The sequence below is a fragment of the Fusobacteria bacterium ZRK30 genome (genome assembly GCA_024628785.1).
Lineage (GTDB): Bacteria > Fusobacteriota > Fusobacteriia > Fusobacteriales > Fusobacteriaceae > Psychrilyobacter.
In genome coordinates, this window is sequence record CP102405.1 from 1960831 (window position 1) to 2018501 (window position 57671).

The 57671-nt window shown below is 32.6% G+C and carries 59 protein-coding genes and 1 pseudogene (2 of these 60 only partly in view); 14 read left to right on the forward strand and 46 right to left on the reverse strand.

Going from position 1 to position 57671, the window contains the following annotated elements; genetic code table 11:
• The 11 genes from NRK67_14595 to NRK67_14645 form a co-directional block, all read left to right on the forward strand.
• Positions 1-996: the 3' portion of an EAL domain-containing protein gene (locus NRK67_14595; protein UUV18503.1), read on the forward strand. It extends 630 nt beyond the left edge of the window; 996 of the gene's 1626 nt are visible here — the last part of the coding sequence; its start codon lies off the left edge, out of view; its stop codon occupies positions 994-996.
• Positions 997-1254: 258 nt separating this feature from the next.
• Positions 1255-2028 (forward strand): SDR family oxidoreductase, encoded by a 774-nt coding sequence (locus NRK67_14600; protein ID UUV18504.1) that lies wholly within the window; start codon positions 1255-1257, stop codon positions 2026-2028.
• 9 nt (positions 2029-2037) lie between these two features.
• Positions 2038-2625, forward strand: a complete 588-nt coding sequence (locus tag NRK67_14605) for a porin family protein (protein UUV18505.1) — start codon at positions 2038-2040, stop codon at positions 2623-2625.
• A 12-nt stretch (positions 2626-2637) separates the two neighbouring features.
• Positions 2638-3195, forward strand: a complete 558-nt coding sequence (locus tag NRK67_14610; GenBank protein UUV18506.1) for a chromate transporter — start codon at positions 2638-2640, stop codon at positions 3193-3195.
• Positions 3196-3747: a chromate transporter gene (locus NRK67_14615; GenBank protein ID UUV18507.1), complete on the forward strand. Its 552-nt coding sequence runs from the start codon at positions 3196-3198 to the stop codon at positions 3745-3747. It abuts the gene before it with no gap.
• 32 nt (positions 3748-3779) lie between these two features.
• Positions 3780-4607, forward strand: a complete 828-nt coding sequence (locus NRK67_14620; GenBank protein ID UUV18508.1) for an outer membrane protein OmpK — start codon at positions 3780-3782, stop codon at positions 4605-4607.
• A 445-nt stretch (positions 4608-5052) separates the two neighbouring features.
• The gene (locus tag NRK67_14625) at positions 5053-6570 is read left to right on the forward strand and encodes an ABC transporter substrate-binding protein (GenBank protein UUV18509.1); all 1518 of its coding nucleotides are present in this window, start codon (positions 5053-5055) and stop codon (positions 6568-6570) included.
• Between the two features lie 8 nt (positions 6571-6578).
• Positions 6579-7514, forward strand: a complete 936-nt coding sequence (locus tag NRK67_14630) for an ABC transporter permease (GenBank protein ID UUV18510.1) — start codon at positions 6579-6581, stop codon at positions 7512-7514.
• A gap of 9 nt (positions 7515-7523) precedes the next feature.
• Positions 7524-8330 (forward strand): ABC transporter permease, encoded by an 807-nt coding sequence (locus NRK67_14635; protein ID UUV18511.1) that lies wholly within the window; start codon positions 7524-7526, stop codon positions 8328-8330.
• Positions 8331-8338: 8 nt separating this feature from the next.
• Positions 8339-9277 carry an ABC transporter ATP-binding protein gene (locus NRK67_14640; protein ID UUV18512.1) on the forward strand — a complete coding sequence of 313 codons (939 nt, stop codon included), beginning with the start codon at positions 8339-8341 and terminating at the stop codon, positions 9275-9277.
• A gap of 6 nt (positions 9278-9283) precedes the next feature.
• Positions 9284-10096, forward strand: a complete 813-nt coding sequence (locus NRK67_14645) for an ATP-binding cassette domain-containing protein (protein UUV18513.1) — start codon at positions 9284-9286, stop codon at positions 10094-10096.
• 124 nt (positions 10097-10220) lie between these two features.
• Here the strand turns inward: NRK67_14645 and groL are convergent, their stop codons facing one another.
• The 4 genes from groL to NRK67_14665 all read right to left on the reverse strand — a co-directional run bounded on the left by groL (position 10221) and on the right by NRK67_14665 (position 12868).
• Complete coding sequence (groL, locus tag NRK67_14650; protein ID UUV18514.1) at positions 10221-11825, reverse strand: chaperonin GroEL; 1605 nt, start codon at positions 11823-11825, stop codon at positions 10221-10223.
• A 97-nt stretch (positions 11826-11922) separates the two neighbouring features.
• The gene (locus NRK67_14655) at positions 11923-12090 is read right to left on the reverse strand and encodes a hypothetical protein (protein UUV18515.1); all 168 of its coding nucleotides are present in this window, start codon (positions 12088-12090) and stop codon (positions 11923-11925) included.
• A 42-nt stretch (positions 12091-12132) separates the two neighbouring features.
• Complete coding sequence (locus NRK67_14660; GenBank protein ID UUV18516.1) at positions 12133-12468, reverse strand: hypothetical protein; 336 nt, start codon at positions 12466-12468, stop codon at positions 12133-12135.
• Between the two features lie 25 nt (positions 12469-12493).
• Entirely contained in the window at positions 12494-12868 is a 375-nt protein-coding gene (locus NRK67_14665) for a hypothetical protein (GenBank protein ID UUV18517.1), read from the reverse strand.
• 195 nt (positions 12869-13063) lie between these two features.
• Between NRK67_14665 and NRK67_14670 the strand changes: the two genes are divergently transcribed.
• Together NRK67_14670 and NRK67_14675 are read left to right on the forward strand one after the other, a co-directional pair.
• Entirely contained in the window at positions 13064-13543 is a 480-nt protein-coding gene (locus NRK67_14670) for a 2'-5' RNA ligase family protein (GenBank protein ID UUV18518.1), read from the forward strand.
• An 84-nt stretch (positions 13544-13627) separates the two neighbouring features.
• Positions 13628-14589: pseudogene (locus NRK67_14675) on the forward strand (IS30 family transposase).
• Positions 14590-14703: 114 nt separating this feature from the next.
• Here the strand turns inward: NRK67_14675 and NRK67_14680 are convergent.
• Complete coding sequence (locus NRK67_14680) at positions 14704-15237, reverse strand: O-acetyl-ADP-ribose deacetylase (protein UUV18519.1); 534 nt, start codon at positions 15235-15237, stop codon at positions 14704-14706.
• A 210-nt stretch (positions 15238-15447) separates the two neighbouring features.
• Here NRK67_14680 and NRK67_14685 point away from each other — a divergent pair, with 210 nt between their 5' ends.
• On the forward strand, positions 15448-16725 hold the full coding sequence (locus NRK67_14685; GenBank protein ID UUV18520.1) for an ArsB/NhaD family transporter: 1278 nt from the start codon (positions 15448-15450) through the stop codon (positions 16723-16725).
• Positions 16726-16784: 59 nt separating this feature from the next.
• Here NRK67_14685 and NRK67_14690 read toward each other — a convergent pair whose 3' ends face one another.
• The 41 genes from NRK67_14690 to NRK67_14890 all read right to left on the reverse strand — a co-directional run.
• The gene (locus NRK67_14690; protein UUV18521.1) at positions 16785-17708 is read right to left on the reverse strand and encodes a U32 family peptidase; all 924 of its coding nucleotides are present in this window, start codon (positions 17706-17708) and stop codon (positions 16785-16787) included.
• Positions 17709-17906: 198 nt separating this feature from the next.
• The gene (locus NRK67_14695) at positions 17907-19142 is read right to left on the reverse strand and encodes a U32 family peptidase (protein ID UUV18522.1); all 1236 of its coding nucleotides are present in this window, start codon (positions 19140-19142) and stop codon (positions 17907-17909) included.
• 162 nt (positions 19143-19304) lie between these two features.
• Positions 19305-20645 (reverse strand): replicative DNA helicase, encoded by a 1341-nt coding sequence (gene dnaB, locus NRK67_14700; protein UUV18523.1) that lies wholly within the window; start codon positions 20643-20645, stop codon positions 19305-19307.
• A gap of 8 nt (positions 20646-20653) precedes the next feature.
• A complete protein-coding gene (rplI, locus tag NRK67_14705) occupies positions 20654-21103 on the reverse strand; it encodes a 50S ribosomal protein L9 (protein ID UUV18524.1) in 450 nt (149 codons plus the stop codon).
• 1 nt (position 21104) lies between these two features.
• Positions 21105-21899 carry a hypothetical protein gene (locus NRK67_14710; protein UUV18525.1) on the reverse strand — a complete coding sequence of 265 codons (795 nt, stop codon included), beginning with the start codon at positions 21897-21899 and terminating at the stop codon, positions 21105-21107.
• Positions 21900-21970: 71 nt separating this feature from the next.
• A complete protein-coding gene (gene dnaX / locus NRK67_14715) occupies positions 21971-23461 on the reverse strand; it encodes a DNA polymerase III subunit gamma/tau (protein ID UUV18526.1) in 1491 nt (496 codons plus the stop codon).
• A gap of 16 nt (positions 23462-23477) precedes the next feature.
• Entirely contained in the window at positions 23478-24872 is a 1395-nt protein-coding gene (locus NRK67_14720; GenBank protein ID UUV18527.1) for a sigma-54 dependent transcriptional regulator, read from the reverse strand.
• A complete protein-coding gene (locus NRK67_14725; protein UUV18528.1) occupies positions 24873-25841 on the reverse strand; it encodes a TonB family protein in 969 nt (322 codons plus the stop codon).
• 11 nt (positions 25842-25852) lie between these two features.
• The gene (locus NRK67_14730) at positions 25853-26293 is read right to left on the reverse strand and encodes a biopolymer transporter ExbD (protein UUV18529.1); all 441 of its coding nucleotides are present in this window, start codon (positions 26291-26293) and stop codon (positions 25853-25855) included.
• 9 nt (positions 26294-26302) lie between these two features.
• Positions 26303-26917: a MotA/TolQ/ExbB proton channel family protein gene (locus NRK67_14735; GenBank protein UUV18530.1), complete on the reverse strand. Its 615-nt coding sequence runs from the start codon at positions 26915-26917 to the stop codon at positions 26303-26305.
• Positions 26918-26951: 34 nt separating this feature from the next.
• Positions 26952-27308: a hypothetical protein gene (locus NRK67_14740; GenBank protein ID UUV18531.1), complete on the reverse strand. Its 357-nt coding sequence runs from the start codon at positions 27306-27308 to the stop codon at positions 26952-26954.
• A 9-nt stretch (positions 27309-27317) separates the two neighbouring features.
• Complete coding sequence (locus NRK67_14745; protein UUV18532.1) at positions 27318-30269, reverse strand: tetratricopeptide repeat protein; 2952 nt, start codon at positions 30267-30269, stop codon at positions 27318-27320.
• A 9-nt stretch (positions 30270-30278) separates the two neighbouring features.
• On the reverse strand, positions 30279-30809 hold the full coding sequence (locus NRK67_14750; protein UUV18533.1) for a DUF116 domain-containing protein: 531 nt from the start codon (positions 30807-30809) through the stop codon (positions 30279-30281).
• Between the two features lie 156 nt (positions 30810-30965).
• Positions 30966-32078, reverse strand: coding sequence for a DNA polymerase III subunit beta (gene dnaN, locus NRK67_14755; protein UUV18534.1), 1113 nt, complete (start codon positions 32076-32078; stop codon positions 30966-30968).
• Between the two features lie 105 nt (positions 32079-32183).
• Positions 32184-33011 (reverse strand): RNA polymerase sigma factor RpoD/SigA, encoded by an 828-nt coding sequence (locus NRK67_14760; GenBank protein ID UUV18535.1) that lies wholly within the window; start codon positions 33009-33011, stop codon positions 32184-32186.
• 19 nt (positions 33012-33030) lie between these two features.
• Positions 33031-34029, reverse strand: a complete 999-nt coding sequence (locus NRK67_14765) for an NAD(P)H-dependent glycerol-3-phosphate dehydrogenase (protein UUV18536.1) — start codon at positions 34027-34029, stop codon at positions 33031-33033.
• A gap of 45 nt (positions 34030-34074) precedes the next feature.
• Positions 34075-34686 (reverse strand): glycerol-3-phosphate 1-O-acyltransferase PlsY, encoded by a 612-nt coding sequence (gene plsY, locus NRK67_14770; protein ID UUV18537.1) that lies wholly within the window; start codon positions 34684-34686, stop codon positions 34075-34077.
• A 27-nt stretch (positions 34687-34713) separates the two neighbouring features.
• Positions 34714-36069 (reverse strand): 23S rRNA (uracil(1939)-C(5))-methyltransferase RlmD, encoded by a 1356-nt coding sequence (gene rlmD / locus NRK67_14775; GenBank protein UUV18538.1) that lies wholly within the window; start codon positions 36067-36069, stop codon positions 34714-34716.
• 94 nt (positions 36070-36163) lie between these two features.
• Positions 36164-36451, reverse strand: a complete 288-nt coding sequence (locus NRK67_14780; GenBank protein ID UUV18539.1) for a hypothetical protein — start codon at positions 36449-36451, stop codon at positions 36164-36166.
• Positions 36448-37389 (reverse strand): 16S rRNA (cytosine(1402)-N(4))-methyltransferase RsmH, encoded by a 942-nt coding sequence (gene rsmH, locus NRK67_14785; GenBank protein ID UUV18540.1) that lies wholly within the window; start codon positions 37387-37389, stop codon positions 36448-36450. Before rsmH ends, NRK67_14780 begins: the two co-directional genes overlap by 4 nt.
• A 142-nt stretch (positions 37390-37531) precedes the next feature.
• On the reverse strand, positions 37532-37798 hold the full coding sequence (locus NRK67_14790; protein ID UUV18541.1) for a YggT family protein: 267 nt from the start codon (positions 37796-37798) through the stop codon (positions 37532-37534).
• A gap of 12 nt (positions 37799-37810) precedes the next feature.
• Complete coding sequence (pgsA, locus tag NRK67_14795) at positions 37811-38368, reverse strand: CDP-diacylglycerol--glycerol-3-phosphate 3-phosphatidyltransferase (GenBank protein ID UUV19950.1); 558 nt, start codon at positions 38366-38368, stop codon at positions 37811-37813.
• A 24-nt stretch (positions 38369-38392) separates the two neighbouring features.
• Entirely contained in the window at positions 38393-39733 is a 1341-nt protein-coding gene (gene rimO / locus NRK67_14800) for a 30S ribosomal protein S12 methylthiotransferase RimO (GenBank protein UUV18542.1), read from the reverse strand.
• A gap of 220 nt (positions 39734-39953) precedes the next feature.
• Positions 39954-40406: an acetyl-CoA carboxylase biotin carboxyl carrier protein gene (gene accB / locus NRK67_14805; GenBank protein UUV18543.1), complete on the reverse strand. Its 453-nt coding sequence runs from the start codon at positions 40404-40406 to the stop codon at positions 39954-39956.
• Positions 40407-40485: 79 nt separating this feature from the next.
• Positions 40486-40932 carry an ACT domain-containing protein gene (locus NRK67_14810; GenBank protein ID UUV18544.1) on the reverse strand — a complete coding sequence of 149 codons (447 nt, stop codon included), beginning with the start codon at positions 40930-40932 and terminating at the stop codon, positions 40486-40488.
• A 17-nt stretch (positions 40933-40949) separates the two neighbouring features.
• Complete coding sequence (gene folD, locus NRK67_14815) at positions 40950-41798, reverse strand: bifunctional methylenetetrahydrofolate dehydrogenase/methenyltetrahydrofolate cyclohydrolase FolD (GenBank protein UUV18545.1); 849 nt, start codon at positions 41796-41798, stop codon at positions 40950-40952.
• Positions 41791-42438: a redox-sensing transcriptional repressor Rex gene (locus NRK67_14820; GenBank protein UUV18546.1), complete on the reverse strand. Its 648-nt coding sequence runs from the start codon at positions 42436-42438 to the stop codon at positions 41791-41793. Before NRK67_14820 ends, folD begins: the two co-directional genes overlap by 8 nt.
• A 10-nt stretch (positions 42439-42448) precedes the next feature.
• Positions 42449-43402, reverse strand: a complete 954-nt coding sequence (fmt, locus tag NRK67_14825; protein UUV18547.1) for a methionyl-tRNA formyltransferase — start codon at positions 43400-43402, stop codon at positions 42449-42451.
• 23 nt (positions 43403-43425) lie between these two features.
• Positions 43426-43938 carry a peptide deformylase gene (def, locus tag NRK67_14830; GenBank protein UUV18548.1) on the reverse strand — a complete coding sequence of 171 codons (513 nt, stop codon included), beginning with the start codon at positions 43936-43938 and terminating at the stop codon, positions 43426-43428.
• 10 nt (positions 43939-43948) lie between these two features.
• Complete coding sequence (gene priA / locus NRK67_14835) at positions 43949-46090, reverse strand: primosomal protein N' (GenBank protein ID UUV18549.1); 2142 nt, start codon at positions 46088-46090, stop codon at positions 43949-43951.
• 7 nt (positions 46091-46097) lie between these two features.
• Positions 46098-48212 (reverse strand): penicillin-binding transpeptidase domain-containing protein, encoded by a 2115-nt coding sequence (locus NRK67_14840; protein UUV18550.1) that lies wholly within the window; start codon positions 48210-48212, stop codon positions 46098-46100.
• 54 nt (positions 48213-48266) lie between these two features.
• Complete coding sequence (gene gatB / locus NRK67_14845) at positions 48267-49712, reverse strand: Asp-tRNA(Asn)/Glu-tRNA(Gln) amidotransferase subunit GatB (protein UUV18551.1); 1446 nt, start codon at positions 49710-49712, stop codon at positions 48267-48269.
• An 89-nt stretch (positions 49713-49801) separates the two neighbouring features.
• On the reverse strand, positions 49802-51250 hold the full coding sequence (gene gatA / locus NRK67_14850; GenBank protein ID UUV18552.1) for an Asp-tRNA(Asn)/Glu-tRNA(Gln) amidotransferase subunit GatA: 1449 nt from the start codon (positions 51248-51250) through the stop codon (positions 49802-49804).
• Positions 51251-51355: 105 nt separating this feature from the next.
• The gene (locus NRK67_14855) at positions 51356-52180 is read right to left on the reverse strand and encodes a phosphatase PAP2 family protein (protein ID UUV18553.1); all 825 of its coding nucleotides are present in this window, start codon (positions 52178-52180) and stop codon (positions 51356-51358) included.
• Positions 52180-53625, reverse strand: a complete 1446-nt coding sequence (locus NRK67_14860) for a glycosyltransferase family 39 protein (GenBank protein UUV18554.1) — start codon at positions 53623-53625, stop codon at positions 52180-52182. Before NRK67_14860 ends, NRK67_14855 begins: the two co-directional genes overlap by 1 nt.
• A gap of 11 nt (positions 53626-53636) precedes the next feature.
• Positions 53637-53930 (reverse strand): Asp-tRNA(Asn)/Glu-tRNA(Gln) amidotransferase subunit GatC, encoded by a 294-nt coding sequence (gatC, locus tag NRK67_14865; protein ID UUV18555.1) that lies wholly within the window; start codon positions 53928-53930, stop codon positions 53637-53639.
• A 57-nt stretch (positions 53931-53987) separates the two neighbouring features.
• Entirely contained in the window at positions 53988-54713 is a 726-nt protein-coding gene (locus NRK67_14870) for a polyprenol monophosphomannose synthase (protein UUV18556.1), read from the reverse strand.
• A 12-nt stretch (positions 54714-54725) separates the two neighbouring features.
• Positions 54726-55166, reverse strand: coding sequence for a GtrA family protein (locus NRK67_14875; protein ID UUV18557.1), 441 nt, complete (start codon positions 55164-55166; stop codon positions 54726-54728).
• A 15-nt stretch (positions 55167-55181) separates the two neighbouring features.
• Positions 55182-55892: an rRNA pseudouridine synthase gene (locus NRK67_14880; protein UUV18558.1), complete on the reverse strand. Its 711-nt coding sequence runs from the start codon at positions 55890-55892 to the stop codon at positions 55182-55184.
• Positions 55893-55987: 95 nt separating this feature from the next.
• A complete protein-coding gene (scpB, locus tag NRK67_14885; protein UUV18559.1) occupies positions 55988-56533 on the reverse strand; it encodes an SMC-Scp complex subunit ScpB in 546 nt (181 codons plus the stop codon).
• Positions 56530-57671 carry the 3' portion of a hypothetical protein gene (locus NRK67_14890; GenBank protein UUV18560.1) on the reverse strand. Its footprint extends 511 nt past the window's final position, so only the last 1142 of its 1653 coding nucleotides appear in the window; the start codon falls outside the window, past its right edge; its stop codon occupies positions 56530-56532. Before NRK67_14890 ends, scpB begins: the two co-directional genes overlap by 4 nt.

Below are 57671 nucleotides of genomic sequence, written 5' to 3' on the forward strand. Positions count from 1 at the left end.
CTATTGATGGATCATCACAGTCCCTATTCTTTTGAGAAAAAAATAGAGATCTTAGAACAAAATATCTCTATAGGCAATATTTTAATCTATCCTGAGCTCAGTGTCGGGGTGGCAAAATTTATAGATACCCAGGAAAGGCTCTTACAAAATGCAGAGATAGCACGGGCTTACGCAAGAAAAAACCTATTTTCATATTATTATTTCAACGATAACATCAATAAACTTCACAATAAAAAACTTTCTATCTTAAATGAATTGCCTGCTGCCATTGAAAATAATCAATTCCAACTTTATTTTCATCCTAAGATAGAATTTAAAACCGGCTTAATCAGCTGTGCTGAAGTTTTGATAAGATGGGTTCACCCTACAGAAGGAACTATCTCTCCAAATTTATTCATGCCATATATGGAAAAAACTAACTTAATCAATACTTTTACAAATTGGCTGATCAAATCTTCCCTTGAGATTCAGGAAGAATGGGAAAAAGATGGGTTCCATATGAAATTAGCTTTAAATACACCTGTAGCATGCCTGAAAAATAAATCAGTTACCAATACCATAAAAAATTATGATAGAAGTTTAAATGGTTTAGAGTTTGAAATCTTAGAGAGAAATTTAATTGAGGATTTTGAAGAGATCTATTTAGTTATGGAATGTTTAAAAAAATACGGTATCACTTTTGCCTTGGATGATTTTGGGACTAGTTTTTCTGCTATATCTTACCTTAGAAACCTTCCATTTGATAAACTGAAGATAGATAAGATGTTTATAAAAAATATGAATACCGATCAAAGAGATTATAATATTGTTAAATCTTCCATTGATTTAGGAAGATCTATGGGATTGAAAGTTATAGCCGAAGGTGTTGAAAATATTGATACTTTTAATCTTTTAAAAGAACTAAATTGTGATGCTGCTCAAGGGTACTTCTTTACAAAACCTTTAGAAACAGATAAATTTAAGGAGTTTTGTATCGAACATAATAATTCTATATAAACATCTATAAAATAAAAAAGCAGCGTTAAGTTTTTATGACTTTTTGTTTGGTCTATACATTTTATCTCAAGGTTCTTAGATTATGTAATACTCTTTATCGAGTAGAGATCTTGGTGATGCCCATTACGGATATAATTTTCTAAATAATAAAAAAATTAAGAGGCTGATTCCATAGAAATCAGTCTCTTTTCTATGATATAATAAATTTAATAATTAAGCTTTCATTATAATTTATACTTTTTAAACATGGGAGGAACTTTGAAATACACACTTATAACAGGAGCCAGCTCAGGGATTGGGTTGAATTTAGCTCATATCTTTGCCCAAAATAACCATAATCTGATCTTGGTAGCTAGAAATAAAAACACACTGACCCTCCTCAAAGAAAAATTAGAATCATTATATAAAGTAGATATAAAAATAATATCTCTGGATATATCAGGAAAAACAGGAGCTGTCAGCCTATATGAAACAATAAAGAAAAAACAGCTGAGAGTAAATATCCTTATAAATAATGCAGGTATAGGTTATCATGGTAAATTTTTAGAAAAAGATACTCAGTCTGATCTGGATCTGATAAATTTAAATATAGTCACCCCTACCATTCTTACAAAATTATTTTTACAGGATATGATAAAGGCCGGAAGGGGGAAAATATTTAATATAGCTTCTACAGCTGGTTTTCAGAGCGGACCACTTATGAGTGTTTACTACGGCACAAAATCATATCTGTTGAATTTTTCTGAAGGAATTGCAGAGGAAGTGAGGGATTCTAAGGTAAAGATCATTACCCTCTGTCCAGGCCCTACAAAAACTGCCTTTGAAAAGATGGATAAAATAGAAAAGGGACTCTTTAAAAACTTTCATATAGCTGAGCCACAGGATGTGGCAAAGTATCTTTATAAAAATATAGATACTAAAAAAGACATCCTGATTCATGGAAAATTGAATAAATTTATGATAGCTTTTACAAAATTTATTCCCAGAAAATTAAACTTACACTTAATGAAAAAAATACAACAAAAAAAATAGGAGGAAGAGATGAAAAAGATAAAATTATTAGCTGTATTGGTAGTGCTAACTGCCAATACAGTCTACGGTGCAGGCAGAAATATAATAGAAGGCAGAATAGGTGCTAATTTCAACGGGAAATATAATAGTATTGAAAAAAATGGATCTGAGCTCCTAGGAGAGGATTCAGAGACAGGTTATGAAGTTATTTTAGAGGGATTAAAAGAGACCTATTCTAATACATATATGGGGTTGGGAATTGGTTATCAAAAACATGGAAAGGCTAAAGCTTTAGATGGAAAATCAGGAGAATTATATACATCTGTACCAATATATGGTGTAATAAAGTATCAATTTAATACCGACGGAACTATCCAGCCATTTTTAAAGACCAATATCGGATTATCCTTTAATCAAACTGAAAATGGATTGAGAGATATAGATGAAAAGGTCAATCCTGTTGGATTTTATGGAGCTATTGGTGGTGGATTTGAAGTAGACCAGTTTATCGTAGAACTTGCCTACCAAATAAATACAGCTAAAACAGATAACAATATGGAAGAGAATATAGATCACAGCAGATTTACATTGGGCTTAGGATATAGATTTGATTTTTAAAGGAGTCTTATTATGTTAATGAAGTTATTTACATCTTTTTTTAAGATAGGTTTATTCACCTTTGGAGGAGGGTATGCAATGTTACCCCTTATCGAAAAAGAATTGGTGGAAAAAAGAGGATGGATTACAGAGGACGAACTTATGGAGATGTTTATAATCTCTCAGATGACTCCTGGAACCATAGCTATAAATGCTTCTACATTTATAGGCAATAAAAAAGCTGGCAAATTGGGAGGATTTATAGCCTCCCTTGGAATTATATTTCCTTCTCTTATAATTATTACCCTAATCTATAATTTTTTAGGAAACGCTTTTAATAACCCGGTGATTAATAGTATCTTTTTAGGGATCAGAGCCTGTATCATAGGTCTTATTGCCAGTTCAACTTTAAAAATATGCAGAAAAAGTTTTATCTCCGGAGTGAGTTACATTATTTTTATCGTTGCATTTATTTTGTTATTGATATTCGATATGAGTCCTATTTTACTCATTATCTTTGGAGCATTATTAGGAGCTGCTGCTACTTTTTTTCTTCCAAATAGGATAAAATCTATTTTGGAGGTGAAATAGATGGCTTATTTTATAACTCTCCTAAAATTATTTATTATGTATTTTAAGATAGGACTGTTTAACTTTGGAGGAGGATTGGCTTCTATCCCCCTCCTACAGAACGAATTAGAAAAAAACGGATTTATGGGATATGATGAATTTTTTAATGTATTGTCTATATCTCAAATGACCCCCGGTGCCATAGCCATGAATACAGCAACATTCGTAGGGAATAAAGTGGCGGGGATTCCAGGAGCTATAGTAGCAACAATGGCACTTGCACTTCCATCTATCATAGTTATTCTAATCTTAGCCAAGGTCATGCAGCAACTAGAAGAAAATATCTATAAGAGAGCTATTTTTTTTGTTTTAAAATCCCTGACTACAGCTTTAATTTTATATGCAGGATATATGATTGCCCAGGCTACTTGGATAATTGAAAGCAAGATAGAAATAAAAACAATTATTATCTCTCTTCTCATGTTTGGGATAGCCTATAAGAAAAAACTCAATCCAGTTATCCTTATCATCTCTTCAGGAGTCTTAGGATATCTTGGATTATACATAATGTAACGAAATACTAACTTTAGGAAGGTAAGAAAAATATGAAGAAAAAAATATTAATTATTATTATGCTATGCTTTAGCCAGCTGGCAATGGCAAAATACGAGCCATGGAACTATAATATGGTTCAGGTAAGTTTATTTCAAGGAAATAATGCCGCTGATGGAACCCGTGAAAGGGTGGATGACATCTATTTGGAAATGGAAGGATTTCATAGATATAAATTATTGGATCTATATTGGTTCAACGACTTCTTCGACATTCTAAACTCTGGCAGCAGCGATATGCACGGAGTCAAGCCTAGTATCTATGGGGAAATTAATCCTCGTATCTCATTGGATGGTCTCTTGGGAAAGGATCTTTCCATTGGAAGGTTCAACGAATGGTTTCTTTCGTATCAACTGGATTATGATAATGGAGACTATAAAGGCGGGTTGAGACGTCATCAGGTAGGAATAGGAAACTATTTTGATTTAGAAGGATTTGATTATGTCCGAATGAACCTCTTTGCAAGGTATGCCACCAAATCATATGGTAAGCCCAATGAAGGCAAATGGGATGGATACCTATTCAATATAGCTTATCTTGCTCCTCTGTATAGGTTTGAAAATGGCTGGTCATTTGTATATAGTGGATGGGTGGATTATGTCTTCGGGGCTAAAGAATCTAAAAAATATAACAACAGCTGGAATGAGGCTTATGGAACAGATAACTCTCTCCAATGGTTTAATCAGCTTAAACTCCAAATGGATAATTTTGCTGTCTCTGCTTCGGTAAAGCTCAATCATAATTTTACAGAGGTAGCCAGCAGCTCCTCCAATTCCAGTGATTCTACTCAATATATTTTAGGAGTTCACTATATGTTTTAGTGAACTCATTAAAAGCAGTTTTTCATATGAAAAACTGTTTTTTTTTATTTCTTTTCTCGTCTATATTATTTTTATCGATGTTTTTATAAAATATAATGTTATTGATCATAATCCATCTAGGTAGAAATTTTATTTTAAAAAAATATTGGTAAAAAAATCAAAAAAACCTTGATTTTAAAACTAGTTAGTAGTATTATAAGGAAACTTCAGAATAAGTTTTTATCGAATATAGAGGCCTTTTCCTAAAATAAAGAAATATTCCAAGGTTATTCAATAAATTCAATCCTAAAGAAACATTTATAGATGTTAATGTTAGAGAGGGAAATAAAGAAAATCCTTTAAAAATATATCTTTAGGAAGTTCCAGAAGAATAAACTACTAATTTGTACATTAATAATTGGTACTAGTTAGTAAAGAAATAAGAATATATCATTTAGGGGGAGTTATGAAAAAATTAATAGGTTTTTTGGCAGTATTAATGTTAATGGTTAGTGGTTGCGGGAAAGAAAAGACATCCAATGAAAACACTATAAAAACTAAGGTAAACGGAGGAGAACTCGTTGTCAGAATATCCCAGGATATGGATTTTTTAGATCCTCACAAAGCATTGGCTGCAGGTACTTATGAAGTTATGTTTAATGTTTTCGAAGGCTTACTAAAGCCAACCCATGAGGGGAAATTAATCCCTGCTGTGGCAGAATCCTTTAAAATATCAAAAGATAATCTGGTATACACTTTTAAGTTAAGGGATGGAATAAAATTCCACAATGGTAAAGATGTTGAAATAGAAGATATCATATTCTCATTGACTAGAATTGGTGGTGATTTTTCAGGAAATTCAATTGTAAGAGATCTGGCTAAAAATATTAAAAATATTAAAAAAATAGATGATAAAACTGTTGCAATAGAACTAAAAAAAGTAGACGGGACAATCTTAAGTAAATTTACCACAGCTATTATCCCAAGAGATGTAGTGGATATTGAGCAGTCGCCTATTGGAACAGGACCATTTAAATTTATAGAGTACCTACCAGGACAAAAGCTCCTTATGGAAAAATTTTCAGATTATTGGATAGGGGGAGTTCCGACTATAGATAAAGTAGAGTTTTCAATTATTAAGGATGAACAGAGTTCAATTCTTTCCCTTCAAAGAGGGGAAATAGACCTCTATCCACGTATGGGATCTACTCATATTTCAATTTTGGAAAACACAAACAATATAATTGTAACTGAACAAAACCTTATGCAGATCTTATCTTTAAATAATAAGGTGAAACCATTTGATGACCTGAGAGTCAGGCAGGCTATAGCCTATGCAATAGATTCAGAGGAAATCATCGATACACTGGATGCAGGTTTGGGAAAAGCAATTGGCACTAATATGAGTCCGGTTATGAAAAATTATTACAATATAGAAACCGAAGGGACATATCCACATAATATAGAAAAAGCTAAAAAATTACTAAAGGAAGCCGGTTATGAAAATGGATTTGAGTTTACCTTAAGCCTTCCTACAAACTATAGATTTCATGCTGATACGGGGGTAATTATATCGGAGCAGCTAAAAAAAGTAGGGATTAAAGCAAATTTAGTCGAAGTAGAATGGGGAACTTGGTTAAAAGATATCTATGCAGGTAGAAAATACGAAGGAACAATCATTGCATTGGATGGAAAGATTGAGCCTTACGACATATTGAATCGTTATATCAGTAACCATCGTAGGAATTTTATGAACTATGAATCTAAAGAATACGATACAGTTATGAAAAAAATTACCCAAATTACAGATGAAAAAACAAAGACCGAGTTATATAAAGAAGCTCAAATGATATTGGCTCAGGACATCCCAGTTGTATTTATCATGGCACCAGCAGGAATAATTGCTACAGATAAAGACCTGAGAGGATATACTCCTTATCCTATCTATGTACAGGATATCTCCACCCTTTATTTCGTAAAATAGGAGAGAACATGATTTATTTTATTAAAAGAATTAGTATAATGATCTTCACATTGTTTCTTGTTTCGGTAATATCTTTTTCAGTATTCCAAATAATCCCCGGGGATCCTGCCCTTTCAAAATTAGGAATAGAGGCTAGTCAGGAACAAATAGATACACTGAGAACAGAACTTATGTTAGACAAACCATTATCTACACAATATATTTACTGGGCAAAAAACATATTGAAGGGAAATTTAGGAGAATCTATAAGATTTTCAAGGCCAATAAAGGAACTTATAAGGGAAAGAATAGTAGTTACACTTAGTTTAGGAATCTATGCTATCCTGATTGCAGTAGTCATAGGGATACCCATAGGTATCTTAAGTGCAAAATATAACGACACCAAATTGGGAGCCTGGCTTTCTATATTCTCCCACTTGGGTCTTGCCATCCCGGAATTTTGGCTGGGAATAATATTTTTAATTATATTCGGAATAATCTTTAAGTTATTTTCATTAAAGTATATTTCCTTCGGAGAGGATCCCATCTCTCATATTAAGATAATAACTCTTCCTGCTTTTGCCCTTGCCATATCGAGAATTTCAGTTGTAGCAAGGCATATGAAAAATATCATATTGGAAGAACAGGAAAAAGAATATGTGATAACAGCATACAGCAAGGGTCTTTCAGCCAATAAAATATATCTTTACCATATCCTTCAAAATGCCCTAATCCCAACAATCACCATAATCGGTATGCTGACGGCTGGAGTATTAGGAGGAGCCATAGTGGTTGAGCAGGTATTTAACCTGCCAGGTATTGGAACCCTTTTAATTAATGGGGTTACTACTCGAGATATACCATTAGTCCAGGCTATCATAACCTATATAGCTTCAGTAGTAGTAATCATAAATTTTTTAATTGATATATTATATAGAGTTGTAGATCCGAGAATATTGATTTAGGAGAATAAGATGAATATAAAAGTCAAAGATCATAACTTGGTGATAGGAGGAGGAATACTAATATTCCTTTTACTTGTTATGGGAGTAAGTTTTTTCTATCTGCCTCATTCAGTTACTGAAATAAATACAAAATTAAAACTTTCTTCTCCCAATTTATCCTACCTTTTGGGTACAGATAATTTCGGAAGAGATATCCTCAGCAGGCTCATGAAAGGATCCCAGACAGCTTTTTTAGTTGGAATAATCTCTGTAGGTATAGGGAGTAGTATGGGAGTGTTTTTAGGAGCAATCTCCGGATATTTTGGTGGTAGGACAGATGAATTTATCATGAGGATAATCGATGCAATGATGGCTTTTCCCGGTATTTTATTTGCCCTTATGTTTATCTCTGTGTTTGGAGTTGGTATAGAAAATACAATGGTGGCCATCGGAATCATGTCAATACCTACATTTGCCAGAATAACCAGAAGCGGGTTTTTACGAGAAAAAGAATTGGAATATATTAAGGCTGCCAGAGTAAGGGGGGCTTCTAATTTCAGAATTATATATCACCATATCCTACCCAATGTTCTATCTCCAATAATAGTAGCTGCAACTATGAGTTTTTCAAATGCTATCCTGGCAGAAGCAGCTCTTAGTTATTTGGGTCTTGGAGTACAGGCTCCTAACCCCAGCTGGGGAAGGATGTTAAGTGAATCACAGATGTATTTTATGATAGCTCCGTGGTATACATTAGCCCCAGGAATAATGATTAGTTTAACTGTATTATCACTTAATATGCTGGGAGATTTTTTAAGAGGATATCAAAAAAGGTAGGAGAAAAGATGACTATTGAAATTAAAAATTTAAATATATATTTTAATGAAAAGAGAAAACTACAAGCCGTCAACAACCTTTCATTTTGTGTTAAAAAAGGTGAAATTATGGGATTGGTAGGAGAATCAGGGTGTGGAAAGAGTCTCACCTCACTAGCTATTATGAGACTTTTAAGAAAAAATGCAAGCCTTAGTGGTGAGATTAATTTTTTAGGGAAAAACATCTTAAATTTTTCTAAAAAAGAGATGACTGGTATCAGAGGACGAGAAATTTCTATGATCTTTCAGGAACCTCTGACTGCTTTAAATCCCCTCCACAGAGTAGGAAATCAGATAGGTGAAATTTTAAAAATTCATACCTCTTTATCTAAAAAAGAGAGAAAAGCAAAAACTCTAAAACTCATGGAAGAGGTAAATTTAAAAGATCTAGAGGATATATATAAGAAATTTCCCCATGAACTTTCAGGAGGACAGAGACAGAGGATAGTTATTGCCATGGCTATAGCATGTGAACCAAAATTAATAATAGCTGATGAGCCCACAACAGCACTAGATGTCAGTACACAGACTCAAATTATAGAACTGTTGAAAGAACTCAACAACAAAAAGGATAATTCCCTTCTTTTTATATCCCATGACTTGGATTTAGTAGGAGATCTTTGCCATAGAATAGCAATAATGTATGCAGGCCATATTGTAGAAGTTATAGAGAAGTTAAGAGATGCAAAACATCCATATACAAAATGTCTTTTAGATGCAATACCAAACCCACTGCACAAAGGGAAGGAACTTTATTCCATCCCGGGAAGGGTTCCTAACCTATCGGAAAGGGAAAGTGGTTGCCCTTTTGCTGCAAGGTGTCCCATGGCAAAAGAAAGATGCCATGAAATTTTACCTGAACTTTTAGAGAGAAAGGATGGACATCTGATCAGATGTTTATATGTATAGGTGTAGATGATGGAAAATATACTTGAAATAAAAAATTTGAAAAAGAGTTTTGGGAGTTCCGGGGTTTTTAAATCTAAGAAATCCAAAACAGTTGTAGACAATATTTCTTTTGAGGTAAAAAAAGGAGAAATATTTGGTCTTGTAGGAGAATCAGGATGCGGTAAATCTACAACAGGGAATCTTATAAGTAAACTGCTAAATATTGACGACGGAGAGATCATCTATAAAGGTCGGAACATCGATAGATTAAAGGGAAGAGACTTAAAAAATATGAGAAAAAATATTCAAATGATCTTCCAGGATCCCTACCATTCTTTAAATCCTAAAAAAAACATAGGATGGATCTTAATGGAACCACTTATAATCCATAACATGTATTCCAAGGAGGAAAGAAGAAAAAAAATTCTGGATATGTTAGATATTGCAGGTTTTGATAAAAATTTTCTGAATAAGTACCCTCATGAACTTTCAGGAGGACAGAGACAGAGAGTTGCAATTCTTGCTGCCCTTATGTGTGAACCGGATTTTGTTGTAGCTGATGAAGCGGTGTCTGCACTGGATGTATCGGTTCAGGCACAAATATTAAACTTCATGAAAAAGCTTCAAAGTAAAATGGGGTTGACCTATCTTTTTATATCTCATGATTTAAATGTAGTTTATTATATGTGTGACAGGATAGCAGTCATGAAAGAAGGAAAAATTGTAGAGATAGGTGAAGCTGAAAGATTATATCTTAATCCAAAGCACCCCTATACAAAATCTCTTTTAGATGCAATTCCAGGTAAAAACAACGTGACGTTGCATCCAGATTTGTCATAATCCTAGTATTTAAAAGGTTTAATGTAGATCTATTTTGTAATTTCCTATACAATAAAAATAAGAGGACCTAGAGGTATTTACTACTTCTAGGCCTTCTTTGTATTTCTTATCTATATTGAATATACTACATCATGGGCATTACAGGGGCTTCTTCTTTTATAATCTCTCCTACCAATACTTCAGTAGTAAGGATAAGAGCCGAAATAGAAGCTGCACTTTGTATAGCCGATCTGGTTACCATAGTTGGATCGATTATCCCCCTTTCTACCATATGAACATACTCACAACTGAGGGCATCAAATCCAATTTCAGAATCTAATTCCATAACTTTTTTGACTATGTCTTCCCCATTAAATCCGGCATTTTCAGCTATCTGTCTCAGAGGAGCCAATAGTGACCTGACTATGATATCTACACCCTGTTTTATCTCCTTTGAACCTCCTAAGTCTAAGGTTTTTAATTGTTTGGAGATATCTACCAATACGCAGCCTCCTCCAGGGACTATCCCCTCTGAGATCGCTGCTTTTGTAGCATTTAGGGCATCTTCAATACGCAATTTTTTTTCCTTTAACTCTGTTTCAGTAGTAGCTCCTACACGAATGACCCCTACTCCACCAGACAGCTTTGCCAGACGTTCCTGTAGTTTTTCTGTGTCATATTCAGAGGTGGATTCACTTATTTGAGCCTTTAACTGCTTTAATCTAGAATAAACTAATCCATCATTTCCCATTCCTCCTACGATAACAGTACTATCCTGTGTTATCTTTACCTTAGCAGCACCTCCCAGATGCAGACTTATGGTATCAGATATATTCATTCCTTTTTCATTTGATATCAAAGTTCCCCCAGTAAGGATGGCTATATCTTCTAAGATAGCCTTACGACGATCTCCAAAGGCAGGAGGTTTTACTGCCACTACATTTAGGGTCCCCCTTAATTTATTCAATACAAGGGTATTTAACACTTCTCCTTCAATATCTTCAGCTATTATCAGCAGAGGTCTCCCCCCTTTCATACATTCCTCCAATATAGGCAGGATCTCCTGCATATTTTGTATCTTTTTGTCCGTTATTAATATATACGGGTTCTCTATAACAGCTATCATTTTTTCTGTATTAGTTGCCATATATGGAGACAAATAGCCCTTATCAAACTGCATCCCTTCCACTACATCTAAGGTAGTCTCTATTGAACTGGCTTCCTCCACAGTAATTACACCTGTTTCACTGACCTTTTCTATGGCATCAGCTATTAATTTTCCTATAATTTCATCGGCAGCTGATATACTTGCTACCTGGATAATTTCCTCCTTATTTTCAATGATTTTACTTTTTTCTTTTAGAAGTTCCATTACCTTAGTAGTTGCTAGCTCTATCCCTTTTTTTATAAAAACAGGATTTGCCCCTTCAGATACAACCTTTAAACCTTCCTCTACAATGGCTTGAGCCAGTACCGTGGCTGTAGTAGTTCCATCACCTGCCACATCATTGGCTTTTATAGCCACTTCTTTTATCAACTCTGCTCCCATATTTTCAAATATATCTTCTAATTCGATCTCCTTTGCAATGGATACCCCGTCATTTGTTATAAGTGGAGGCCCGTATTGTTTCCCTAAAACTACATTTCTTCCCTTAGGTCCCAGAGTAACTTTTATTGTATTTGCCAGGGTATCTACACCTGTCTTCAATTTCTCCCGTGCATCTTCATTAAATTTAAATATTTTTGCCATCTCTCCTCCTATTTTTTCTCTATCTTTACCTTCATAGTTTAATTTTTATCCTCACATCTAAAACAAAAAAAGTCGGCTTCTGCTGACTTTCTAGTTTCTATTTATTTTTTTTCTTATTCTTTATATTTTTCCTTTTTTTCTCCTTAGCTTCCCATTCTTTCTCTATTTTTTTATTTCTTTTCCAATTAGAAATAACTACCCTTCCAATTATCCATACTACTATAGCAGATCCTCCACCTGCTAATATATTTAACCAATCATTCACCTTATATCCTCCTAAAATTACCTTTATCATTACACAATTTTTTTACTCTAAAACTCCCTTGGACATTACCTTATATTCACCATCTAAATTTTCATATACTATAACTTCCATAGGTGGTCTTCCCATTTTAGTGAATTCAAAATAATGGTTAACTCCTGCTACTATTTGTCTTCTATACCTGCTTACTTTCCCCAGATCTTTTTCAGTTGATCTTATAAAAACCAATGCATCTTCCCCTCTCTGATCCAGTTCCAGCTCATAGGGTGCTCCTACAAGCTGACCTTCTTTTGCTGTTATTTTTTCATCTTTAACTTCTGTTTTATAACACGATGTAAATAACAAAATAACACCCATAATTAAGATAACTCTTTTCTTCATAATTAAACTCCTCCAACTATTAAAATTATTTATGTGCTATTCCCTCTACAGTAATGCACTGAATAGAATACCCAACCTTCCATTCAACCCTGTCATCGATAGATATATCTGAAATATATTTAGTTCCCGGATATTGATTTTTAGCCGCCTCAATAGCTTCATTGGTTGAAGGAGCAGAACCCATAGGTAATACATAAAACATCATTGTCTGACAACTGCTTCCCTTTACAGGACCTATTTCTTCGGTATTACCATGATTATTTTGGATATGTGTACTTGTTATAAATGAACCATGTTTAGCAGTACTGCATCCAGTTAATAATGGAAATAAAATCAATAAAAAATAAATTATTTTAGGATAACGCATAGGATTTTTTCCCTCCTCTGTAAATTTCATCATTAAAAATTAATCTTTTAGATAGATTTTTCAAATTCTTTCTCTTTTTCTCTGTTAATTCTATCATAAAAAAATTATTTATTATAATAGTTTCTATAAAAAATAAAAAATCCTTTTTTATAAGATTATCTCCTCTAAAATTAAAGGAGAATAGTTAATATAGATGTATACCTTAATGAAAATAAAGGGGGAATAATTATGAAAAATAAACACGAAAAAAAAGAATTATATTTTATCGCGATACTGCCACCTGAGGATATTTTGGCAGAGATAGAAAAATTTAAAAAAATTTGCATGAAGAAATTTAATTCAAAGCATGCACTAAGATTGCCCTCACATATAACTCTGATTCCCCCTTTTCAGAGTAACGAACAAAAGATTCTTTCTTTAAAACCGGTCTTAAATGAACTATTAATAAAAAATATTTCTGTAAAATTAAATGGATTTTCATATTTTGAGAAAAGGGTTATCTATATATCCATAGAAAAAAATAATGAGCTCTTGAGATTAAAAAAACATATAGATGAAAAAATATTAATAAAACACAAGATGAAAACTGCAGATCTCAATTTTATTCCCCATATAACTATTGCCTCTAAGGATTTAACAGAGGAAAACTTTATCCTTTCCCGGGAATATTTTAAATATATAGAATATAAAAGAATTTTTAAAGCTTGAATTGTATAATTAAATGCAACAAAAAAAATTCATAAATATTTCCTTGGTATAATGTAAGTGCGACCAAACATTAAAGGAGTATTTATGAATCATAAACATTTTACCATTGAAGAAAGAGAAAGTATATTTAAATTTTTAGCGCAAAAAAAATCAATTAGTTTTATTGCAGCTAAATTAAAGAAAAATAGAGTTAGTATTTATAGAGAAATTAATAGAAATTCAGTTGATGGTGAGTACACTCCTAATAAAGCCCAGTTTTTATACAAAAAAAGAAAACAACTTTGTGGAAGAAAGCACAAATTAAGAGATTCGATCCTTTTGGTAGATATTCAAGAAAAGTTAGAATCAGGTTGGAGTCCAGAACAAATATCAGGAAGAGCTAAATTAGACAACCAATATTCTATTTCATTTAAAACAATTTATAGAGCAATATATCTTGATTTTCTTACGGAGAGTACTAAATACCTTTTAACTAGAAAAGGCAAACAAAAGCCTAGAGGATTGAAAGAAACAAGGGGTAAAATCCCTAATAAAAAGATGATAGAAGAAAGGTCTGAAGAAGCGAATGATAGAAGTGAGATTGGTCATTTTGAAAGCGATACTATCGTTGGCGCAGGAAAAAAGGTGCTATGATGACTTATGTTGATAGGAAATCAAGATATCTTGTAGCGGAGCTAATGATTAATAGAAAATCAGATACTTTTAATGAGGCAACAATAGAGAATTTTAAATATATACCTAAAGAATACATAAAAACATTTACATCGGATAACGGGAAAGAATTCTCTAAATTTAAAGAATTAGAGGAAGCATTAGGTATTAAAGCTTATTTTGCTAACCCTTATCACTCATGGGAGAGAGGAACAAATGAGAATACAAACGGTTTATTAAGGAGAACTTTCCCTAAAGGGACTATTTTTAGTAAGATAAAGAGATGTGAATTTTATAAAGCGGTAAACAAAATTAATAATAGACCAAGGAAGTGTTTAAATTGGAAAACCCCAAAAGAAGTATTTTGGGGTGAAATTGAAAAGTGTTGCATTTAATTTGACAACGTAAGAAGTAAAAAAAATAGTTGTATTTAAATTAGAAGGTTCAGGCTGGAAATTTTTTTTATCTCTTTAAAAAACCAATGTTTAAAAGATATAAAAATAAGTATATTAATTATAAAGACTTAATAAGTTTTTATAAATGTTAAAGGATTCCTCCTCAAAACATACGATAATAATTTTTTTAATACTTACATTATCCTTTAAAAAATCTATGATTCTTGAAATTGCAATCTCAGCAGCCAGATCTTTTGGAAATCCATAAATCCCAGTACTAATACATGGAAATGCTATACTTTCTATGCTGTTTTGTACAGCCAAGGCCAAGCTGTTTTTATAGCAGTTTGATAAAAATTCTTCGCTATTTTTTTCAGTATTCCATACAGGTCCCACAGTATGTATCACATAGTCTGCCTCAAGATTTCCACCTGTTGTTATCACTGCCTCTCCGGTTTTACATCCTCCCTGCTTTTCTCTGATAACCCTGCACTGATCATCAATTCCCTTTCCACCACCTCTATGAATTGCACCATCGACTCCTCCCCCTCCAAACAAACCATTGTTAGCTGCATTTACAATTGCGTCAATCTTTAATTTTGTTATATCCCCCTTGATCACTTCAATAATTTTGTACTTTGTAGACATAGTCCCTCCTATTTTACATAAATTATACATTACAATAATTTACGTAAAAAACTTAATAACTCCTCTGAGAATAATTCTGTTTCAGTGATAAATATTAGGATGCAAATAAAATTTACTCCATTATTCTTGTCGATCTTCTAAAATTAATTTTAAAGGATAGTGTCTAAAACCGGTGTATAAATTAATTATAAAATCGAGGTGATGCAGCTCATGAATTTAGATCTTGTAATAGCAATTATAGTATTCATAATAACCTTTTATTTTATCATAACTGAAAAAATACCCAGGTCTTCAAGTGCAATTATTGGAGGAGCTGCTGTAGTATTTTTTAAAGTTATAGACGAACACGAAGCTCTTCACGCTATTAGCAGCAATATAGAGATCTTAATTTTACTTATGGGTCTTATGATCATTGTGAATATAATGGCAGAAACAGGTATATTTCAGTGGACAGCAATAAAGATAGCCCAGTTAGCCAAGGGAGATCCTGTTAAAATCATGATTTTTTTAGGAATAGTTTCGGCATTAGCATCTGCACTCTTAGATAACGTTACAACGATCCTCCTAATTTTTCCAATATCTATACTGATTGCCGAACAACTAAAGATAGACTCCCTGCCATTTCTTCTTACCGAAGTCTTCTCTGTCAATATAGGAGGTGCAGCTACCTTAATCGGAGATCCGCCTAACTTAATTATAGGAACAAAGTCCGGTTTAGGTTTCAATGATTTTCTCCTTAATATGGGCCCTATTGTTCTTATAAACATGATTTTTTTTCTAATTCTTATGGTCATTTTTTTCCATAAAAAACTACATGTTTCCAGGATGAGAAAAGTTAAAATTATGGAGATGGATGCAAGCAGAATAATAAAAGATAAGATTCTTTTAAAAAAATCAATCATAGTTTTTATTTTAGTTATGTCTGGATTTATTTCCAATGTAATTACAGGTATAGGATTAGCTGTAATCTCTATCTCTGGAGCGACCATCCTAATCCTTATAACAAAAAAAGATCCCGATGAAATTTATAAAAAAATAGAGTGGTCAACACTATTTTTCTTTGCCGGATTATTTATCTTGGTAGATGGTCTTGCTGCTACTGGATTGATCAGTGATATTGGTGATTTCATACTATATATTACCAATGGTAATTCAAAATTAACTGTTATTCTGACGGTGATCTCCTCCACTATATTTGCCCCAATAATCGGAGTAGTTCCCTATACAATTTCATTTACTAAGATAATAGGAGAACTCATCCCTCAAATGGGAGAAAATACTGCTCCCCTGTGGTGGGCACTTTCTATGGGTGTATGTTTTGGTGGTAATATGACTCTCATAGGAGCCGCAGCTAATATTGTAGGAGCTAATATAGCAAAAAAAGCAGGAAAAGATATAGGTTTTTTTCATTTTTTTAAATTTGGAATAGTTATTACCCTTCAATCCCTTATCTTGAGTATTATATATCTGCTGGTAAGATATTTTTAAAATCTAATCACTAAAAAAGCCTAGATATTTATATATATCTAGGCTTTTTATTTAAATTTCTATATTGACCTCTTACCTTCTATACCAAAATAGAACCCTTTAGTAAATTCCCTTGGTGAAGCTTCTTCTAAATCTTCTAACCACTCTTTTTTTACATTAAAGTTCCCATTATAGAAATCATTGATCCCCTCATTGTAAACTCTAACCGATGTAGTTAAGTAGTCATTATTCATCATTCTTCCCTCAATTCTTATGGCATCTACACCTAATTCTAAAATTTTATCTAAATTTTCAATTGTACATAGATCCTTTGAATGGAAGATATGAGTTCCATGCTCATCTTCAAATACCGGCATATATTCTCCAGGTCTTGTTAACTCTTCTACAGAATATTTCCACTGTGCATTATTTGAATCTAAGTTTTCTTCCTTAGAAGACATATAACTAGTCAGTAAACTTCTACCAGATGTAGACATATGCATAGCTCCATGAACATAGATTTCTAATTCAATCTCAGGAACTTTTTCCCTGATATCCCTTACATTTTCAATAGATATCTCTCTGGCTAAGATAACTCTGGAAGCTCCTAATTTTTTCCACATCCTAACAGCTCTAAAGTTAGTATTGCTTGCTTGAGTTAATACACTTATCTTTAAGTTAGAAAATTCTCTGACAACCTGAAAAACTCCTAAATCTCCTACCATAACCCCATGAATACCAATAGTTTCTAAATATTTAACATATTCATCTAAACCTTCTAATTCATGGTTATGCGGAATAATATCCAGTGTTACCCATATTTTTTTATCATTTTCTTTGGCATAACTTACAGCCTCTTCTAACTCTTTATCTGTAAAGTTATGACTTCCTGTTCTCAGGTTATATTTTTTCCCACCTAATAATACACTGTCAGCTCCATTTTCAAAAGCTAACTTTAATTTTTCCATATTCCCTGCTGGGGCCACTAATTCTGTTTTTCTCATTTTTTTTACTCCTTAAAAATCTCATGAATTTCTTGCACCTTCATTTTCATAATATTTTCATAAACCAAAACCACAGATTATTTTAATTTACCTGTGGTTTCTTTAACCTCTAGGACAGTAAAAATTTATGGAATCAATAAAAAATTATAAAAACCTAAATTATACCTGCCTGTATAAAACTTCATATTCCTTTCGCCTCTATTCTGCTTCTGGTAAAACCCTTCTTATCATATCAAGTCTGTTAATATCTGCATCTATCTTTACCCTTACAACAGAGTTAGGATTAGCATCAGTTACTACACTTGTTACTCTCTTCTTTGTTATCTCCATCTCTGGTAATACAATAATCTTTGGATTACCATTATTACTTGCTACTTCCAGCTCTTCTCCAGTAAATATTTTATTTCTTACTTCTAAGATATACTCATTTTCACTTAGTTTCTCTGCTACTTTTGCAACCAATTGATGACTCTGGCTATATGAATTTCTATTGTTATAATTTTGTGAATCTGAATTCGGTTTATTAAAATAGAAACCAGATGTATATTTTCTATGGGATGTTGTTTCAAGCTCTCTTAACCACTTTTCACTATATTCAAAGTTTCCTTCATAGTATCTATTGATTGCTTCTCTGTAAACTTTTACAGCTGTTGCAACATAATAAATACCCTTCATTCTTCCTTCAATCTTTAATGAATCAACACCTGCATCTAATATCTGGTCTATGAATTCAATTGTGCATAGATCTTTTGAGTTAAATATATGTGTAGGATCATCTTCAGTATAAACAGGTTTCTTATCTCCGTTATTATCCTCTTCCATCACATTATATTTCCACCTGCAAGATTGAGCACAGTCTCCACGATTTGCATCTCTTCCTATCATATAGTTACTTAGTAAGCACCTACCTGATACAGACATACATAGTGCTCCATGAATAAATACTTCTATCTCAATATCTGGAACACGAGCCCTGATTTCTTTGATATTCTCCAGTGAAATTTCTCTAGCCAAAACAACTCTTGAAGCACCCATCTCCTGCCACATCTTAACTGATCTCCAGTTAGTGTTACTGGCTTGAGTACTTGCACTTATATGTAAGTTAGAGTTCTCTTTAACTATCTCTAAAATCCCTAAATCTGCTACTATAACACCATCTACTCCAGCTGTTTTTTCCAAAAATTGTACATATTCCGGTAAAGCATCCATCTCATCATTATGTGGAATTATATTTAGCGCTACCCATACTTTTTTATCTCTGGCATGAGCATATTTAACAGCTTCTACTAACTCTTCTCTGTCAAAGTTGTGTCCACCTGCTCTTAAACTAAATTCTTTTCCACCTAAAAATACTGCATCAGCACCATAATGAAATGCCATCTCTAACTTTTCAAAATTTCCTGCTGGAGCTAATAATTCTACTCTTTTTTTCATCTTTACATCTCCTTTTATATATATGTTTATAAAAAGCAGACTTGCACCCTAACTTTTATTACTATTTTTATTTTTTACCATAAACTACAGTACGGGTAATTCATGAATTACCCGTACATAAAGTTGAACCCATATTCTGTTTGAAAAACCAATTATGATTATTTAACTTATACTTGTTGTATAATCTCCAAATTGTGTATATTCATGGAAGAATCGTAGTTTTACCGTTCCTACAGGACCATTTCTCTGCTTACCTATGATAACTTCGGCAATTCCCTTATCTTCACTCTCTTCGTTATAGTAGTCATCTCTATAGAGGAATACTACCATATCGGCATCCTGCTCAATAGCACCTGAATCTCTTAGGTCTGACAGCATTGGTCTCCTGTCAGCTCTTTGTTCCGGACCACGTGAAAGCTGTGACAGTGCTATTACCGGCACTTCTAATTCTCTGGCTATAATTTTAAGTGATCTGGATATATCTGAGATCTCTTGTTGACGTGATTCACCATTTTTATCTCTACCCTTTATAAGCTGCAGATAGTCTATTATTATCATATCTAACTTTCCTGCTGCCTTGGCTCTTCTTGCCATGGCTCTTATTTCCATAACATTTATATTAGGCATATCAGCTATTTGGATACTGGATTCGGCCAATTTTGAACTGGCTGATCCTAATTTTACCCAATGATCAGCTTCTAAAAAACCATTTCTTAAGTTTGAAAGTGGAATCCTAGCCTTTGCAGCTAAGAATCTTTGAAGTAATTGAGAATTTGACATCTCTAGACTGAATATCATAACACTCTTTTTCTCTTCTACAGCAGCCTCTAATGCCAGGTTCAGAACAAATGCCGTCTTACCCATAGCTGGTCTGGCTGCTAAGATCACCAGGTCTGAAGGATGAAAACCATTGGTCATCTCATCAAAGTGTTTAAACCCTGAGGAGATTCCAGTTGTCATTCCCTTATTATCCATTAATTTTTCTAGTCTTTCATATTCCTGGGATATAATATCTTTTACTTCTATTACATCTTTACTCTCTTTATTTTCAGCAATCTTAAAGATCATCCCTTCGGCTTTATCCAATATATCATCTATATCTTCATAACCTTCATGGGTCATCTCTACTATTTGAGTACCTATATCTCCTAATTTACGCAGTGTAGCTTTTTCCTTCACTATTCTGGCATAAGTTAAGATATTTGCAGCTGTAGGAACCTGTTCTATAATCTCATATAAAATAGCTTCTCCGCCGCTTTCCTCAAATTTGTTTTGTTTTTTCAGTGTATTTATCAAAACTACAGGATCTATTACTTCCCCTTTAGAATAGGCCACCAACATCGCTTCATAAATATTTCTATGTGCTCCCTTGTAAAAGTCAGTCGATTTTACTATCTCTACAATATCTTCCAGAGAATCAGGTTTTAATAAAACCCCTCCCAATACCGACCTTTCAGCTTCTACACTGGTTGGAACCATCTTTAACTTATCTATACCTTGCATATTTTCTCCTACATTCTCTCAGCTATTACTTTTAAGCTAGCCTTTACACCTTTGTGTAATTTTAAATTTACTTTGTGTTCACCTATTTTTTTTATACTTCCATCTATTTTTTTCTTATCTATTACCATATCAAATTGAGTTTTTATTGCCTCAGATATTTCTTTGTTAGTTATAGAACCAAATACCTTTCCATTCTCTCCAGCTTTTACCTTCATGAATAAAGTCTTTTCTCCTAATACCTTAGCTTGTTCCTCTGCTACAGCTGTTTCAGCTTGATCTTTTGCTGCTGCTTTATTTTTTTTAGCCTCTAATTTTTTCATCTCTTCATCAGTTGCTATAATTCCTTTATTTCCCTTTAATAAGAAGTTTTTAGCATATCCTTCCGATACACTTACTATGTCACCCTTTCTTCCTTGCCCTGCTACGTCTGTATTAAGTATCACTTTTATCTTTGACATTTTATTTCCTCCTTTTATTTATTTTTATTATTCCAAAACTATTCATTACACCTAAAATAAAGATCCCTATTGGAAAAAAACATGCAGTTACTATTGCTAGTCCCTTCCCGTAAACTCTCCATTTTATTCTTTCTCTAAACATATTATATAAAACTTTAATTCCATAAACTACATATATCAAAGTAGTTATTGAATATAAATTTTTAACATAAAAATTATCGATCTTTAAAGTCCTGTCTATAAAAAATGTAACTATATATATCAATACCCATAGGTAGGAAATATTCCACTTTCTGTATGTTTTCCCCTTAAGTATAAAATATGTAAAATAATTTATTATCAGTGAGTAGGTAAACATCACAAATAATAAGTGCTGTTTAATATAACCCATCATGATAGTTATCATACTTTGATCTAAAATCAGGTATTCCCTGTACATACCATCTAATATTGTTACCAGATCATTTGGTGTCCCTATAAATGCTCTCATAAATAGATATCCCACTGCTGTAGTTATTGTAGTTGAAATAAATATCCTGTCAAATATATCTATAGAAGTTCTCTCAAACAGATAATAAGCTCCCTCTAATAAAAGAAAAAATCCTACATAGACAAAGAACAATTTATCATCTATAAAATATATTACTCCACCAGAAATTAAGTTTGCCAAGAGTCTATTTTTAGAATTTAATTTAGGCAATCTTTTTATTTTATAGGCCGGTAAGACAAATGACCCCAATGGTATCAATGATGACGCTAAAAACAATAAGATAATATTTAAAGTTACTCTGATCATGATTTGTGCCTCCCTTTTTCATTTACTTCCACAGTCCTTATTGTATCATAATTCCCATAATTAGTTAAGAATTAGATAAGTTCACCATCAAAAAAGTCCACTACTCTTTCTACAAAATCACTTTTATCTTCTACAACTTTATTCTTCTCATTTAAAAGATCATATTTTACAAGTACTCTTCCTCCAAATTTATCCTTGAGTACACCTAAGAATATATCGTTGTAATATGGCTTTTCCATGCTTTCCTTATGGAACCTGTTTTCTGCATAAAATCCAATATGGAGAAAACCATCTTCTATCTTAGTAGGTGTAGCAGTAGATAAAAATGAGATCAACGGCATCTTTCTTCTCTTTGCTTCATTTACAATATCATTCCAATTTGTTTTAACATCATCTATACTTATATCTACTGTTTTTTCTGCTATCTTAGGAGTTTCTACTGCTTCTTCGGAACCAGCAGGAATCTCTTTTTCGACATATACTATTTTTTCAACTATTTTTTCCTGTACAGGCAGTTCATGAGTCACTACTTTTTCCTCTTTAAATTCTGTTATCTTATGTAAGATCACATATCCTAAGATTCTCTTATCCTCTTCATACCTGAATTTACCCATTACCTCAAATATATCTTCTATAATTGCTATAGATTTCATTATATTAAAGGGAGATTTTTTCCCAATCATCAGTTCCTTTAGGTAGTAAGCAAAACTTTTTAAAAACTCCTCTACATTTATAGAGTCATTCCATAAGCTATCTAAAAAGTTGATTCCATTCACCAGGTCATTCTTTGAGATAATCTCCAAAAATTCTGCTAGTTTTTTTTCTGGAATAACTCCTAATATTTTCTCTGTCTTTTCTAAAGTAATTTCTTCACCATAACATGAAGATATCAATTTTTCAAAGATAGAGATAGCATCTCTCATACTCCCGCCAGATTTTTCATAGATCAATTTTAAACTAGAATTATCTATTTTTACCCCTTCAGATTCAGCTATCATAAGAAGGTGGTCTATGGATTCTTTTTGGTTTACAGGTTTAAAATCATACCTTTGACACCTTGAGATAATAGTCTCTAATATCTTGTCTGGTTCAGTCGTTGCCAGGATAAAGATAACATGAGCCGGAGGTTCTTCCAATGTCTTTAGGAGAGCATTAAAAGCTTCCTTAGTCAGCATATGGACCTCGTCTATTATATATACTTTTTTTCTTCCCTTGGCAGGTTGATAGTTTATCTTATCTTTCAACGACCTGATCTCATCGATTCCACGATTTGATGCAGCATCAATCTCTATAAGGTCTATAAACTTATTTTTACTGATGTCTATACAGTTTTCACATTTATTACAGGGTGTATCAGTAACACCGTTTTCCATGCAATTTAATCCCTTGGCTATCAGTCTTGCAGTAGTAGTCTTTCCTACTCCTCTAGGCCCTGTAAATAAATATGCATGAGCCATCTTATTTTCCTTTAAAGAATTTTTTATAGTTTTTATTATATCGGTTTCTCCAGCTACCTCATCAAAGGTACTGGGTCTATACTTTCTATAAAGTGTTATATGCATCTTATCTCCTCAAACTCTAATCTAAATTATAGTTATTCATCTTTGTTCTTAATGTATTTCTTGTTATTCCCAGCGTTTCTGCTGCTTCTACTTTTTTCCCGTTGGCCACTTCTAATACCTGTCTGATTAATTCTCTCTCTACTCTAGATATTATATTTCCATAATAGTCTTTTTGGTTGGATCCCTGTAACATTTGGATCTCTCCCTCTACCCAGTCAGACAATATCCAGTCTTGGACATCTCCCCTTCTTTTGGTAGTTTTATTTCCAATAATATTTGAAGGCAGATCTTCTACTAAGATACTCTTTCCTCTAGATAATACCATGGCTGATTTCACAGCTGATTTTAATTCCCTTACATTTCCCGGCCAGTCATATCTCATTATTTTTTTCATAGCCGGAGTAGATACTCCTTTGACTCCTTTAGAAAATTCCTCATTAAATCTTTTGATGAAATGATGGATCATAAGAGGTATATCGTCTTTTCTCTCTCTTAGTGGCGGTATCTCTATCTCTAATATTCTCAATCTATGATATAGTTCTTCTATGAAATTTCCATTCATTATCAGCTCTTCTAAGTTCACGCTGGTAGTGGCTATGATCCTGATATCGGTTTTAATCAGCTTTGATCCACCTACTCTGAAGAACGCTCCCTCTTGAAGTACTCCTAATAATTTTGCCTGAAGAGTCAGATCTAATGATTCTATGTTCCCTAAATGGATCGATCCCCCATAACCCTTTTCTAAAATACCTATTTGCTCTACCTGTGATTCAAATATATTTCCCTTTTCATATCCAAACAACTTTCTGTCTAAGAACTCTTTTTGATATGCTGTACAGTTTACACTGACAAATGGTTTTTCCTTCAGACAGCTGAATCTATGGATAGACTTAGCCACCGCTTTTTTACCATTTCCCTTTTCTCCACTGATCAATACCGGTATTTTATTTGTGGCTACCTTACCAATTTTTTTATATACTTCTACCATCTTAGGGCTGTTTCCAATTACCGTCCCCTTAGGAGTCTCTTTTTTCTTCAGTTTTTCAGCCTTTAATTTTTGATCTTTTAATGCTTTTTCAACGATCTTTATTACTTCGTCCTCTTCAATGGGTTTAAGAAGATAATCATATATTCCCAGTTGAATTGCCCAGGCTATCAGATTTAAAGTTGCTCTTTCTCCCAGTGCTACAATTATAGCCTTATTCTGATTATCATAGATCTCTTTTATCACTGTTTTAGTCTTATCTATCTCTTCTAAACCATCTATATCCATAACTATCAGATTGTATTTAGTATTCTCTATGTAATCACCTATATTACTGTAACTATTTTCAAAAGAAAAATCTCCATCTAAATTCTCTAGTAATGATTCTTTTATTTTTTCCGTTAAATTTATCCCTAATATATTCATCTATTCCCTACCTTTTAACTTAAATTTATATTCTACCATGACACTTCCGCTTATAGCCATCCCGCTATTTATAAGTTTTATATTCCAGTCACGGGCTTTACTTTCCACAGCTCTATCTATTATATCTACCCCTGTTTTTATCAATCTTACTCTGAGTACCTTCCCATCAGCATCTACATCTAAAATTATCTTTACATCGGCAGTTTGAGCATTTTTCTCGGCTTCCAGAGGATATTTGGGATCTTTATTGGATGAGTCCCAGATAACTTTGGATTTTCCGTCTACAGATCCTACTTTTAACCCTGATTTAGGCCCTACTATATTTGGATTTTCTTCACTCATGAGGTTATTCCATCTTATATCTTCTACCCCGTCTTTCGAGTCATTTGTCACCATAATTTTTTCCGATCTATTATCAACTATTGCAGCTTCTACTTGATCTAAATTCTCTTCAATTTTATCTTTTGAATTATCAGTAACTTCATTTAATTCCCTGTCTTTAAATTCATTGTTTTTATTCCTATCTTCTACCTCTGAAACCTTTATTATTTTAGGTTTCATATCTTCCCTGCTTTTATTGATCTCCCTGGGAGAATCCAAGCTTTCCAGTATATCCAAGTCATCAAATGACTGGGTAACCTGTAACACCTTTGGGGCTTCCGCTTTTTCCTCTATCTTCTCAGGAATTTCTTTTTTTATCTCCTCTTTTTTCTCTGTAACTTTTACCTCTTTTTCCTCTACCGGCAAAACTTCTTTTGGTTCTATAATTTCAGCAGATTTCTCATTTTCAATAATTTTCTTAGGAGCACTATCAACAGAATAGTTGTTTATCCCAATGGTGATCTTACTTACTTCCGGCTCCTGTATAACTATTTTTTTTAAACCTGGCATTATATAGAGGAATATTATATGAAGGATAAGGACTCCTACAAATATTTTATTAAAATAATCATTTCTATCTGTTTTCACCTTATCACCTCCTAATCTAAACTTTTAGTATTGAGGTCTAATGAACCCGCTCCCGCTTCTTTAGCTATATCTAACACCTCTATGAGAGATTGGTAGTTTACACTCTTATCAGCACTTACAATTACATTTTTATCCTCTGCAAGTTCTAATTTTTGACCTAATTTTTTCTTTAGATCTCCCTGATCTACTTTCATCATCTCATTTTTACCTTTTAAATCCTTTACTATAAGGTAAATTTCTAAGTCTTTATTTATCTTTACTTCCAAAGTTTTAATAGTTATTTTATGCTCTGAACTGGATTTTGGCAGTTCGATGTTTACACTAGAATCTACATCTTGAAACGTTGTAGCCACCATAAAAAATATTAGGAGTAAAAATACTACATCTATCAATGGAGTCATATCCAAGATCAAACTTTTACTATTTTTCCTTTTCAGTCTTTGTATTTTCATAGCCCCCCCTTACTTTCTAAGAGAGTTGATAAACTCAACGGTAGTTTTTTCTATTTCATTTACCACATGATCGATCTTTTTATTATAATAATTATATAATATAAGTGCCGGTATGGCTACTGTAAGTCCTGCTGCTGTAGTGATTAAAGCCTGGGATATACCGTCTGCAAGCATCTCTGGCTTTCCTGATCCTACTACTGCAATAACTCTAAATGCTGCGATCATTCCAGACACCGTTCCTAATAATCCTACCAATGGAGTTACATGAGCCACCACTCCTAATAACCACATATGATTCTCTAATTTAGGAATCTCTATCAATGCTCTTTCTCTGGCTTTTTCTTCCAGATATTCGATATCTACCTCTCCATTAAAATCATGCTCTAATATAAGCTCTTTTAATACTTTTAAACTAGATGAATTCTCACTTTCACATAAGCTTACAGCTAACTCTTTATCTTTAGAGATAATTGCTTCCTCTAACTGTGCTTTTAACTGATCTTTTATTCCCTTTTCATTCTTTAAAAAATATACAAATCTCTCTATTATTACTGTTGTTCCCAATATAGATAGTAGGAGAATCCCATACATCAACATTCCGCCACTTTTAAATATTTCTATCATAATTTTTTTCTCCTTATTTATATTTTATAAGTCTTTATTTTGATCCTAAAGCCAGTCCTGCTACCAATACTCCTAATATAGTCAGCCCCCATACTACATAGTTAGGCTGGGTTTTTGTCTCACTTACATCTGCTAAAAGATCATCTGTCTGCTCAGCCTGATTATATTCTATATTAGTAGTCTCTAATTTTTGATTTTCATTGTTTATCAAATTCAGGTCAACTGCCTGTAATGTAGGATCTTTTTCTTTTCCTTCCAATAATATCCTACCCTCTGTTGTAGTACTTTTGTTGACACCACTGACTTCTTTTTGAATCTCTGCTCCAGTTCCCTCGGCAAAAATGCTCATAGACATCATTAGTAGTAATAATCCACTTATAAATCTTCTCATGTGATCCTCCTAATTATTGTTTGATTTTTTTTCCTCTTTAACTTCTTTTTTGCTTCCAGTGTTTACCTGTACTACATCCTCTTTTTTATCTTCTTTTTTTTCAAAATATGAAGTATAATTTTCTGCAACACCTTTATTTACTACCAATAGTTCATCGTAATATATTTTGGCTTTCTCTATCTTATTTCCATTGATGTTTATCACCAATAATTTTTCTAAGATTAAGCCTCTGTACTTACTCTTAGGATAAGTTTCATAGAACTCTTCATAGGTTCTTTTAGCTTTTTCATCCTCTTTTTGAAGTTCATAGGTCGTTGCAATCTTTAATTTTGCAGCTTCCCTCAGATTACTTTCTTCATATAAAAGTTCTATCCTCATAAAGTTTCTAAGTGCCTTACTGTAATCCTTTGAGTTAAAGTATATCTGTCCTATACGATATGTAGCAGTATCCTTATAGGGACCATTTTCTACCTTTAATATATTTTCATAATATTTTTTTGCCTCATCGTAGTTTTTTTCCCTATAGTAGTAAGTTGCTAAATTAAAGTTAACTTTACTTCCATACTCCACACTATCTATCAGTTTTTTATACTCAACTACAGCAAGATCAATCTTTCCTTGTTTTTCATAGATAAGTGCCGATAAATATATCTTTTCATTGGAATCACTTATTTTTTCCTTCCATAGGTTGGCATTCTCATAGTCATCCACGTTGTAATACAAAGTTGTAAGTTCCTTAGCCGTTTTATTTTTTAATTTTTCATCCGCTGTATCTTGATATATCTTTGTATAAGTTTTAGCCGCACTCTTTATATCATTTAATTTGAAATATGCATCTGCTCTATAAAAATTAACATCCGCTATATAATTGCTCTCTGGATATTCTAAATTGAATTCTCCACTTTTTTTAATTACATCTTCATATTTTTCCTGGGTATAAAGAATATTTATCCCCCAGTATAAAGATCTTAAAGCATATTCACCTTTTTTATTCTCTTCGTAGAGGTCGTTATACCCCTTAAAAGACAAGTCAAATTTCCCTTCATTGTAATATGTTTCCGCTATTTGAAACTGGCTATATCCTTTATACTTTTGATTTTTACCCAGTTCACCAAATATTTCCCTGGCCTCTGAATATTTTCCCATTCTAAAGTTTGAAAGTGCTTCTAAATCCATAACTTCATGGCTATATTTTTTATATTCATTCACTGCGAAATATTGTTTTGCAGATCTTATGGCATCACCATAATTTTTAGCAGCAAAATGAGTTTTTATCAGATTATAACTGGCTTTTTCTTTTTGAACCAGACTTGCATCTTTTCCTATTATTACACCTTCAAATTTTTCTGCCGCTTTCTCATATTGTGTCAGTCCCAGATATGCAACTCCTAAAAGGTATCTATTTTCTGCCGTTTTAGGCTGGGGAGTCAGGTATGTTATCAGATCCTTATAACTTCCATCTGCAACTAAAATAGTTATTAAGTTTTCTGAAATTTTAGTATCGTTATAAGATCTCAGATATTCTTTATAAGTATCTTTAGCTCCCTTTATATCTCCACCTTTATAGTATGTATTTCCTACTATAAGATAGATCTTTTGTCTGTACTCAATATCTGTAGAAAATTTAGTTTTATATTCGTCAAATCTTAACCTTGTATTTTGAATATCTCCTAATCTGCTGTTAACCAAGATCAATTGATAAAGACCTTCCTTACTCTGTGTTCTATTGTAGACATCGGTATAATAAATTTTGGCTTTTTTATAGTTTTTTGTCTCAAAATATGATTTTCCCAAAAAGAGATCTATATTATTCCTATATTCCCTCTTCATCTTAGATTCATCGTAAGATTTTAAATCTTTTATAACTTCACTATATTTTTCAGCTCTAAAATCTATCAATGCCATATAATAGATCCCTTCGGAATTTAAATCTGTTCCCAAAAGATTTTTAAAATCTTCTTTTGATCTTTCAACTAACTTTTTACCCTCTATATCCCCCTTTGATTCCCCTACTTTAAACATACTAAAAGCTGACCCGTATATAACTTTAGGATCCTTAGAATTATCTACTAGTTCATAATATTTCATAGAAGTTTCATAATTTTTTTGAGCAAAATAATGATTGGCCAAGAGTATATTAGCTTTCTCCTCATTACTGCCACCCATTAATTTTTTATAGTACTCATCTGCTTTTGTCATCTCTCCATTAGACAGATAAATATCCAAAAGACCGTATCTTACATCTGCTATATATTTACTCTGAGGATAATTTATTTCTACATCTGTTAATTTCTTTATAGCCAACTCTTTATTGCCCAGCTTATATTGGTTCATCCCATACATATAACTGGCTAATTCTATGTTTTTTCCCTCAGCCGATCCCTTTAAGTATTCATCTAAATAGATAGTACTATTCACATACTCCTTGTTATTATAAGATGACAGGGATATATACAGAAGAGCATCCTTTGATCTTTCAGGTTTCGTAATAAGATATTTAAAAGTTTTTTTAGCCTCCTCATATCTGGCATTTTCATAGTAGGATACCCCCAAATAATAAACAGCATCTATTTTTTTAGGAGAATTTTTATCTATTAAATTTATTTCTTTTTTTGCTCCATTATAATCCTTTAGGTAGGTCAAATTTCTAGCTAAATAATAATGTGCTTCATTTTTTTCATCTATTTTTAATCTATCTAATTTTAAGTATTGATTAAAATAAGTTACAGAACTCTTATACTCTTTATTCAAATAGAGAGTCTTAGAAAGTCTTTCTAGTGCTACTTTTTGATAACTGCTCTCAGGGTATTTCCCCACAAAGGTTTTCAATTCATCTGTTGCCATGGAATATTCTTTAGCTTCGTATAATTTATCAATATATTTCATGTCATCTCTATCTGTAGCAAAAATTTGACCACTCACTACGATCAAAAGGGACAAAATTAATAATCTTTTCTTCACTAGTTCCTCCTATCTTAATTTTTCTAGCACACTTTCAATCTCTTGAATTGAAAGATCGGTATTAAAACATGGCCCATTTATTTTTTTGTTGAATACACCATATACAGACATTGGAAAAGCATCATAGATTCCTGCTACCAAATCTCTTTCACAGGCTACAGCTATTACAAGTTTTGGTTTTGTTTCCTTTAAAAACTTACGCGCCAGTGTTCCCCCAGTAGCAATCTTGGCTTTTACTCCATATTTCCTCTGTAATTCCAGGATATTACCCACTTTACACTTCCCACATTCTTTACAATTTTCTACCCTAGATGTCACCTTCAACGGGCATTCATAATTTTGAATACAATGGGGGAGTAAGATCGATACCCTGTTTGCAGGTACATCCTTGCATCGTTTTAATACAACACCGTTATTAAAACGAATAAATATCTTAGAGATCTTACTATTTTCAATCTCCTCTTTGGAAAATTTTCTAGCTATGATCACTAGAAGGTAAAATATGAGATATATCCACCTTAAAATAACTATTTTCAACATATCATCTTCTCCATCAGGTTTAACAGACAAAACCGTTATAAACCTTATTTATTCAAGGGATTCTTACATATGGTACTCTTAATTAGTATATCATATTAAAATTACACCGTCAAAAAAAGCTCAAGTTTTAACCAAAACTTGAGCTCACTTATATTTTTAATCTTTTAATGCCAAAGGCATCACTAAATATTTAAAATTCTTTTCATTCTCTATCGTTAATTCTACAGCACCACAAGATGTAGAAAGACTCAAGAGAACATTTTTCCCCTTCTCTATAAAAGAAAGATAATCCAATAAAAATTTTACATTTAGAGATATCTTCAGATCTTCTCCATCTTTTTTTATACCTATAGTTTCATTGATCTTGGCAATCTCAGATATCCCGCTTACCTCTAATAAATCACCTTTAAATTCAAATATCCCACTATTTTTAGATTCTGCATTATTTCTAACAAATATTTGCACCCTTTTAAGTACGTTTTTGAATTCAGCTGAATCTATTAAAACTTCTTTGGTATACCCTGTTGCATTTAATATTCCATCATAGTCTGGAAATGGCAGATCAATAACTCTGGTTAAAATTTCAGTTGCTCCAACCATAAATTTAACTTGGTTTCCTTCATATGCAAAGGTGATATCCTCAACTTTTTTCGAAGCTAAGATTTTGATTATAGCTTCCACACTCTTTAGAGGAATACTAACCTTTAATTCCCCCTCCAGGTCTACTTGTTCAGTTATATAAACCAGCCTGTAAGTATCTGTTGAGATTAATTTCAGCATCCCGCTTTCCAATTCCATCCTCAAACAATTTATAGATATATTATCTGTAGTTTGAGAAGCAGCAAATTTTGATTTTTCCATTAAATTCACAAAAAGTTCTATGGGTAATTTGTACTCTTTCCCACCTTGAAATCCCCTAATTTTAGGATATTCAGAAGCATCAAAAACAGAAAATTCAGAAGATGAATCTTCAGTTTCGATCAAAAGAGTTTCATTATCTATACTAAGAGTTATTTCTGTATCATTAATTTCTTTCAAGTACTCCTCTACCAATTGATGAGAAAATACCAGATTTCCACCCTCAATTACTTCTCCTTCCATCTTAGATGTAACAGTTAATTCTAAATTTGTTCCTTTTAAAATTATGGTGGAGTCATCGGCCTCCATGTATACACCTGAGATAATAGGTCTTATTTTATTTTCAGTGATTGCCTTACTCACTGTCCTTAAAGTTTTTAAAAATTCTTGTTTATTTACTTTTATTTTCAATTTTTACCTCCCTATCTTTTAACCTTCATTTTCAATTTCAATTCATTCTACCACATCTACCAGTAAAATTAAAGATTCCCCACCAAAAAAGGCGGGGAACTTATATTATTTAAATAAATAGGGTTTTAATTCTTCACTAAACCTTGTTTTAAGTTTTAATAAAGTTTTTTTCTCAATCTGTCTAACCCTTTCTCTAGTGATATTAAAAGTCTTACCAATCTCTTCTAAAGTATGAATATCATAACCGTCTATTCCATACCTTAACTTCACTATCTCTTTTTCACGAGGTTTCAGAGCGTCTAACATCTTAGTAATCTCTTCCTTACCTATTTCTCTTAAAACCTGGTTTTCAAGGGATTGTTCCTCAGGCTGACTTATGGTATCTTCTAAGAAGATATCCTCTCCTATGGATGCATTCAAAGACATCAGATCTTGAAATTCTAACATTACTTTTTGGATCTTGTCCTCTGGTATATTTAAGCCCTTTGATATCTCATTAAAATCAGGGTATTTGCTGGTTTCCATCACATGATTCATAATATATTTATTTATCTTATTCAACATATCATATTTATAAGATGGTATCCTTATCTCCCGTCCCTTACTAATAATAGACTTAGTTATAGATTGTTTAATCCACCAAACTGCATAAGTTGAAAATCTAAATCCCTTATCCACATCAAATTTTTTAATAGCATGGATAAGCCCAAAATTACCTTCACTAATCAGGTCTATTAAACCTAATCCTTTTCTGGTATACTTTTTAGCTACATTTACTACCAACCGTAAGTTAGATAGAATTAATTTTTCCTTAGATTCCTCACAGCCATTTTTGGCCGCTATAAGTAGTTTTAATTCCTCTTCCTTTGTCAAAATTTCGTACTGCCTAATATCTTTTAAATACAAAGATACTAAATCTTTTGTTCTCTCCATAGTCTCATCATCCTTAGTTTTAAAATTCTCTCTTTAAGTCTCTAGTCATCAATTCTTTAACCATTTCAGTTGCTAATTTATCTTCATATAATACTTTGTAGACACCTTCTAATATTGGCATTGACACCTTCTTCTTTTGAGCTAATTCGTAGACAGCTTTCACAGTCGGTACTCCTTCAGCTACCATTTCCATCTCATCTAAGATCTCTTGTAATTTCTTTCCTTCACCTAATTTTTGTCCCACATATCTGTTTCTACTGTGGGTACTAGCACAGGTCACTATCAGGTCTCCCATCCCGCTAAGTCCTGAAAAAGTCTCAGCTTTAGCACCTAGAGCTTCTCCAAACCTTACCATTTCTGCTAATCCTCTGGTTATAAGTGCCGCCTTTGTATTGTCTCCAAAACCTATACCATCAGCGACTCCTGCAGCTATTGCAATACCATTTTTTACTGCACCGCCTAGTTCCACCCCAATAATATCATTACTTTCATATACTCTAAAACTTTCTGTATTAAATAATTCCTGGATTTTTTTAGCACATTCAGATTCCCCGGCAGCTACTATTGTAGATGGAAGATTTTTTGCTACTTCCTCTGCATGGGTAGGTCCAGAAAGGATAACAATATTTTTATGGAATTTACCCAATATTTCGTCCTTAATCACCTGGGATAACCTCATCCCTGTAGATATCTCTATCCCCTTAGCAGTATTAACAATTATTGTTTTTTCCGTCAGTTGATTACTGATTTTGCCCATAACACTTCTCAGCACTTGAGATGGCACAGACATGATAAGATATTCTACTCCATCTAATAATCCTTCTATCTTAGATGTTACCTTTAAAGTTTCTGGAAATTCAGCATTAGATAAAAACTTTTCATTCACCCTATTTTTCTGTAATAATTCTGCTCTCTCTTCGTTGTAATCCCATAGAGTAACCTCATTTCCCTTCGACGCCATAATCCTAGCAAGAGCTGTCCCCCAAGAGCCTGCTCCCATCACTACAATTCTTCCCATAATTTACTCCTTTTTTAATCATTTAAAATATTTTAATTGTTTAAATTATTTTTTAGCTCCAAATTTATTTTCATTCCCATGAAGGAGTCTTTGGATATTACTTCTGTGCTTAAATATCACAAATAAAGCTATTACAAGGGCAAATCCAAACATATTCCATTTTCCTAACCCTTCTTTTACAGGCATGAAAAGCACCAATATCGGAAATAATCCTGCTGCTGATACAGAAGCCAAAGATACATATTTAGTTGAAAATGCAATTAATAAAAATACTACAAGTAGTATTAAAACTATATTTGGAACTAAGTATATAAACACTCCTAAACTAGTAGCAACACCTTTTCCACCTTTGAACTTTAAAAATATAGACAGAGTATGACCAACTATTGTAACCAATCCTACTAAAATAAGCTGCCATCCAACCAGTCCAGCTAAGCTAGCTAGAAAAACCGGCAGGTACCCCTTTAGGGCATCTGCCAAAAGAACAATTATCCCATACTGTAATCCCAGTACTCTGTAGGCATTGGTTGCACCAGTATTTTTACTTCCGTGTTCCCTGATATCTATTCCTTTAAACTTTTTCCCTATAACTACACCTGTTGGAATAGATCCCATAAAATAAGCTATTATTAAAAAAATTATTAATTTAACTTCCATTTTCCCTCCTAGATCAATCTATATTTTTTAATTCTTTATAAATTTTCCTACTACCTCAATGTGACTGGTGTTAGGAAACATATCCACTGGACAAACTTTGTTCAATTTATATCCCAACTTTTCTAATATCTCTGTATCCCGAGCAAATGTTGACGGGTTACAAGATATATAAACCACTTCTTTTATCTCAGTTTCAGATAATTTTTCCAATATATTTTGCGCTATTCCCTTTCTAGGGGGGTCAAATATTATTGAGTCTATTTGATTACCTGTTTCTATCAACTCAACTAATTTTTCCTCAGCTTTACCGTTTATAAATTCTATATTTTCTATTTTATTTTCTACACTTGTTTTCATTGCATCTCTTGTAGCTGATTCCACCATCTCTATCGCATATACTTTGTTAGCATCCTTTGACAGGATCATAGCAATGGTCCCTGTTCCTGAATAAGCATCCACTATATTTTTATCTTTTATATTATCAAAATAAGACATAGCTTTTTTATACAGCTTTTTAGTCTGTTCTATATTAATTTGGAAAAACGATGTTGGAGATATATTAAACTGAATTCCATATAACTCCTCCTTTATATATCTTTCTCCCATTAAGTGGATATTTTGCTCACCTAAAGCGAAATTTGTTCTTTTGTTATTGATAGAAACGTAAACAGACTTAATTTTGTCATTTTCATTATATAAAGTATTTAGAACACCTTCTATCTTTGAATCTACCTTGCCTTTGATGATAAGTACAACCATAGCCTCATTAAATGAAGTAGTCCTAACCATTATATGTCTCAATATCCCCTTGTGAGCTTTTTCATTGTATACACTTAGTTTAGCTTCATTTAGGAGCTCTTTGATCCTAGATATAATTTCATTTGAAAGCTTAGACTGAAGGATATTTTCTTCAACTTCAAATACTTCATGTGATTTCTTTTTAAAGAATCCCGATATTACCTTTCCATTTTTACGTGCAAATGGTTCAATTACTTTATTTCTATAATTAAATTGATCTTCTGCTCCTATAGTATCCGATATTTCTATTTTATCTAAATCTACCTTTCCTACTCTAGAAAGCACATCCTCTACCATATGTTTTTTATATTTTAACTGCTCATTATATTTAAGCATCGCAAAGTCGCATCCATGATGATCTTCAAAACTTATTTTATTTCCTGCTGCTCTATCTATTCCAGGTGTTATTATCTTTTTTATAAGACCTCTTCCATATGTTTTTTTTAGTGAAATTATCTCAACCTCTAAAAGGTCCCCAGGAACAGACATAGGTACAAAAATAGCTAGATCTTCGTAATATCCCAATCCTTCCCCACCAAAAATTATCTTATCTATTTTAACCTCTACTATACTTCCTTTTTTCAATTTCTACCTCTTTTCATAACAATTTATATTCAAACTACTACTTACTCATAATACAACCTAAACCAATCAAAGTCAAGTTTCAAACCTTTTTATTTTAATTTGAAACACTTTTTTTCATTTTGACATAGTTTATAGACTCAGAAACTTCCATTCCTATCTCTTTCTCAGCACTTTTTTTCATTGTATTTAAGTCCATTTTTTCTGTCAGCTTTATTTTTTCTCTGGATATATCCTTTTGAAGGTTTAGATTATAAGTTTTTTGAATCTTAATTTCCTTACTTACTCTAACTGCCTCTATTGTATAATGTAGACGTAACCCTTCCATAAAAATTAAAAAAATTATCGGTAATAAAATCATTAATATTTTATTTCTTTTTTTCATAATTTTTCTACTACTCTCAATTTAGATGAATGTGCTCTATTGTTAAATTCCAGCTCATCTGTATTAGGAATAATAGGTTTTCTAGTTACACGTTTTACCGTAGCTTTATGATTACACTGGCAAACCAATAGATGCGACGGGCAGAGACAATCTGTAGACAACTCTTTAAACTTTTGTTTTACTATTCTGTCTTCTAACGAATGAAAGGTAATTATAGCTAGTCTTCCTCCCGGTTTCAAAAGATTTACCGCTTTATCAATTACATTTTTAAGTACATCCAATTCCTTATTAACTTCTATCCTTATTGCCTGGAAAGTTTTTTTAGCCGGATGTTTCTTAGGATGCCCTTTGATAGCTTTTTTTATTACTGCTACCAAATCTCCAGTAGTTTCTATAGCTTTTTCCTCTCTGTTATGAACTATATATTTAGCTATCTTTCTGGCATATCTTTCTTCACCATACTCGTATATAATCCTTGAGATCTCCTCTTCTTCATAGTTATTTACAACTTCATAAGCTGAAATAGGCATATTTTTATCCATTCTCATATCTAAACGAGTATTATATTTATACGAGAATCCTCTTTCAGGATCGTCTAGCTGTTTTGAAGAAACTCCTATATCCATCATTATTCCGTCTACTTTGTCGTACCCTGCCATATATACTACACTATCCATCTCCTGGAAGTTAGATTTAAATATTTTTACTTTATCACCATACTTTTCCAGTCTTTTCCCTGCAAAATCAATGGCATTTTGATCCTGATCTATAGAGATCAATACACCTTTTTCTGAAAGTCTCTTCACTATTCCTTCTGAATGACCTCCTCCACCTAGTGTTCCATCTACATATATCCCATCTGTATTGGTAACTAAGTTATCTAAAGTCTCTTCATACAACACCGGTATATGATATTCACACTCTATCTCTTTATGCATTATTCCTCCTACTTAACTGTTAATTTACTTTTTTACTTAACTTAATATCTCAATTTTAAAGATAAAGAGTCTGCCCGCCTTTGGCGGGCAGACTCCATTAATTTTTTTACTTCATATAGGTAATTCGTGAACTACCCCTAATCTAAGAGATCATACTCAATATTCTAAAGATCAAATACTTTGCAAGACCCAGCACATAGTATGCCAAGATTGGTGAGAGATCTAATCTGGCACCACCTAAAGGAATCATTATTCTAAATGGTCTCAAGATTGGTTCTGTAACCACATGAATCAATTCAATAAATTCATTCCTGCTACGAGGAGCAATCCACGATAATATGATCCTCAATAAAATTAAAATTTTCAATATCTCTACTGCATAATTTACTACTCTATATATCAAAAACATCTATTCCTCCACTTATTCCATATTCATAAAATAATGTTTTGCTTTTACTGAATAATCCCATCCTGACCATATAGTCAAAATTACAGAGGGTAACATTATCCAAATATTTAAATGTATTCCTAACAGTTCAATCTTAGTTGCTCCTAAGATCATTATCAGTATTATACCAACCATCTGAGTAGTTGTTTTATACTTACCTAAGTTCCCGGCCGGAATAACCTCTCCATTGGCTGCTGCCAGTGATCTGATCCCACTGATCAGAAATTCCCGTGCCAAAACAACTATAGATATCCATGAAGGCAGATAACCAACTTCTACAAAAACCACCAATGCCGATATAACTAATATTTTATCTGCTAATGGATCCATCAATTTACCAAAATCTGTGATCATATTATTCTTTCTGGCTATATATCCATCTAAAAAATCTGTAATAGACGCTACCATAAATAACCCCAAAGCTATCATTCTATATATAAACCCACCATCTCCATCAGATATTCCTAAAAAATAAATAAATGGAACCGCTAAAATAATTCTTGCCATGGTTAGTTTATTAGGCATATTCATACTCATCTTCACTCCTCCTAAAGATTAGTTAATTTCATTTCTTACTATAGGTCCTAACAGGTCATAGTTAAAGTTTTGTTCTACTTTTACTTTCACTATTTCCCCTGGTTTAGCAGTTCCGTCATTAGTTAAAACTTTACCATCTATTTCCAAAGCCTGCCCTCTTGTTCTTCCTTCTAGCATGTATTCCGATTCTTCTGATACACCATCTATCATCACTTCTATCTCTTTACCTAGGAAAGATCTATTTTTTGCTTCTGCAATCTCAGCTTGAAGATTAGTAAGTTCTACCCATCTTCTATGTTTCACATCTTCATCTACTTGGTTTTCCATATCAAAGGCTACCGTATCTTCCTCCCTTGAATATTTAAACACACCAATATAATCAAATTTAAACTCTTCTACAAATTCTTTTAATTCTTGGAAATCATCCTCTGTTTCCCCAGGGAATCCAACGATTAGAGATGTTCTAAATGTTGCATCAGGAATCTCTCTTCTAATCTTACGTAATAATTCTTTAGAAGCATCTCCTGATATTGCTCTTTTCATTCCCTGTAACATAGAGTCAGCCACATGCTGAATAGGAATATCAAAGTAATTACACACCTTTTCCTCTGTTTTCATAACCTCTATAAGTTCATCTGTTACTGAATTAGGGAACATATAATAAGTTCTAATCCATTTTAACCCCTCTATCTTAGCTAATTCTCTCATTAGATCAGGTAAAGCTTTTTTCTTATATAGATCTAATCCATATTCTGTTGTTTCCTGGGCTAATAAATTTATCTCTCTTACACCATTAGCCACTAAGTTCTTAGCTTCCACTATGATATCTTCAATAGTCCTGCTACGAAGATTCCCACGTAAACTAGGGATGATGCAGTAAGTACATCTTCTATTACATCCTTCTGCTATTTTTAGGTATGCAGTATGGGGGAAAGTTGTGATTATTCTTTCAGTTTCAGCATTGGCTAAGAAATCTAAAGATTCACTTCTAACAACCCTCTTATCTGCTAAAATTTCATCTATTACTTCCTCTATTTTATCTACGTCACCAGTTCCTATGATAGCATCTACTTCCGGCATCTCTGCTAACAGTTCATCTGCATATCTTTCTGCCAGACATCCAGCTACAATTATCTTCTTTAATTTTCCGCTTCTTTTGTGCTCTGCTACACCTAATATAGTCGTGATAGACTCCTCTTTGGCGTCACCAATAAATCCACAAGTATTTATGATACATAGATCTGCATCCTCTACCTCTGTAGTTAATTCAAATCCTCTTTTATTTACTAATATTCCTAAATAATGTTCTGTGTCTACTAGGTTTTTACTACAACCTAAAGTTATAACTGCTAATTTCATCTTCTACTCCTACCTTACTTTTTTTGTTTAAAAATAATTTTCATATCTTATTTTTCTAACTTTTCCATCTTTGAATTATATCATATTTAACTAGGAATTACTAGAATTTCGATCTTAAGATTCTATAGATTTAACATGTATTTTATAAGGTTTTTCATTCTTATTCTACCATATAAAAAGATGAAAGACATCTGCCTTTCACCTTTTTATATGATTATTTTTATACTTCTTCTACTAAGAATAGGTCGGCTCCCTTAGTTACAGGTGCTCCATCAGTTAGAACTGCTTTTACTATTCTACATTTTTTTTCTGCTTTTACTTCATTCATAAGTTTCATCGCTTCTACGATACATAGGATATCTCCAACTTCTACAATTTGTCCTTCTTTTACAAATGTATCTGCATCTGGAGATGGGGCACCATAAAATGTTCCTACCATAGGCGATTTTATAGAATCATGATTCTTTGTTTCTACCTCTTTCACCTTAGCTTTCGCTGCTTTTTTAGGAGCTGCTGCTACTACTCTCGGAGCTGCTACTTGTGTTATAGTCTCTTTTTCAATCTCTCTTTTAAGAGAGATTTTAGTACCTTCACTCTCTAAAGTTATTTCCTCTAATCCGTATTTTTCTATATTTTCAGATAATTCCTTTATAGCTTTAACATCTATTTTCATATTTCCTCCTGCTATTCTGGGATAAGCACAAGGCATTACCCTTATATTTTTATTTTTTCATCTTATTTTAGAATAAATTCTAGTTGTTCCCTATTATTCTTATCTCGCTTACACCTGTCTGCTCAGTTATTTTTTCCAACATAGTTTCTATGTTTCTCAAAGTATCTGCATTAGTTTTAAGTGCTAAAGTTACTCTTGCAATTCCGTCAATAGGTATGTTTTGAGTTATTGTAAGGATATTTACCCCTGAACTTGCTATTACATCTAAGATTCTAGATAAAGTTCCCGGTTCATCATGAAGTGCCATATTTATATTAAATACAGTATCTTTTCCACTTTCAAAGAAAGGTTTAATAAAGTCCTTATATTTATAATATGTACTTCTACTTATCCCAACTCTTTTTATCGCTTCATACTTTGATATTCCTTCTTTTTGAACTATTTCATTTACCTTAATTACATTTTGAATTGAATTAGGTAAGATTCTCTTATCTACTATAAAAAATTCTCTTGATTCGTTTACCATGTCCCCACCCCATTAATTTATATTTTTTCCATTCTTGATTTTACTGTATTTTTCATAAGCATCGCTATCGTCATAGGCCCTACTCCACCTGGTACAGGTGTTATTAATGATGTTTTTTTAGATACATTTTCAAAATCCACATCTCCACATAGTTTACCTAACTTATTTCTATTGATACCTACATCTATTACTATACTTCCTTCTTTGACCATATCTTCAGTCAAAAACTTTTCCCTCCCTATAGCAACTATCACTATATCAGCATTTAAAGTTTTTTCTGCTAAGTTCTTTGTCTTACTATGACATAGAGTTACAGTTGCATTTTCATTGGTCAGCATAATTGCCAAAGGCTTTCCAACTATGTTACTTCTACCTACTATCACTACATCTTTACCATTTAGATCTAACTCATATCTTTTTAACAATTCCATAATACCATATGGAGTGCAAGATTTAAACCCATTCTTTCCTATAACTAATTTACCTAAGTTTATAGGGTGAAATCCATCTACATCCTTATTCGGTTTTATAGCTTCTATTATTTTATCTTCGTCTATATGTTTTGGTAGTGGCAGCTGCACTAATATCCCGTCTATTCCCTCTTTATTATTTAATTCTTCAATTAATTTTAAAAGTTCGGCCTCTGTTGTTTGCGAATCCAAATTATATTTTTCAGAATATATACCTAAAGCACTACATGTTTTCACTTTAGAATTCACATAGACTTTCGAGGCAGGATTTTCTCCTACAATAACTACTGCTAGACCTGGTGCTCGTTGACTATTCTCAGTTATTCTCTCTACCTCTATCTTTATCTCTTCCTTAATATCTGCCGATATCTTTTTACCATCTATTATTTTAGTCATTATTTATTAGCTGCTCCTTCCAGTAATTTAATTCCTGTAACTTTGCATATAGATCTATATTTTGTACTGCTATATGATCCGGTACTTCTAAGTTTATTGGTGCAAAATTTAAAATCGATTTTACCCCTGATTCCACCAATACTACAGCCATTTGCTGAGCTACTTTTTTAGGCACTGTTAATATTGCTACATCTACTCTGTCTTTAGATTGTAAAAAGTATGGAATTTCCTTTACATCTCTGATCTTAATTCCTTTCATTTCAGTTCCAATCTTAGTGTCAGAGTTATCAAATACCCCTATTATATTAAAGCTTTCTTTCGTAAACTCAGGTTCTGATACCAAAGCTCCACCAAGTCTTCCTGCTCCTATAACTATTATATTATTTGTTTTGTGCACTCCTAATATTCTTTCAATGTCGCTGTAAAGAGTTCTGATTTGATAACCTTTTCCTCTTATACCAAATTCACCAAAATTAGATAAGTCTTTCCTAATCTGAGCTGCGGTGAATCCCATTTTAATTGCTAGTTCCTCTGAAGATATATAATCTTCAGGTGATAAATTTTCTAAACATCTCAGATATTTAGTCAACCTCTCTATTACCCTTGAGGATATACCATTTCTTTTTTCTTTTATAATCACTTGTTTCCCCCTATAATTGAATTACTTTGCTACCTATACTAAATTTTTCCCCCACTTTTATATAGTTTCCATTTACTAAATCTGCTCCAGTCATTTTCCTTTTATTTTCAGGTTTTATACTGGTTATTATTAAACTTCCATCTAATACCTTTATAACCGGACCCTTTCCTTTAACCAGGTCCACTACTTCTCCAAGTTCACCATCATAAACTCTATCATATTTTTCTACAAAATACACCTTGTACAGTTTTTCATTACAGAATGAATATGCCGATGGAAACGGATTTAATCCCCTTACAAAATTATATACCCTTTCCATAGAATGATCCCAGTGTATTTCACATTCCTCTTTTTTGATAGGTTTAACAAAAGTTACCTTTGTTTCATCCTGGGGAGTTCTAGTAGCAACTCCGCTTTCTATCATATTTACAGCCTTTAACAATGTTTCGCTTCCTATTACAGCTAATCTGTCGTGTAGGTCCTCTAATGTATCCATTTCATCTATCGGTGTTTTAGCCTGTAATATTATATCTCCGGCATCCAATTCCTGTACTATATCCATTATAGTAACTCCACTTTCTTTTTCACCATTTATTATGGCAGCATGGATTGGAGCAGCTCCTCTATATTTAGGTAATAGAGATGAATGCACATTGATTATTCCCTTTTTAGGAATATCTATCAATTCCTGCGGTAATATTTTACCATAAGCTACCACTACAATAAGATCAGGATTTAATTCTTTTACTAACTCTATTGTTTCCTCTGTCTTTACTGAATTAGGCTGATATACATTTATATCATTATCTAATCCATACTGTTTAATCGGGTTAAACTTTATTTTTTTCCCTCTGCTATTAGGTTTATCTATCTTAGTAAAAATACCAATAACATCATGATTTTCATCTAGTGTTTTAAGTGAATTTAATGCAAATTCAGGTGTTCCCATAAATAATATTCTCAAATTACCTCTCCTTCTATGACCCTTTATTTTCCTAATTTTTTCAGTGTTTCTTTTTTCATATTCATCAATTTTTTACTTACCAATCTTTTAGCTACAGGTGCTATCTTATCTACAAATAGAATTCCCTCTAAATGATCGTTTTCATGCTGGAATGCACGAGCCCAAAGGTCCTCTAATTCCTCTTCTACACTTTCACCATTTTCATTTAAATATCTTACTTTTAAACTTTCAGGTCTCTTTACTTTCTTGTGTATCCCAGGAACACTCAAACATCCTTCTTCATGGTCTACACAATGTTTGGAATATTCTAAAAATTCAGGATTTATTACCTTTTTAACTACTCCTTCCTCTGCTTCTACCACAAACATTCTCAGATTAATTCCTACCTGGGGAGCAGCTAATCCTATCCCGCTTATATCCCTCATAGTTTCTACCATTCCATCCAATATTTCTCTGATATCATCATCAATTTTTTCTACATCTTTGTTTTTGTCCCTAAGTACTGGGTCTCCATATGTCCTTATTTCGTAAATCATCTTCCACCTCTTACATTAAATTTATCGGATCTACATCCACTATTATCCTGTATTTATTTTTTTTATCATTGTTTTTAAATTTTAGCACAGTTTCTGCTATATTTCCCTTTAATTTATTTATCTCGTGACGGCTTCCCTTTATAAATATCTGACTCCTGTAATTCCCACCCATCTTATAGATTGGAGGAGCCATAGGGCCGTACATCTCTAAAGTATCCTTTTGTATCTCCTTATAGAACTTATTACTGTATTCTTCCAATCCATCCTCTTTCTTGGAGGATATAATAACATTTATTATCCGAGAAAATGGCGGATAGCTGAGAATACGTCTATTTTCTATCTCCTCTTCATAAAAACCCTGGTAATCATTATTTATAATTTTTTGAATTACATAGTTATCAGGTTGATATGTCTGAACTATAACTTCACCTTTTTTTTCAGCCCGGCCTGCCCGGCCTGCTGCCTGACTCACCAATTGAAAAGTTTTTTCCCCAGCTCTAAAATCCGGGAAATTTAATATACTGTCAGAATTTATTATTCCTACAAGGGTAACCTCTGGAAAATGAAACCCTTTAGATATCATCTGTGTTCCTACCATTATATTATATTTTTTATTTAAAAAATCAGAATATATCCTGTTATGGGAATCTCTGGTTTTGGTAGTTTCCGAATCTACACGTAAAATAGGCAGATCAAAGAGTTCCTTTAACTCCGATTCCACCCTTTCGGTGCCTTTCCCTGAAAACTCCAATGATTTTTCCCTACAGTTACTGCAAGTATTGGAATATTTTTTAGTATATTCACAATAATTACACTTGTAAAGACCATCTTTTTTATAATAGCTGAGAGATATAGAGCAGTGAGGGCAGGTCTCTATATGCCCGCATTCGTGGCATTGAACAAAGGTCGAATATCCCTTTCTATTTAAGAGAAGCATTATCTGCTCATCTTTTCTCAGCCTTGCACCCATATGATCTATTAGATCTTCACTAAAAAAATCATTTTTTTCACCCTTCATATCCACTAATTTCATATCTGGTTCAATTGCCACTCCATACCTTTTTTTCAATTCCAACAATTGAAACACTCTCTGGGTAGCATGGTAATAAGATTCTACAGATGGGGTAGCTGATCCTAAGACTACCTTAGCACCCTCTATCTCAGCTCTTTTTATAGCCACATATTTTGCATTGTATCTAGGATTACTATCCTGCTTATAGGTAGCCTCATGCTCCTCATCAATTATAATATACTTGAGATCTTTCACAGGGGCAAATATTGCAGATCGTACACCTAACACAACCCTTTTTTCACCTGAATAAATATCTTTCCATTCGGTAGCTCTTTCCTTTGCTGTTAGTCTACTATGTAAAATTGCAATTTCATCAAATTCTTTTTTAAATCTATCTATCATTTGAGGTGTAAGAGAGATCTCTGGAACTAAGAATATAGCTCCTCCCTCATTTTCCAATGCATCCTTTACAAGTTCGATATATACTTCTGTTTTACCTGAGCCAGTTATTCCTTTTAAAAGATAATATTTTTTAATACCTTCCAATATTTTATTTTTTACCTCTGCCTGCTCCGCAGTTAGGTGTGATTTTTTTCTATTGTATCTATATTTTATACTATTTTCTTTATTTTTTAAATATTTATTTTCTTTAATTGTATTATTTTCTAATACAACTTTGGATTTTATGAACTTATCCAGTAGTTTTTTACCAAATTTTTGTACCATTGTAGTTTTAGCAGCTGTCTGTTTTTTAGTAATATAGTCTATAAACTCCCTCTCATTTTCATTCATAGGTATAATAGATTTATTGAAAACAATTCTTTTACTGTAGGATATTTTTATATTTTTAGGTCTTGAAACCCCAATAATATCTCCAAAATTACAGAGATAATAATTTTTTATCCATAAAAAAAGATCTATTAATTCTTTGGAATAGGATACCTGTTCCTCCACTGGTCCTAAAATTTCACTTATTTTAAACTCATGATCACTAGAACTATCTTCACGCAGAACTATCCCAACTTTTTTAGTTCTTCTAAAATTGATCCAAACATGGTCTCCAACCTTATATTTTTTTTCTCTATCTGAGTAGGTGTAAAAACCATTTTCTACTCCCTCTACATATAGTACATAGTTCATAATATCACTACCTTAGTTTTATCTTTATTTTTTTTATATCTTCAATCTTTGTTCCCGGTTTAGGATATTGCTCTACTACCTGTCCTTTACCATCAATTGTTATTTCAATATCGTATTTATTGGCTATCATTAAAGCTAATCTTACACCAGTACCTTTAAAATCCGGTAATAGATCCAAATCTAAATTTTCAGATAAGGTACTTGTATAGGTTCCCTCTTTTAAAACATCTACATTTTCTGGGGTTATCCCCTTGTATTTCAATATTCTATCTAAGGTATCCTTAAATACCGGAGCAGCTACCCAGGCACCAAATTTCCTCCAGTAACTCTCTGCATTGGGTTTTTCAAACATAATAAGCATTATATATTTAGGATTTTCTGATGGAAATATCCCCATAAATGAAGACATATACTCATGTTTGAGATATCCTCCACGTCCACTTATCTGTGCTGTACCTGTTTTTCCTCCAATGGAATATCCAGGGATTCCGCCATTTCTACCAGTACCTTTTTCCACGGTCTCCTTGAGCATTTCTCTTATTTTTTTAGAAGTTTTTTCAGAAATAACCCGTCTTTCAGGGTTAGGTATATTCCTTTTGATTGTTACTCCCCCGGGAGTTTTTATACTGTCTACCAAGTAAGGCTCATAATATATCCCACCATTTACAGTGGTAGACAAAGCTGCGATCATTTGAAGAGGTGTTATAGCTATCCCCTGACCGTAGGACATAGTATATTTTTTCATCCCATCCCATCTTTTATAAGAAAGTTGTCTTGGAGCTAATTCTCCAAATGTATCTATTCCTGTTCTTTCATACAGGTTAAATTCCTTTAAATATTTTTCAAATGTCGGTGAATCAAACTTCTCTGAGATCAATGACATCCCTACATTACTAGATACTCTCATAACCGTTTGAGGGCTTATCTGCCCTATTCCGTGGGAATCACTATCTCTTATCTTATGCCCATACCTCATGATATATCCATCTGGATTATCAAGTCTCGTATTGTCATTTATTACCCCTTCCTCATATGCTGCTGCCATAATTACAGGTTTAAATATAGACCCCATCTCATATTGCGATCTTATAGCTCTATTATTTAAATATGCTATATTCTTCGCTCTTGGATAACTTGACATAGCCAATATTTTCCCGCTACTAGGTTCCATTATTATTCCTACAGCTGATTTAGGAGTTACTTTTTCAAATTGTTTCTGCATCTCATCATCTAGTATATATTGGATATAATAATCTATAGTTAACTGGACATTATTTCCATCTTTTTCTAAAAAATCATTATTTTTTTTCTCCGTTGGGAGGAGTAAGTTTCTAAAATTAGTATAATACCCATTTTTTTCTATTTTATTACTTTTTAAGTACTTATCGTAGTACCTTTCAATCCCATAAGCTCCTAATTTTCTCCTCTCTTCCCCTGAATAAGCTCCCATAAATCCAACTATTGGTGCTAATTCATGGTAGGAAAAATATTTTCTTTGAGTTGAATGTTCAAAATATATTTCATTGGCTTTAATCTTGTATTTAGATAATATCTTATCGATCTTGTTTTTTTCAACTTCATCGACCTTATTCATTATCTTTATATATCTTTTATTTCTACTGTAACTGTCTTTCAGTTTAGTTTTAAAATTTTTCACAGTAAAGGGTTGTATCTTTTTTAACTCCTTTACTATTTCATCTTTTTCTTTTAGTTTATAAAATCTTTTTGGATCTATTATAACCTTATAGACATCTACATCATAGGCTAATTCCCTTCCTGTAGAATCTAATATCTTTCCCCTCTTACCATTGAGATAATATTTACCATAACTTTGTTGTTTTGCCAAAGTTGTAAATTTTTCATGTTTCATCAATTGAACTTGAACTAATCTCAAACCTAAAACACCAAAAAAAAGTATCATAATAAAGGAAAATAAATATGTTCTCTGATTAAATAATTCCATACCCCTGGATCTTTTAAGTACCAATCTAACTGTATTTCCGAATAAAAAAATTATGAGTAAAGCAGCTGCAACAGTAACTTTATTGAGTAAAAAGAATAATATTATCAGAAAAATTATAAGTAAATTTATTATTCTTATTATCTTCCTTTTATTTCCCACCTATACACTCCTTTTGTTGATATCATAAAAAGAGCGAAATACCGCTCTTTTTTTTTATGATAATTTTTCTGTTAATATATCCATAACCATCTTAGGGTTTGCTTTTCCTTTAGATGCTTTCATTACTTGTCCCATAAGTCCCTTTATAACCCTTGGTTTTCTTCCTTCATCAGCTACCTTATAATCTTCTACTAATTTAGGATTGTTTGCTACTACTTCTACTACCATCTTTTCAATTTCAGAAGTATCAGCTACCTGTGCCATTTTTTCCTCTTCTACTATTTTCATAGGAGATCTTTCATCATTTAATTTAATCTCAAATAATTTTTTAGCTATCTTACTTGATATAGCTCCCTTATCGATTAATTTTATTATCTCTCCTAATTCCTCTGAATTAATAGAAAACTCTTCAATAGTTTTATTATTATCTTTTAAAACTCTGAGTACCTCTGTTAAGATCCAGTTACAACTAAGTTTAGGATTAGTAGAAGATATTACTACCTTTTCAAAATAATCGGCTAACTCAATGCTACTAGATAGTGTCTCAGCGTCATTTTCACTGATCTTATAGTCAGTTACAAATCTTGTCATCTTAGCTATCTTAGATTCTGGCATTTCCTCTTCTAATCTTTCTAATTGTTCATCTGTGATTACTATTCTTACTAAGTCTGGTTCAGGAAAAAATCTATAGTCCATAGCTTCTTCCTTGCTTCTCATCACTCTAGTTACTTGTGATTCTTCATCCCATAATCTAGTTTCTTGGTTGATTTCTCCACCATTTTCTATTTCTTCTATCTGTCTGCTGATCTCATAGTCGATAGCACGAGCTACACCTTTAAATGAGTTCAGGTTTTTTACCTCTACCCTTGTACCAAATTCTTTGGCTCCTTTGTGCATTACAGATATGTTAGCATCACATCTAAGAGACCCTAATTCCATAGAAACATCTGAAATTTTTGTGTATTTCAACGCATCTCTTACTAAGTTTAAATATTGGTATGCTTCCTCTGAATTTCTCATATCTGGTTCAGATACGATCTCTATAAGGGGCATAGATGCTCTGTTAAAGTTTATAAAAGATTCTTCACCTGCATGGATAGATTTTCCTGCATCTTCTTCTATATGGATTCTAGTGACTCCTATCCTCTTATCATCTCCATTAGATAATTTAATATCTATGTGCCCGCCTTCAGCATATGGATGATCAAATTGAGTTATTTGGTAGTTTTTAGGAGTGTCTGGATAGAAATAGTTTTTTCTATCAAATTTACTCTCTTTATTTATATCGCAATTTAATGCAAATCCTGCTTTGATTGCGTAATCTAACACTTTTTTATTAAGTTTTGGTAGCGCTCCAGGATGTCCCAAACATATTGGACATGTATGTGTATTTTCTGGTGAGTTATCGTAGTCACTACTACATCCACACCATACTTTTGTTTTTGTATCTAATTGGCAATGTATCTCTAGTCCAATTACTGATTCCCATTCTCTAGCCATATATATTCTCCTTCTTTATTATTTTTTGTTACCCTCTCACACTTATCAGAAATTCCCCTTAGGGGACAAACTATAAAAATAAGATAGCTTTACAGCTTTGGTATCTCCATTTTTGTGTATGCTTTTTCATAAGCATCTCCAGCTTTTAATATAGTTGCCTCATCAAAGGCTTTTCCTAATAGCTGTATCCCTACTGGAAGGTTATCTACCTTTCCTGCTGGAATTACCAATCCTGGAATTCCAGAAAGGTTTGCCGGAATTGTGAATATATCCTCTAAGTATAGTTCTACAGGTGTTTTTTTATCCGTTAATTTAAAAGAGGTTCCAGGAGTAGCAGGAGTTAAGATCACATCTACCTCATTAAATGCCTTTTCAAAATCATTTTTAATAAGTCTTCTTACTTTTTGAGCCTTCTTATAATAAGCATCATAATATCCAGCACTAAGTACATAAGTTCCTATCATAATCCTTCTCTTTACTTCAGAACCAAATCCTTCACTTCTAGTTTTGATATACATATCCTCTATACCATCATAACTGCTGGCTCTATATCCATATCTTACCCCATCAAAACGAGCTAAGTTTGAACTAGCTTCTGCCGGGGCAATTATATAATAAGTTGCCGGGGCAAATTCTGTATTAGGTAAGCTGATCGGTACAATCTCTGCTCCTAATTTTCTAAAGTTTTCAATAGCTTCTTCAGTTACCTTCTTTATCTCAGGGTTTAATCCATCGATAAAGTATTCCTTAGGTATTCCTATCTTCATCCCTTTAACATTTCCATCTAAATTCATTGTAAAATCAGGCATCTCTAATTCCATAGATGTAGCATCCATTTCGTCATACCCGCCGATTACATTAAATAATGCTGCTACATCTTCTACACTTCTACCCATTGGTCCTATTTGATCCAATGATGAAGCAAAAGCCATCAATCCATACCTAGATACTCTCCCATAGGTAGGTTTTAGTCCTACTATCCCACAAAATGCAGCTGGTTGTCTTATACTTCCACCTGTATCTGATCCAAGTGAAAGTGGCACCTGACCTCCTCCAACTGATGAAGCTGATCCACCTGAAGATCCACCTGGAGTCCTCTCTAAATCCCAAGGATTTTTACTCTCTTTTATATAAGATGATTTTGTAGTAGATCCCATTGCAAATTCATCCATATTAGTTTTACCTATTATTATTGCTCCTGCATCTTTTAATCTCTTGACTACAGTAGCATCATAGATTCCTTCATAGTTTGAAAGGATCTTAGACGCTGATGTTGTCAAATCTCCCTTAGATACCATATTGTCTTTTATGGCAATAGGAATACCTTCTAGGGGCAGTAATTCTTCCCCTCTAGCTATCTTTTCATCCACTTTTTTAGCCTCTTCCAAAGCACTTTCTTTTTTTAAAAGAGTAAAACTTCCTAGTTCTGTTTCAGTCTTTTCAATCCTATCAAATATATCGTTTATTAATTCTACAGTTGTTATTTTTTTTGCTTTTAACATAGCGCTTAGCTCTGTTGCTGTATGTTTATATAACATCTTCTCCTCCTTGATATTTTAACCTCTTTGGCCTATTGGCACTTTTCCGTCACGACGAATATTAGAAATAAATAAAATTTCCAAATGTCAAAAGGGAAAAAGGAACTATTTTTTTTCTATATTTATTTCATATATTGTTTTAGCTACTAACACCCCTAAGAATCCTGCTGAGATGATATCACTTAACCAATGTCTGGTACCGTATACTCTAGAGCAGCTTAACACTACAGCATAAATTATAGCCAGTGCTCTAATAAATTTATTTTTATATCCATAATAAAATGAAAAAGCTACTGCCACCGACACGATCGAATGACCAGAAGGCAGACTGGCGCTTGCACTTTTAAATGGATTTATACTTTCATTTCCCCCTATCCAAGAAGCCCAGTTAAAAAACTGATAAGGCAGCATATTCACATCTGGTCTTAATCTGGATATTATATATTTTAATATATTTACCAGGAGCCCTCCTGCGATTATTGTCATAAGAGCTTCTTTCGAAACTTTTCTTAATTTTTTATTTTTAAACAAAGTTCCCAAGAGGAGTAATATTACTACAGTACCTGCTGTTGTATCTCCATCTCCCTGGTTGGCGAAAAATCTTTCATATTTTGAATATTTTTCTTTACTGATTTTTTCCACTTCAGCTTTTTGCTGTAAAATCACGATCTCTTCAGGTGTAGCTGTTCTAGCTCCATTTTCTATTCCCTGTAAAGTTTTATCATAATATTTGTTAGAAAACTGTTTGGCTACAGGAAGGTCTAGATAAACTATAGTAAATACGGTTATAACTATACCTGCTAGAGCTGTTTTTTTATATCTCATAAGATTTCTTAAAAAAGCTCCTACAAACCCTTTTAAATAACCCTCTCTCAATATATCTATAGCTACCAAGATAACTATTATTATCATTAACGTCTCTTTATCCACTATTTTCTCCCTTTAAAATTATACACTTTATATATATAATATTCCCTTTGAACTCTTCCCCATCTTTTAAATACAACTGTGTCTACCAGTTCTGCCTTGTCAAACAAAAATTTATCCTCTGGTTTTCTATTGTAAAATGAGTGAGCTACAAAGATCCCATTTTTTCCAATTACTCCGTCTCTATCTTTCCAATAATCAAATTGACTTGTCCCGCCACTGAGATTATAGACATACTCTTTTTTCGGCAGATAAGCAGCTAATTGGGAAGATGTCTGATACCTGTCTCCAAATAAAAACCATTCTTCACCATCTTTTGTTGATTCATCGTATATCTGCTGCACTCTAGTCCCGGCAATATCCCAGCCCTGCATATCAGCTAGTGCATTTTCCTTTGGCTTTAGAGGAACTACAAGGGTTGTCGCTACAAAATATAAGATTAGAGATAAGCTTGCACTGAGTCCAATTCCTATTCTCCACAACTTATTAAATTCCATATACTTTACAAAGACTATTATCATTGGTATATAAGCACAAGCTAACCAATGAACTTTCGAGCTGTTAGAAAGGGAACTAAAGGTAAACACTCCTATGAGTGGCAGTGCAAACCAAAATAATATATTTACATCTGGTTTTTTAAAGTTCTTTATAGAACTTATAAATAGACCAAAGAATAGGATAGGAGATACCACACCTATCTGTCCTCCTACAAATTGAAAAAACTTTGTAGGCCTGAATCTAAATGTTTTACTCTGCCGTCCCTCTAAATGGAACTCAAAGGATCCCCAATTATGGGAGTAGTTCCAGTAGATAACAGGTGCAAACATAAGTATAGATACAATAAATGCTATATAAGGCTCTTTTTTTAGGAGCCAAAACCTATTTTCCTTGCTGAGTAACAGGTAGAAAAATATACTTGGGTATACCATAAACATATTATATTTACTAAGTAATCCCAAGCCTGTCAATATAGCTATAATATACCAGGCTCTACTATCTTTTTCATAGATTACTTTTAAAAAGTAATAAAGAACCATGGTGTATAGTAAGATTAGTGGTGAATCCGGCAGGGTCATTATAGACAAAAATGAATACAGTGGTAATATATTGAATATCAATCCTGAAATCCCGGCTATCTTCTCACTCTTATACAGGTAGTAGGAGATCTTGTAGATATAGATACTTGTTGCAAATATCGTCCCTACTGATACAAGTCTCATAGAAAAATTACTTTCCCCAAATATTAATGTGCACACCCTTATTAAATACGCTATAAGGGGTGGATGATCGTAATAACTCATCCCTAAATTTCTAGACCATAACAGATAATATGCCTCATCATCAGACAAGTTCAAATAACTGCCTATAACTAGTCTTAAAACAGTAATTCCTAATAGAAATATCATGAATTTTTTTTTATTAAAATCACCTAATATATTTTTTATCATAAAATTTCTCCTTAATTTTCTCCAACAGTTCTAGGGACTGCAAATGTTCCCTCTATCTCTTCAGGAGCATTCTTTACTGCTTCTTCCTTAGTTAAAGAATCTACCACCACATCTTCTCTAAATGAGTTATACATGTCATTTACCTGAGTCATAGGCTCTATCCCTTCTACATTTGCTTCATCTAATTTAGAAACAAACTCTAAAATATCATTTAGTTGATTCTGTAAACCCATAACTTCTGATTCCTTGAATTCTAACATAGATAATTTTGCTACTTTTAATACTTCTTCTCTAGTTAATGCCATATTTTTCCTCCATATTTTGTTTAGATCCCTCTACTTTGGTAGAGAAAGTCTGTATTTTTAATTTTCTTTTAAAAACTTTTTGTTAGCTCTCATCCACAACACTTTTAATATAGCTTCTAAGAATATTTTTTTACTCATTTTAGACTTCCCTAAGGTTCTGTCTTCAAATATAATCGGTGTTTCTTTGATTTTCATCCCTTTTAGCCACACTTTATAGTTTAATTCTACTTGAAAAGAATAACCGTTAGATACTATCTTGTCTAAATTTAAATTTTCCAGAGTTTCTCTTTTAAAGCATTTGAATCCCCCGGTAAAGTCTTTTATAGGAGCCCCTAAAACTATCCTAGAATATAAACTTCCTCCACGACTAATAAACTTTCTTATGATACCCCAGTTGACAACTCCTCCACCAGGCACATATCTACTCCCGATTACCAGGTCATGAGTTTTTATCTCTTTTAAAAATTCAGGGATATACTTTGGATTATGAGAAAAATCAGCATCCATCTCAAATATATAATCATAATCTCTTTCTAAAGCCCATTTGAATCCCGCAATATAAGCTGTTCCCAGCCCTAATTTACCACTTCTTTTGTGGATAAATAACCTATCTTTATATTTTACTTCCATCAATCTCTCTATGATCTCATAGGTTTTATCTGGAGAATTGTCATCCACTATCAATATATTCAGGTCATTTTTAACCTGATATATCATCTCCAATAATTTTTCAACATTTTCACTTTCATTATACGTAGGTATAATTATCAATGTTTTTTTCATCAATTTCTCCTTTTATTTTCGAAATGTTATAAAGTAATTCCCAAAAAAATTAAAAAATGTAGCTACCCCTATTCCAATTATTTGAGCTATTATCTTAATTATTTTATCAGGATTAGATCCTGCATATTTTGTTATTATATCATAGGTCAATTCATTTACCGATAAAAATTCTACCGCTACCTTAAGGATAGATAAATTGATTACAAAATTTAATAAACTTATTATAAAAAAATGTAAATATTTTTTCTTTACACTCTTACCTTTCCCCTTACCTTTAAATGTCCAAATGAAATTTAAGTAAAAATTACTGCTCACTGCAAATAAAAAAGCTACTGTAGCAGCTATAAGATAGTTCACATCCAAAGTTATAAGGGCAGTATAGATCAACATGTTTACTATTACCCCGCTGGCTCCTACTAAACCAAACTTTACAAATATTTTAATTATCTCCAACTTTCAACTCTCCCTCTAAACATCTTTTAAATACTTTATTTCTTCTTTTGTAAGGGGTCTATATTTTCCAACTTCTAAATCTCCCATAGTAAGAGTTCCAATTTTTACCCTGGTTAAGCTTATAACCCTGTGTCCGATCGCATCCAACATCCTTCTGACCTGACGATTTCTTCCCTCTCTAATAGCAACCGTTAACCAGGTAGTACTCCCCTCTTCCCTCAAAAACCTTACTTTAGCCGGTAATGTTAAACCATCTTCTAATTTTATTCCAGCTTTTAATTGTCCTAAATTTATTTTTTTAATATGTCCTGCAGCCTGAATTAAATATTTTTTATACACTTCTCCTTTAGGGTGGATCACTTTATTATAAAGGTCTCCATCATTGGTTAAGATGATCATTCCCTCAGTATCATAGTCCAATCTTCCTATTGGATAGACCCTTTCCTTTGTTTTCACAAAATCTATTACAGTTCTTCTGCCTCTGTCGTCCTTTACAGCACTTATTACTTTTTTAGGTTTATTTAAAAGATAATATACTTTTTTTTCCTTCGTTTTTCCTATCAGCTTTCCATCTACTGATATTTTATCTTTGATATTTACCTTCATTCCCGGACTGGGATATTCACCATTGACCATTATTTTTTTTTCTTCAACCATCTTATCTATCTCACGCCTTGAGCCTATTCCTATAGATGCAAGGTATTTATTTAATCTTACTTTTTCCATTTTTTCCTCCATTTTTCTACAAATAATATCTGCATTCAAAGAAACAATTAATTTTTGATCCTGATGGATATAATTCACAGTTCATTTTCTATTTTTTAATTTTGACTTTCATTTTTTGTTGTCTCTAATTCCTGCTTTATCTCCGTGTAATTCGGCAGCATCGTTAAATTATCTATATCTAAATAATTTAAGAAATTATCCGTTGTACTATATAAATTAGGTCTTCCAATTGTTTCTAATTTCCCACTAGAATATACCAGTCCCTTTTCTTCTAAATTATGGATAACTCTTTCTACACTTACCCCTCTTATAGATTCAATATGACTTTTCGTTACCGGTTGTTTATACGCTATTATAGACAGGGTTTCCATAGCTGCCCTGGATAATTTTTTAGGTTTACTCTCTTGATTGAAAAAATTATGAACTCTCTCCCCATATTTAGGATTAGTTTCAAAATATACCATTCCCTTTTCAATTTTTAAGTTTATTCCAGAATCTTTTTTTTCTTCTCCTAGTTCATCTAAGCATTCTACCATCTTTTCCATGTTTATATTATAAAATTTAGCCAATTCTTTTATCTCTAATTCTGAGGCTAAATATAACATAGCTTCTATCTCTTTTCCCAGATTTTCCCTATTCATTCTTCACTCCTATCATATATGGTGTTTAAATATTTAGATGTCAGGTATATATCAACACCATTAACCTCATATCTTTTTCCACCTTTCAAATAAATTTTATTCGGTATTTTCATAGCATTTTGCACAATATCTTCGTTGAGTTGTAATAAGTTAATATCTCCAAATTTCGATAAATCATTAAGATAAAGTCCCCCTAGCAGGCTTAAATTTGTTTCAACGTCTACACTTTTCTCACTACTAAAATAAGGGTATCTCTTAAAAATACTGTCACTATAAAGTTTATCTATCATTTTTTTTGTTTCCATATCATCATAAAATAGCAGGTACTCCCACTTAGAATAAGTATTTTTTTCGTCCAATACATGTTTTTTTATACCATCACCTGATATAAAATTTTTAAACAGATAGTTTTTTAACGACCCTTCCATATAAATATATTTCCTGTCACCATCTATCTCTCTATATAATTTCAAAAGGTTATAGGTATAATAATAGGTCTTAAACTCATAACCTTTTTCTAAGATATTTTTTTTGTTGAGGTCTTGTTTTACCCCTTCCACTATCTTTTCAATTTTTTTTCGAATTTTTTCCATATATTCAGCATAAAATTTAGTATCATCTGATTCTTTTAAATAACTCAGATATACATAAGCCTCTTGAACCTCTTCAGCGGTCAGCTTTGTTCTATTAAGATAAGAAAACTCCTCCTCTTTCTCAATTAACCTAGTCAAAATCTGCTCAGCATCATCAAAATATCCATATTTTATAAATGTAATGGCTGTATAAAGTAGATCTTTTGTTTTAGAGGTTTCCCTCAAACCTATATTTGTATAGTAGTCAAATCCATCGGTAGATGTTTTCAGATAGATCAAGAATCTCTCCATGATCTTTTGGGTTGTCCTGTCAAGACTTGAAGGTATCGGCTTTAACCATCCCTTCCAATATGTTTTTTCTAAAGACACCAGCCTTTCAGAACTTTCAAAAGATAAGAAATTCGGAGCTTTTTTATATCTAATTTGTACTATATCTGATTTCTCACGATCTGATAACCTTACTTTACTGGACATTATCATCCTTTGATCCCTGTATTTTATAGTTGATTTCTCTATTTTTTTTAATTTAACTACCTCTAAATCAC

What these genes read in the sequence shown, in the direction of transcription:
- NRK67_14605 (UUV18505.1), top strand. Translation starts at nt 2,038, where the DNA reads ATGAAAAAGATAAAATTATTAGCTGTATTGGTAGTGCTAACTGCCAAT.
- NRK67_14610 (UUV18506.1), top strand. Translation starts at nt 2,638, where the DNA reads ATGTTAATGAAGTTATTTACATCTTTTTTTAAGATAGGTTTATTCACC.
- NRK67_14615 (UUV18507.1), top strand. Translation starts at nt 3,196, where the DNA reads ATGGCTTATTTTATAACTCTCCTAAAATTATTTATTATGTATTTTAAG.
- NRK67_14620 (UUV18508.1), top strand. Translation starts at nt 3,780, where the DNA reads ATGAAGAAAAAAATATTAATTATTATTATGCTATGCTTTAGCCAGCTG.
- NRK67_14625 (UUV18509.1), top strand. Translation starts at nt 5,053, where the DNA reads ATGAAAAAATTAATAGGTTTTTTGGCAGTATTAATGTTAATGGTTAGT.
- NRK67_14630 (UUV18510.1), top strand. Translation starts at nt 6,579, where the DNA reads ATGATTTATTTTATTAAAAGAATTAGTATAATGATCTTCACATTGTTT.
- NRK67_14635 (UUV18511.1), top strand. Translation starts at nt 7,524, where the DNA reads ATGAATATAAAAGTCAAAGATCATAACTTGGTGATAGGAGGAGGAATA.
- NRK67_14640 (UUV18512.1), top strand. Translation starts at nt 8,339, where the DNA reads ATGACTATTGAAATTAAAAATTTAAATATATATTTTAATGAAAAGAGA.
- NRK67_14645 (UUV18513.1), top strand. Translation starts at nt 9,284, where the DNA reads ATGATGGAAAATATACTTGAAATAAAAAATTTGAAAAAGAGTTTTGGG.
- groL (UUV18514.1), bottom strand. Translation starts at nt 11,825, where the DNA reads ATGGCAAAAATATTTAAATTTAATGAAGATGCACGGGAGAAATTGAAG.
- NRK67_14660 (UUV18516.1), bottom strand. Translation starts at nt 12,468, where the DNA reads ATGAAGAAAAGAGTTATCTTAATTATGGGTGTTATTTTGTTATTTACA.
- NRK67_14665 (UUV18517.1), bottom strand. Translation starts at nt 12,868, where the DNA reads ATGATGAAATTTACAGAGGAGGGAAAAAATCCTATGCGTTATCCTAAA.
- NRK67_14670 (UUV18518.1), top strand. Translation starts at nt 13,064, where the DNA reads ATGAAAAATAAACACGAAAAAAAAGAATTATATTTTATCGCGATACTG.
- NRK67_14680 (UUV18519.1), bottom strand. Translation starts at nt 15,237, where the DNA reads ATGTCTACAAAGTACAAAATTATTGAAGTGATCAAGGGGGATATAACA.
- NRK67_14685 (UUV18520.1), top strand. Translation starts at nt 15,448, where the DNA reads ATGAATTTAGATCTTGTAATAGCAATTATAGTATTCATAATAACCTTT.
- NRK67_14690 (UUV18521.1), bottom strand. Translation starts at nt 17,708, where the DNA reads ATGAGAAAAACAGAATTAGTGGCCCCAGCAGGGAATATGGAAAAATTA.
- NRK67_14695 (UUV18522.1), bottom strand. Translation starts at nt 19,142, where the DNA reads ATGAAAAAAAGAGTAGAATTATTAGCTCCAGCAGGAAATTTTGAAAAG.
- dnaB (UUV18523.1), bottom strand. Translation starts at nt 20,645, where the DNA reads ATGCAAGGTATAGATAAGTTAAAGATGGTTCCAACCAGTGTAGAAGCT.
- rplI (UUV18524.1), bottom strand. Translation starts at nt 21,103, where the DNA reads ATGTCAAAGATAAAAGTGATACTTAATACAGACGTAGCAGGGCAAGGA.
- NRK67_14710 (UUV18525.1), bottom strand. Translation starts at nt 21,899, where the DNA reads ATGATCAGAGTAACTTTAAATATTATCTTATTGTTTTTAGCGTCATCA.
- dnaX (UUV18526.1), bottom strand. Translation starts at nt 23,461, where the DNA reads ATGCATATAACACTTTATAGAAAGTATAGACCCAGTACCTTTGATGAG.
- NRK67_14720 (UUV18527.1), bottom strand. Translation starts at nt 24,872, where the DNA reads ATGAATATATTAGGGATAAATTTAACGGAAAAAATAAAAGAATCATTA.
- NRK67_14730 (UUV18529.1), bottom strand. Translation starts at nt 26,293, where the DNA reads ATGAAAATACAAAGACTGAAAAGGAAAAATAGTAAAAGTTTGATCTTG.
- NRK67_14735 (UUV18530.1), bottom strand. Translation starts at nt 26,917, where the DNA reads ATGATAGAAATATTTAAAAGTGGCGGAATGTTGATGTATGGGATTCTC.
- NRK67_14740 (UUV18531.1), bottom strand. Translation starts at nt 27,308, where the DNA reads ATGAGAAGATTTATAAGTGGATTATTACTACTAATGATGTCTATGAGC.
- NRK67_14750 (UUV18533.1), bottom strand. Translation starts at nt 30,809, where the DNA reads ATGTTGAAAATAGTTATTTTAAGGTGGATATATCTCATATTTTACCTT.
- NRK67_14760 (UUV18535.1), bottom strand. Translation starts at nt 33,011, where the DNA reads ATGGAGAGAACAAAAGATTTAGTATCTTTGTATTTAAAAGATATTAGG.
- NRK67_14765 (UUV18536.1), bottom strand. Translation starts at nt 34,029, where the DNA reads ATGGGAAGAATTGTAGTGATGGGAGCAGGCTCTTGGGGGACAGCTCTT.
- plsY (UUV18537.1), bottom strand. Translation starts at nt 34,686, where the DNA reads ATGGAAGTTAAATTAATAATTTTTTTAATAATAGCTTATTTTATGGGA.
- NRK67_14780 (UUV18539.1), bottom strand. Translation starts at nt 36,451, where the DNA reads ATGAAAAAAAGAAATAAAATATTAATGATTTTATTACCGATAATTTTT.
- rsmH (UUV18540.1), bottom strand. Translation starts at nt 37,389, where the DNA reads ATGCATAAAGAGATAGAGTGTGAATATCATATACCGGTGTTGTATGAA.
- NRK67_14790 (UUV18541.1), bottom strand. Translation starts at nt 37,798, where the DNA reads ATGTTTTTGATATATAGAGTAGTAAATTATGCAGTAGAGATATTGAAA.
- pgsA (UUV19950.1), bottom strand. Translation starts at nt 38,368, where the DNA reads ATGAATATGCCTAATAAACTAACCATGGCAAGAATTATTTTAGCGGTT.
- rimO (UUV18542.1), bottom strand. Translation starts at nt 39,733, where the DNA reads ATGAAATTAGCAGTTATAACTTTAGGTTGTAGTAAAAACCTAGTAGAC.
- accB (UUV18543.1), bottom strand. Translation starts at nt 40,406, where the DNA reads ATGAAAATAGATGTTAAAGCTATAAAGGAATTATCTGAAAATATAGAA.
- NRK67_14810 (UUV18544.1), bottom strand. Translation starts at nt 40,932, where the DNA reads ATGGTAAACGAATCAAGAGAATTTTTTATAGTAGATAAGAGAATCTTA.
- folD (UUV18545.1), bottom strand. Translation starts at nt 41,798, where the DNA reads ATGACTAAAATAATAGATGGTAAAAAGATATCGGCAGATATTAAGGAA.
- def (UUV18548.1), bottom strand. Translation starts at nt 43,938, where the DNA reads ATGATTTACGAAATAAGGACATATGGAGACCCAGTACTTAGGGACAAA.
- priA (UUV18549.1), bottom strand. Translation starts at nt 46,090, where the DNA reads ATGAACTATGTACTATATGTAGAGGGAGTAGAAAATGGTTTTTACACC.
- gatB (UUV18551.1), bottom strand. Translation starts at nt 49,712, where the DNA reads ATGGCTAGAGAATGGGAATCAGTAATTGGACTAGAGATACATTGCCAA.
- gatA (UUV18552.1), bottom strand. Translation starts at nt 51,250, where the DNA reads ATGTTATATAAACATACAGCAACAGAGCTAAGCGCTATGTTAAAAGCA.
- NRK67_14860 (UUV18554.1), bottom strand. Translation starts at nt 53,625, where the DNA reads ATGATAAAAAATATATTAGGTGATTTTAATAAAAAAAAATTCATGATA.
- gatC (UUV18555.1), bottom strand. Translation starts at nt 53,930, where the DNA reads ATGGCATTAACTAGAGAAGAAGTATTAAAAGTAGCAAAATTATCTATG.
- NRK67_14870 (UUV18556.1), bottom strand. Translation starts at nt 54,713, where the DNA reads ATGAAAAAAACATTGATAATTATACCTACGTATAATGAAAGTGAAAAT.
- NRK67_14880 (UUV18558.1), bottom strand. Translation starts at nt 55,892, where the DNA reads ATGGAAAAAGTAAGATTAAATAAATACCTTGCATCTATAGGAATAGGC.
- scpB (UUV18559.1), bottom strand. Translation starts at nt 56,533, where the DNA reads ATGAATAGGGAAAATCTGGGAAAAGAGATAGAAGCTATGTTATATTTA.